We start from the raw sequence: 48,116 nt of genomic DNA, 5'->3' as shown, positions 1-48,116 counted from the left end.
CGTGATACCGCGGGCCTTTTCTTCGGGAGCGTTGTCGATTTCGTCGAAACGCTTGGCGGCGGCGAGGCCGCGTGCAGCGAGGGTCGTGCAGATTGCGGCGGTCAGAGTGGTCTTGCCGTGGTCAACGTGGCCGATGGTGCCAATGTTGCAGTGCGGCTTGCTTCTGTCAAAATGTTCTTTTGCCATGATTCTATCTCCAATTAGTGAGAGCCCAGATCGGGAGTCGGACCCGAGACCTCTTCCTTACCAAGGAAGTGCTCTACCACTGAGCTACCTGGGCTTATAGCCCGCTGACGCGCTCTCCGCATCAGCGGGCATTTTATCGTGGGCCGTCGTGGTTTCGAACCACGGTAGGCGTAAGCCAACGGATTTACAGTCCGTCCCCTTTAACCACTCGGGCAACGACCCATTTATGTCGAGCCAAAGATAGGAATCGAACCTACGACCGGCTGATTACAAATCAGCTGCTCTACCAGCTGAGCTACTTTGGCACATCCTAAATTCATTGCTGAACATAGAAGTGTGCCAAATTTAATAAGATTTAGTCCAACTTGTCAATGAAAAAACGCCAAAATTACGATTTTTTTTCATTTTTTCTCATAAATATGTACACACGATAGGCTAAATAATGTGAATAGATTGTGAATAAGTTCAACAAACACAAAAAAGCCTCTTCCGGAATCGGAAAAGGCCCTAAATTATTCTATTTCAGCGAGTTAGGTCAATTCTATTCGGACCACATGTCCTCGAGCGTCATTTCACCCGACAGGAGCGCCGGGCAGACGGCCTTGCGCTGAAGGACTGCCATATCCTCAAGCGTGCTGCCATCCGAGGTCGTCGTGTACGTGAACGACCCCAACGAACAGGAGACATTTATCTTATCGGAGTCATTCGTGTAGTTCGCGCATATCTCGTACTGGGTCGAACCATCAATGCCCGTGTAAGTTTCCGTAACGGTAAACAGGTCCCCTTCGGCAACCGCCTGCATCCGGGCAGACTTGTCCGGGTAGACGACTTCTACCGTCAATACGCCGTTTTCCAGGTTCACATCGCAAGAACTAGCCTTTTCGCCAGAATAGACGCCTTCGACATCCCCTCCCCACTCGCCGGGGAATTCAATGAACACATTCTTGGTCGACTTATAGAAATCGTCGCACCGCTCTACGCCTTCCTGGACCTGACCATTAATAATAGTCTGCATCCTTGCCGCGTCAGTCACGCCAGGGAGATCAAGCACCGCATGGACGCCTGACTCGGTGCAGGTCACCTTGCCGCCCTGGGCCGCAAGTCCATCCCTGGTTTCCTCACAGCCGTCTTCCACCTGGGCCTGCAGGATTCCCGTCATTTCGATATCGGCGACATAACTCGACGCCTGCGAGCCCAACGTCGTTTCCATGACCGTCGTCATCGTGGAGTTGTAGGTGACCAGGTCCATATTCATGGAGATCGTGACGGAGTTGTCAGATGCATAGACCTTGCACTCCATGGCTGCGGCATCGCCCTTCGTAAGGGTGCGGCTGTATTTCAGTTCACCACTGGGCCCAGAAGGTCCGGTAGAGTCGTCGGAAGAGCAAGCGGCAAACACCAAAGCAGATGCAAGTATTGGAATAACTTTGTTCATAGTCATATTCCCTCAAAAAAAAATGTCCGTCTGGAATATAGTAAATAGTTTGTCAAAACATGTGAATTTTACGATTTTGTATATTTAAACCATGGAAACTTGCACTTTTAAGCACACCGCGCGGATTGACGTCCGCTACGCAGAGACCGACCAGATGGGAATTGTACACCACGCCGTCTACCCCATTTGGTTTGAACAGGCCCGCACCGAATTCTTCCGCGCCGTTGGCGCAGGCTACGCCGAAATGGAAGCCGAAGGCTTTGCAGCCCCTGTCTTGGAGCTCTCCGTGCGTTACAGGCAGCCCACCCACTACGGGGAATTCGTGGACATCGAGACGACGCTTGTCCGCGAAGGGAGCCTCAAGTTCCGCTTTGAATACAAGGCATTCGTGAACGGTACGCTCTGCACCACGGGGTCCACGCTACACTGCATGACCAAGGGTGGCCGCCCCACCCGCGACCTGCCCAGCGGTTTTAGCAAACTTGAATTTGTAGAAGGATAACCCGCGATACCTAGAAGATATTGCACCCCTGTTGACACAGTTCCTTCCAGCTTTCTATAAGCTCGCTACGCCCCAGTCCATTGCGAAGAGGCGCACGGATATACGCCTTGTTACTACTGCAATCTGCCGAGCCTTGCGCGCCCAAAGCCTGTTTATACTCAGAACAGAGATCACTCACCATTTCTTTCGAATAATTCTTAATATCGCTGCCACCGACTGCATCTGCAACTATGTTCATATCCATTTCCAGCTTATCAAGATCGGCTATGCTAGACATAACGACGTTAAGCGATTCGCCGTCATACGATCCGAATACATTAAATACTAGAGAGATGCTGTTTCCGTCCGAATATATCTTGCAGGACGATTTGGCCGTCGCATCATAGCCTTCGATCGGGCACAAATATTCCTTTTCATATTCTACGGTTCCCTTGTCAGAGCCAGGCAAAATGCTACTCGGATTTAGCGGAATGGATTCGTCATCGGAAGTGCTATAGGAATCCGCATCGTTATTGGAAAAATGGAACCCGTTAGTTCCGCCATCTCCATCATCGGAACATGCAACCAGGGCGAACGCAACCGCACACGCGGCAAGGGGCATCGTGAATTTCATATTTGTCTCCATGCTGTACAAATGACGCTTTTAAATATAATCTTTTCTTCACGAATCCATACCGGCCCTTTCCCGGATCTACAAAGATTGCGCAACTTTTGTATATTTGACTTATGGACCAGCCGCTCGCCGAAAGATTACGCCCCAGGAACCTCGATGAGTTCTTAGGCCAGAACAAGATTCTGGGCGAGCAGAGCCTGCTTCGCAAGAGTCTCGAAAACGACAGCGTACCGAGCATGATTTTCTGGGGCCCGCCGGGCTGCGGAAAGACGAGCCTCGCCCACGTGATTCGCCAGCACACCAAGAAGGCGTTCGTGGCACTTTCTGCGGTGGCCAGCGGCGTCAAAGAAGTCAAGGAAGTCCTAGCGGATGCCCGCAAGATGAAGGCGATGTTCAAGGACACGATCCTCTTTATCGACGAAATCCACCGCTTTAACAAGGGGCAGCAGGATGCGCTGTTGGGTGCCGTCGAGGACGGCACGGTGACGCTCATTGGCGCCACCACCGAGAACCCGGGGTTCGAGGTCAACAGCGCCTTGCTTAGCCGCTGCCAGCTGATTTTATTTGCGCCCTTAAGCAAAGAAGATTTGCGCACGCTGATTTTTAGCGCTCTCCGCGACCATCCGCGTGGGCTTCAACTGAAGGATGTTGAAGTCGAAGAAGCTGTTGTAGACAAGTTAATCGCACAGTCCGATGGCGATGCACGATTCCTGCTGAATCAAATCGAATGGATTGGCAAGAATCTAGGCGACAAGAAAGTCATCGACGAAAAACTCCTGGAAGAATTCCAGTACAAGAAGCCCCTGCGTTACGACAAGGGCGGCGAAGAACATTACAACCTGATTTCGGCTTTGCACAAGTCCGTTCGCGGCTCGGACCCCGATGCCGCCCTCTATTGGCTGCACCGTATGCTGCAAGGCGGCGAAGATCCGCGATTCATTCTGCGAAGACTCATGCGCATGAGCATGGAAGACATCGGCCTTGCCGACCCGAACGCTTTACTGCTCGCCACTTCGGCACGCGAAGCCTACGATTTTATGGGAATCCCCGAAGGACTCATCGCCCTCGACGAGCTCGCCATTTACCTTTCGCTTGCGCCCAAGAGCAACAGCGTGGAACTTGCGGGAATGAAAGCCGACCAAATCGTGAAGCAGACAGGCACGCTCCCTGTACCTCGCGCCTTCCGCAATTCGGTCACGAAGGTCGGCGAAAAGTTAGGCTACGGAATCGATTACCAGTACGACCACGACAGCCCCGGCGCCTACTCCGCCCAAGAACACCTGCCCAAGCAGCTCGAAGGCGTCGAAATCTATGAGCCCAAGCCCTACGGCAAGGAAAAGCAACTCGGCGAAAGGCTCGCGCAATTAAAGCAGATCAAGCGGGAAAAGAACCAGAAGTAACATGCCGACGCTGGCCCTGAAACAAGTTCAGGGAAACCAGCAGTATGAAACGCAGCGCTTAGTCGCAATGATTGCGTTCGTAAATCCGGTCGATCGCGGCCCCGATGGGACTGTGCTGCACCTTGTCGATTGCCTTCATGGTCTTCTCTTCAGCACCATCTAGGAAGTTCATTACTTTATTATAAATACGATTGCAGCCGGCCTCCCACGAGGGGCCAATTTCTTCCATATAATTGGCAGCGCGTTCCAGGGCATCACCCACCTTCGCATGGAACTTTTCGACGGCATCGGGAAACAGGTCATGAGCAATGTCATAAATATCGTCCATAATGCCGAATAGCAGGCCTTCGGATTCTTCCTCTTCGACTTCTACAGCTTCAATCGATTTGGTGTTTGCATTTTTAACCATAATGTACTCCTTTGTTTTTGAATAAATCTAGCCACGAGCGTTCTTTGCTCAAATAGGCATTATTTTTTTGTTCTACAAGCCGAAACCTTTAAAAACCGCATATTTACGGATTTTGCCCTTTTTATTGAAAAAACGCAAACGGCAACTTCAAAAATGGAACTTTCGTTTTTAGGGTCGATGCATTCCTTTTTTCGCTTGCGAAAACTATCTTTAAGGTATGATTAGCATCTCTCAAAAAATCAAGGTAGCCGTGTCGCACCTGCTGCGTTCGCAGATGGAATTGGACGTCGAGGACTACGGACTGAAAAGCCTGAGCGATCTTTGCAACAGGATACTCGCCCGCTATGCAGAATTTACGCCGCCCGATCCGACCAAAATCGGTACGGACGATACGCTGTACAAGAACGTGCCCCCGCTCCAGTTCACGCTGAACCAACCCGGCGAAAGCTTTGCGAACTTCGCGAATTCCTTCGCCAAGAACGTAGGCACCAAGATTGCGCCCCTTTGCCGCTATTACTTTGAATGCTACGTGAACATGCCCCGCGGCAAGCGAGAATGCTTTATCTTCCGCACCGAGCTGGACAAACTGACCGCCGCCGCGGAGTCCCGCGCCAACGTTTCGCTCACCTACCGCGGAGAGCGGAAGTGCGTTTCGCCGTGCTTCTTGGCGTTCTCGCCGTCGCAGGTGCGGGCATACATGGTGGTGTGCGATGACAAAGTAGAGTGCGCCGCTGCCGGCGAGCGATTCCATTCACTGCGGCTCTGCCACATCCGGGGAGTCGCCCCCGACACCGCAAGCAAGGCGTTCCACTGCCAGAAATTCGAACTTTCACGCCAGGCAGAAACTTTCCACGAACACTTCGACCCGTTTTTGTGCTATGGGCAGCAGGTAAAGGTGCGACTCACCGAGGATGGCGCCAAGCGCTACAACAAGCTCACCACCAACCGCCCGAAAGTGATCGCCAAAGTTTGCGAAAGCGGTTCAGCGCAAGCTGCCGCAACCGCCGAGGTAAACGACGCCGGCACCTACACCTTCGAATGCTCCGAGAAACTCGCAAAGGTATACTTTCCGCAATTCCTGAGCGACGCCGACATCCTAGAACCGCGAGATTTAAGGCTCTGGTTCAAAGAAAAGTTCGAGAAGGCCGCGGGAGTGTATAAGGGCATTTAACATTTATACTATATGTGATGTCAAGTAGCTTCATTTTCAAAATGAAGCCAAATGTAGCTGAACCAAACGATGGAGGATGTATACAGAGGAAAGAAATTAATCCAAAAACCCTCTTAAACCAATTACTGTTTTCTTAAATACGTTTTTCTAATTAAGCTAAACAAAGTCTTCATAATAGCCAATTTAGTGATTTAACAACCATTCTTGAAACATTTTTACCTTAATTCTATATTGATCATTAGGTTCTTTTTCCAGCACCTCTCGATCAACAAGATGTTTGAGAATTTTATTTTCTTTTTCTTTATCATCTAACGCATTGATATCACATTTTAAAACAGATGGCTTATTTTTTGTGTTAATGGCTATATTTCTTAAAATTTTTAAAATCTCACTCTGTGGATATTCTTGTAAATCTTCAGCCTCTCCTGCATTAATAAGATTATCAAATTTATCTTCCGTCAACGCCTGCTCACCCTTCACAAATGTTTGCGCGACATCATAAACATCGGATTCGGTTACCTTTATTATTTTTTTCTCATTCATATAATCAACCAATCTATCGCAGAATATTTGGATATAATATGGATTCCTGGACGTGTATTCAAGTATACGGTCCACAGCGTTCCCCACAAAGCGACTAGAACCATCTTTATCTAAAATAGGTTTCTCAATCAAATCTCTAGCTGGTTCTTTAGCTAAATACGTCAACCGAATGTCTTTAATGACACCAAAAGCATTGCGAGCATAGCCTTCTTTTTTGAAGGACGGCACCACATCTTGACCAACAAGGACCACAGAAAATTGAGCTCTTTCATTTTGTGTAACGGCCTTCCATTGTTTCATTATAGAATCAGAAACTTGTTCTCGCTTTATTGCTGTATACATATAAGTAAATTCATCTATCATAACAACCAAATTTTTATTTTCCCATCCCAAAGTTTTAGAACAGGCAACCTTAAATTTGATTATATATTTTATAAATGTGTTAACCGGATTTTCTTCATCTTCTTTCTTAAATTCTGATTTTGAAGGCAAGTCAAAGTGAGGAACCACGTCTCCTGCGATCTCTTTTAAATCCAATTCTTCTTTTATACAACTCAAAATTTTGTAATAGAAGGAAACCTCCGAAATGTCTTTTATAATTTCCCCCATACTAAAGCTTATGCAAAAAACTTCACCCGTATCCATTAAACTCTTACGCAAATAATTCAACACAGAAGATTTTCCACTTCTCTTTTGTCCATAAATAATAACTTGTTTTGAAGGACAATTGCTAATGGCTTCAACGATATTTTCAATAAATGATTCTCGGCCAAAAAACATTCCTTTTGATTTATTAGGAATCATGGGACCACCATCAGCAAAAACGGCATAGGGATTATTTATTTTTTCAAATTCATTTGAAGAATAAAGTTCCAACGAACGTTGCACCTGTTCTATTTTTTGAATATCACCAACTTTGTACTTGCATATAACATTCAATGAAACAGCTTTTTCTTCTTTAACTTTTTCAGAAACACAAATATCAACTTTGAAAATATGGGCTTCACCACCTTCTATTGGATTTGTGTATTTATCGTCAAATGCCAAACATTTTACATCATCCGTATTTAAAACAGAAATTGTAATTTCGCGAATAGGAGAAGAATTCTTATTCGTTGATAATTGAAATTGCAATGTGACTTGACCATTTTGTTCTGCAACCGTTTCTGACGACAAAAGATCAATATTCAGTTTTGGTTCACTCATTTTTACAACATCGTCGAACGCTTTTTTTAGAAGATTAGAAGTCGTATTTAACAACGGAAGGAACGTTTCATATGATAACTTCGTTGGGTAATTTCTAATTTCTTCAGTAAGCGAATTTAATTGACTACGCGCATATGTATAATTAGAGTCCTTATTTCGAAAACCCGATGCCTTTATAAAATCATCTATTGCAGAAGATATGTTGCTAATAATGTATCCTAGTCTTTTTCGATCCATTTCACAAAGCCAAGACTTATTTTTACAAGCTATCAATGGTTCATGCCACTTTTCAATCATGATTTCAAGATTGCTGTAGTTTGAAATCGTGAGCAACAAATCCCCCATTTGTCTTATTTCAAGATTTAGTTTTTTTCGAGCTTCATTCCATATATTATCAAATTTTTCCATATTACAAGAATAATCTATTTCAAACTTCCATTCTCGCAATATCGTAACAGCTTGATTCCTGTACTTATCATGGCAAAACATTTGTTTTATAACACTTGCCGCAATATCCGTGTTATACAGCAACATTGCCAGCAAATGAAACCATTTTTGCATACTCAAATTTGATGTAAAAAAACATTGCAATGCAAAATTTATGCTCGCTCCACTTTCTTTTCGTAATACAGCATTGATAAGTTGTTCCTGAGACAAGCAATCTGTCAATAAATAATATGCTACCTGCGCTTTTAATTTTTCTGCACTATTTTCAAGAGCAAAGGCCTCATTGTAAAAGAATCTAATAACATCATTGTTGCTTTGTTCAAGAATATGATGTGTTGCCATATCATTACAAAATGCAGCCATTTTAGATCTAAATTCCAATCCATTTTCGGGCTCTACAACTTGCATCAACTTCGCTTCAGTCAATAAATATTTTGCGCGTTCTTGAGCTCGACCTTGAGTATTCTGTATAAGCTTTCGGATTTGGTAAAGTGTTGAAATGTCAAATTTTCTAAATTCTCTCGCAACAGCAGAAATACCATAATAGTCATTATAATTATCTAGAATCGCCTGAATATAAGGACTTATGCCACTAATTAGGGGCTCTTGCATTACTTCAGATGTTTTTTCTTCCGTCTCATTTCTCAAAATTTGACTATTAGAATTGATGATAACATTTTTGAGTTCTTGCGCTCCTCTATGTTCAGAATCTATTTCTAATATATCGTTTAAAACGCTTAACGCAAGTTGATCATCATTAAGTTTATAATAAAGTACTTTTGCTTTTTTTTCCATTAATTGCGTTCGTTGCCATACTTTTAAATTGAATTTGCCATTATCTAGCAACTGGTTGGCAATCCGAAGAAAATTTTCATAATCACCAATAGCGTAATAGACATCTTCAAATATTTTCAGCACAGAAATAGATTTCGTAAGAAAACTTTCATATGAAGGCAAAATAGCTTTAGCTTTTTGAAAAAAAAAGTTCTTTGATTCACTATCTTCGGCGATGGCCTGCATTAATGTTGTAATTACATTTTTTATAGACTCTTCTTTTCTTACATTATTATTTATGCAATTTTCAAAATGCCATAATGCCGATCTATAATTTTTCTTTGAAAGTACATATTGCGCTATATCATATTCTTTAACTAGTTTTTCATACGCCATTTTGACGTTTCTTAAATATTCTTTTTCTTTTTCTATCGCAATATTCTCTCCCACAACGATTTTAGTATGCCAAAGAATTTGTCGTGCAGCTTTTATTCTATCTCGTGCAGCTTTTATTTTATCAGATGTGACAACTCTTAAATTATCTTCACTTGTCAATTCGTGTATAAGCTCAAAAAGTTCCTTTACTGTTTTTCCTCCACTATGCACATAAACCGTTTTTTTCCCAGTTATTTTATTTATTTCATATGAGTAAACAATTAATTTCCCTTTTAACTTTTCTACATCATCAATTTGAAAATCTAAAATATTTTTCAACCTAAATTCTATCAACTCATGACTTTTCAAATCCTCTATATACCCACATTTTTTTGCAAAATCCTTGATTTCACCATTAGCAGGAATTACCTTTGACAAAAAAAACTGATTCTTATTGGTTTCGTATGGACGTACTTTTTGAGGGACAGAAAGGTCTCCCTTTTTCGCGCTTATATTTTTTTTAGAAATTATAATTTCATGATTAGGTCTATGGATAGTATCAAAATGAACGTTTTTTATATTCAATACAATCAATTCAAAATGTGTTATGTCACCCCCATAGAACGCCTTTTCTTGACCAGCTTCAGTTTCTATAACGAGAGTATTTGAGCGTATGTTTTTTATTTCGCCCTTATACAACACTCCTTTAGAATCTTCTAAAGAACAAGTATCGCCAATTCGACATCTTTCTTTTATAATTTTAAAATCAAACATAGCACTTTTCTACAAAAAAATTATCAAACAACATTCATTTCTTACACGAAAAAAACTATTTACTCTTCAAATGTCCTTCATACTCAAAAATTGCATTTTTTATTTCTTGACAACATTCTCTAGCATTTTCTATTTCTTTATCTAACTTATCAAAAGGATTATTATGTGCAATAGGATTTCTCAGTTTCGTTAAAAAACTAAATTTATCATTCCAACACGTCCATTCACCTTTAAACACATATTGATTGAACCATGTATGTTTAGGACGAATAAAAATATCAAATATTTGGGCAGTTAGCGTAAAATCAACGAGATGATATTCTTTCATTACAGGGAACTGTTCTACAAGCCTATCTTTATTTGACTTCAAGTCACTAATATTTTTTTCCCAATTTTCCAACTTAAAGTGCTTATTTGGTGGATTTATTAGTAGCTCTTGTTTTAATTTTTCTTGCCAGCCAGCACCACCATATTGTTTATCCAAAAAATCTTTTACCAAATGACGAAGCATATTCTCGGTTTCCGACCATATAGAAAAATAAGGCAAGTTAGCATAAAATCTTCTACGAAAATCTAGCGTACTATAATCAGAAAAACATACATATGCATAGTCATTCCACCGTGGACCAACTAAGGAACCGTTAAAGATTTTTTCCTTTTCAGCAATTGGTATTTTTCGAATAAAATTATACCGTTCCAATTGTTCGATTTGTTTTGGATTAACATCAAATACAGGACCAATAACAACCTGAATCGCGGCATTAAGAAGATTCTCTTTTTCCAAAGTAGACACAATGCCGTCCAAATTATTCATAAGATTTAACGATGGAATATTTCCCTTTACATTTTCCTTTGTTCCACAATCAAATAAAAGGAAATTAACTACATCCATAAGCCACGGATGATTCCCCGTTAAATAAAAAACATCCGAAATATAATCATTATTGATGGGCCAGAATTCTTGATAACGCGTCCAATATTCCTTCGCATCTTCTTCAGAAAAGACGCCCAATCTCAAATCAGAGAAAATCCCTGCAAAATTTGAAATCGCACCATCTTTTGATTCAATTTCATCAATGGTTTTTCTAGAGCATGTTACCAAGCATAATTTTGAATCTGGATTATACGCAAGTTCTCTCAATAGCTGAAAATCTGCTACATCAAAATAATCCTTAACACTATCAAATTCATCTAAAACAAATATGATTTTAAAATTCAGTATCTTCCTTACAAATTTAAAATATTTGAGAACTAAACTTCTAATAGACTCTTCATCATTCACTGTTTTTAACGGACAAACAACTTTTTCAACAATTTTTTTATATCTACTAGCCAAATCAGAATCGCTATTAGTTTTTATCTCTAATTCGTCATCACAATCCAAAACCATTTTTTTAAAGAAGAGAGTTGACGTGTTAGGCATATTGGTGCTTAACGTCGCCATCGCCTGCCATATAACATACGTATTTTCTTTATTCAGCATTTCTTCATTTTCTTTGAACACCTGCCAAGCTAAACTAGACTTTCCAATTCTCGGAAGTCCCATAATCGCAACACAACCATATTCATCACCCAAAGTACAGGCCTTTAACTTTTGAATTTCTTTTTTTCGCCCAACAAACCGGGAACCTTTTACAATAGAACCATAGCCAGCAAACGGATTTTCCATTTTCACCTCCTTAATGTTTTAACAACCAAAAAACTCTTTTTTGTGTAATATATCACTTTTTCAAAAAAAATGAAAAAAATTCTTGACAATGCCCTGAAAAAAATCTATAATAAGGGTATCTGTGGAGAAACCTGCAGATTTTGGCAAACTACGCTTTGCCGCTCGTTCTTCGGAACGGGATCTTATTAAGAACTACATAGGTCTCTATTCGGGACCGCTTCGAAAAACTAGGCCAGTTGGCCATAGCCCGCTTTGCAACCTAGGCGGGAGGTTAGTTTAGGTTGGTTGAAGCGGTTTCGGGGCCTAGAAGGATAGGATCCCATGAAGAACGCCAATCTCCCCCTTGTCATCAATTGGCATATTACCGAAGCCTGCAACTATAGTTGTCAGGGGTGCTATTCTAAATGGAGCTGCCAAGGCGAAGCTTGGAACGATCCCACGAATGCACGCAAGGTTATCGAGAACATCGCCAGATTCCATCGGAACCTTTTCGGTGAATCAGCTGCACCCTGGCGCCTAAGCATTGTCGGTGGAGAACCAGTCCTTTTTAAAGACAAAATTCAATTTGTCGCCAAAACGGCGCACGCTTACGGCGCCGAGGTTTCCGTCATCTCCAACGGGAGCCATCTAGAAAACATCTTCCCATTTGCCCGCTTGCTTTCGCAGGTTGGGGTTTCTCTTGATTCCTTCTCGCACGAAACCAATCTCAAAATTGGCCGCCATTGCCACGGCAAGACCTTATGCTATGAAGAGATCGCTTCCAAATTGGATACTCTCCGCGCCATCAATCCGAAAATCCGAATCAAGGTGAACACAGTCGTCAATCAGAACAATTACAACGAGTTCTTGGTAGATAAGGTCGCCGCTCTTGGTGCCTCAAAATACAAGATTCTCCGTCAAGTTCCCTTTGGCTGTTGCAAGGGGGTTACTGACGAGCAATTTTTCTCGTTCCTGCGCAACAACTACCGTGAGGATCTTTTCGCGTCAGATGGCGCGCCTAGCCAACACATTTTCGTGGAAGACAACGCAGCAATGATGGAAAGCTACTTGATGATTGCTCCGGATGGGCGACTTTTCCAAAATGGTCAAGCCGAATACCGCTACAGTCAACCACTCATGAGCACGCCCTTTGAAGACGCCATGAAAGAAGTCGGTTTTGCGAAGGAGAAGTTTTTCAATCGCTATACATCGGTCGCCACAGACGCAACCATCGCGAAGATGAAAATCGCTTCTGCAGCATAACCCATAACAACATCATCGTTACTTGGATTCACCCTAACAAGGAGGCCTGAAATGCTTTTGCTCGCAGCAATCATTCTTGGCAAGATTCTTTAGGAATCTCACGCCCCGCTCGGAGGCGCTAAACTCGAGCCCGTTCGCCTACGGCAAAAAGGCTCTTCTATCTAATCGGTTTGCCTGAAACCAGAAATTCGGGCGATATAAGCTCTTTACCGCATTCGCTCTGAAGAGCCAAACCTATTACGAAATCAGGATGTCCCTGATATCGTTTCGCCGCCATTGTGCGGAGGAGATAGAAGATGCTGAACAAAAAAAACACGCGGCACGCCCTGGTTGAAAGAACTCTGAAGGAAGCGGACCAGCCCTCCTTCAGTTCAATCTACGAATCTTGTAGAGAAGAGTTCGAAAAGTCCGCTTTAATCCACTTCAATAAGCACCCATTTGATTACGAGATGGCAAAACTGCCTGATCACAACAAGCGGAAACAGAGGTTTGTTTTTTCGGAAGCATTTTTCGCTCTTGTGGACGCTTGGAACACTCACAATCCGTCAAGGGGGTCCATTGAAACCTGGGTAAGTCGCAAAATTGAGTGGCGGTTTAAGGGACTGTGCAAAAAAAGATATGACGCCAACGAGGCCCAAAAGGCAATGAGGTGCTACGGAGGCGAGGGCAATGTTTCCTTGGGAGGATATGTCAAATACGGCAACGCTATCGTTTGGCGACAGTATGACACCGATAACCACGAACAAGCTTCACCGAAAATCAGTGATGTTGAGATGATGAAAACGGTGTTAGAATCGGTCCCTTCCCAATGTTCCGCTCACAAGATACTAACAACCTGGATTCAAGAAAGGGCGAAAAACCAGGGTGACGTTGCACAAAAGCTCAACATCACACAACAAGCCGTCAGCAAGGCCCTCAAAAAGGTCAAGAAGAAAATTGCAGACAGACGCCAAGTGGAATTCCTTGAAAGTTTAAGGGAATAAACATGGTCGAAAAGCGCCAAGGTTCCCTGCGCATGGGAAAATGGGAACCGCCTCACTTTTTTCAAAAAAATGGTTGTAGAACCCAAAACAAGCCCTGATATAATAAACAGAACCGATACAAAAACACCAACAAGGAAAGGAGTTCAAAAATGAAAAACAATCAAGAATTCATCAACAAAATGGAACACGACATCGAGTCGTCTGCCCTTCCCGAGGCCATCAAGCGCAAGCTGATTGCCAACCTGCTGCTGCTCAAGGGCAGGAAGGTGAACCTGCTCATCACCGGCGCCACGGGTTGCGGCAAAAGCTCCACGATTAACGCGCTCTTCGATGCCGACGTCTCCAAAGTAGGCGTGGGCGTGGATCCCGAGACGATGGATATCGAGAGGTACGAACTCGGTAACCTTATCCTGTGGGACAGCCCGGGGCTTGGCGACGGCAAGGAAGCCGACAATCGTCACGCGAGAAACCTGACGAAAAAGCTCCTTGAGCGCGACAGCGACGGCAACCCGCTTATCGACCTCGTGCTGGTGATCCTCGATGGCAGTTCCCGCGACATGGGCACGTCATTCGAACTCATCAGCAACGTGATCGTGCCGAATTTGGGCGAGGACAAGGGGCGCATCTTGGTGGCAGTCAACCAGGCCGACATGGCCATGAAAGGCCGTGGCTGGGACCGCGAGAACAACAAGCCCGAACCCGAATTGGAGAGCTTCCTCGAAGAAAAGGTGGAATCGGTCAAAAGGCGCATCAAGGAAAGTACGGGTGTCGATGTGGACCCCATCTACTATAGCGCAGGCTACAAGGATGGAGACAAGCCGCAGCGCCCCTACAACCTGACGAAACTCCTCTACCAGATCATCCACTACACGCCCAAGGAAAAGCGCACGATTTACGTGAACAACATCAACCGCAAGCGTGAAATGTGGAAGGATGACGACGAGCTCAAGGACTACCGCAACAGCATCATGGACGACATTGCCGAATCTATTTCGGAATGTGCCGACATCGGTGCCGACGTGGGCGAAAGCCTTGGTAGTTGCTTCGGTAGCTTTGGTCGCGCGGTAGGCCGTTTCGGTGGCCGCATCATCGGTGGAGCTTTCGGTGCAATCAAGAGCTGCGTCAAGTCGGTCTTCGGCGGTCTCTTCGGCTGGTAACAACAGATAGACCAAATAGCCTCCAGCGCCAAGGTTCCCTGCGCATAGTAAAACGGGAACCACCTTTTTTCAAAATATTGGTTGTAGAATCAGGACTATGCCCTGATATAATATACAGAATCATTAAAAAATACCAAGAGGAGTGAAAATGAACTTTTTGAACTACCGTGAAAACGACATTTACCATCGTGTGGGTGACGACCTGCCGCTTGATGTGCTTATTGTGGGCGCTACAGGTGCAGGCAAATCCACACTCGTGAATGCCCTTATGGGTAAACCCGTCGCCAAAGTGGGTACGGGAGTTGATCCCAAAACAATGGAAGTGCGCCAACATTCGCTTAGCAACCGTTTCCGTGTGTGGGACACGCCGGGTCTTGGCGATGGTGCTGCTGCAGATGCAAGGCACAAGAGAAAAATCGTAGATTCGCTGCTGAAGACATACAAGAAGGATGGCGAGCTCTGCCTCTTTATGGATTTAGTTCTGGTGGTGCTCGAAGGTGGCATTCGAGATATGGGTTCGTGCTACTCGCTCTTGAACGAGGTGATTGTTCCCAATATTGAACAAAACCGTATTCTTGTAGCAATCAATCAAGCCGATATCGCCATGAAAGGGACACATTGGGATCCCGCGAATAATAGGCCTGACGCGGAGCTTGATTCGTTCCTGCGCGACAAGGCAGATTCGGTCAAACGGCGTGTTTACGAGGCAGCGGGCGTTTCTATCCGTACACCGGTATATTTCTCGGCAGAGACGGGCTACAATGTGCAGGCAGTCATTGATGCTGTCGTAGCGCAGATTCCGCAGAAGCGTCCAAGTGCAATTTTAAAACGTTGCGCATAGTTCATGTGGAGCGATGCCGCCCTTAACCTCTCAAAAACAAAAGGAGATTTCGTTATGGAGAACAAGAAATTCATCAACATTACCCTGCTCGCACTTTGCCTGTTCGTCTTTCAGGCGGTAGCCTTTGCCGAGGACTACCATGTAAATGTCTTGCAAAACGTCCAGGTGCCCGGCGGTATGTCCTATACCGATGTGGCGTCCGCGTTGGTTCCGTATTCAAGGATTCCTAGCGGCAAGCTTAATCTCAGGTATAATTTTACACTGGATACGGACGGTGAAGATAGTGACAACGAGTTCATCCGCTGTATCATAAAGATTCCTGAAACAAGTTTTAAACTCACTGCGTTTGACGGTGTGCAAACCTTTAAGTCCGAGGATGAGCCGATTTCTGCAATTTCTCAGGGGTATGACTACGCGGAATTTCTCATTCCGGTAAGAGAGGCGTGGAAGGGTATGGTCGAAATCCAGATGACCATCTCAAGTAATCAAGTTGGTTCTGATTTGCCTGTGGATATATCCTTCTACGGTCATAAAAGGACGAAATCCTCCTATCTTCCTTTTACTTCGAAATCCGTTCAGGATATGGTTTCCGCTGGAGAAATAACCTCTGGTGAAGACACCATCAAATATGTCAAGGGCGGATACAACCCGTTCTCTATGTCGAGTTCCATGAAGCACTATACAATTCAGGTGGTTAGGTAAAATGAAGTGCGCCCTTTTTGCCCTTTGGGGCCTTATGCTCTGTCCCCAATGCTTTTCGCAGTCCTTGTTCGACTCCTCGAAAAGCATCTACAGTAATCATGTTCAGCTTTTTGATGCCGAGCAAAGTATTGTAGACGAAAGCCTTTCCATATATAATCCCGACAAGAAGGCTTTTGATGCCGAGAAATCCATCTATGACAAAAGCTTGACGGTTTTCGGTGAAGGGGAAAGCAAATTCGGCGTTTATGAAGTTATCGCTGAAAAGGGTTTTCAGAATATCACCCAGTCAGTTTCGGAAAGTTCTGAATACAGCATTGTAGAGTCATCTGTTTCTGGAATTTTCGGAAAATGGCATAAGACAGTCTTGGCTGCCGACCCGAAAACAAAGGCGGACTTTATCAGGTATCTTGCAGACTGGCAGTGGTCCCAAAAAGAAGATTTCCTGACATATTCTTTAAACCGTGCCGAACAGGAAAAAAAAGTGGCGCGTTGCTACAGCGCGGCTATTGCAAAGTTTGGCGTGGGCACGGCCATTGTTGGGACCGTATGGATTGTTTCTTGGGTGGTCCCTGGCGGGCAGGTGTTTTCGGTTTCCCTGTTGGTCATTGCAAAGGCGACTACCATTGCTGCATTTAGCGGCGGTGCAGTGGGCGGGCTTCTGTCCGCAGGAATCTCGTATGCGCAAGGCAGACGTGGCGAAAAATTACTCTACGAAACCATAAACGGCACCGCCGACGGCTACCTAATAGGGGCTTTAACGGGAGCAGTTCTTGAATCGTATTCGGCGGTGAAAACGTTTTCGAATGCAATTGCCGTCGAAGGTAATGTATACACGAAGTCTAGGCTTGTGTTTAACGCGAAAGGCGTTGAAATTGGCAAGGCGATTCGTTTTGCCGGAGTCGAAAACGCTGATGACATCTATTATGTCGGAAAAAATTCCGCATCGATTTTTGACAAGTCCGGCCATGAAGTTGCAAAAGTTGCCAAGTACAAAGATAATTTTGTCGTGTACAATGACAGGGGCCGCGTTCTTGGGTACATAAAGGATGGTGAACTGCAGTCTTACTGCGATCCGTACAGCCCTGCACTCATAAAGGGGCAAAGCAGGGCGCAGCCTAGCTATTACACAACGGAAGAAGTGAAAAGCCTGGCTAGAGCAAATGGACAGTATAATCCCAAAACCGGAAACTATATAGATGCAATTGATGGTGCAGAAATCGTTGGTACGCCAGAAATGGGGCATGTCGCAGGTCGCGAGTACACAAACGAACTGCAACGAGCCTTTATGAACGGTCTTACGGAATCTGCGTTTAAGGAAAAAATGCGAGACCCGTCTCTTTACCAGCTTGAAAGCATGGCAGGGAATCGGAGTCACGCAAGGGAGGCTGTCAGGCTGACTATTGATAGCTTCCGTGGTGTAAACAAAAAAGTAGGAGATGAATTATGGAACGCATTGTCAACGCGATAATCGAAGATGACTTCGAATGGTTTGTGGAACTTGTGAAGGAAACCGTTTTTAATCAAGTAGATTCAAACGGATTTACGCCCCTGATGTACTGCATTCTGCATGAAAGGCCGCGGATGGTTGATTTTCTGCTTGAAAATGAAATTGACGTGAATAAACAGAATAGCATCGGCAATACGGCTCTTTTCTACGCAGTTTTCAAGTCAAAGGACAAGACCGAACTGATCGAAAAACTGCTAAAAAAAGGTGCCAACATGAACATCGCAAACAAGGTCGGGGTCTCTCCCCTATCTCTGGCGAATTCCATGGCGAATGCCCATGTAAAGGATTTTATGAACAGCTGGAAACAAAAGTGAAACTTTCTCATTTTTTTCAAAAAAAATGGTTGTAGAACCAATACCAAGCCCTGATATAATAGATAGAACCGGTGCAGGTGCACCAAAGGAGATTCACAATGATCGAAATCGTCGCTAAAACAATCGGAACAGAAGTCGGTGCAATCATCGCTAACGCGGTTGCGGAACATTCTGACGAAATCCTCAACGGATCACTTGAACTTGCAGGAGACGCCGTTGAATTTGCTGGGGAATGCGTATGCGATGTTCTCAACGGTATCGGCAGTCTGTTTGATCCGTAAACATAACCCGTAATACGGGTGATAGCGTAACGCTCTCGGCGCATGGTAAACAGAGAGCATCAATCTTCTGTAGGAGAAACAACAATGAAGCAAGTCCTCATGGTACTTGAAATCGTTGCTGCAGCCATCGCCATCTACGAAAAGATGAGCAAGAAAGACAGCGAACGTGCTTAGTGCAAGCATTGCACTCTGTGAACATGCGTGTGCCCCCGCGCTTGGAGAGGGGTGAAACAATCGTAGGAGAAAGACTATGCAAGTCAAAGAAGCGATTGAAGTGGCGAAGACCCTTATTGATGCGGCAAAGCCGATCATTGAGGCGATTCAGGAAGCCGCAGAAAAACTCGGTAAGTAGTGTTGTGGATCACCGAGAAAAGCGCCAAGGTTCCCTGCGCATAGTAAAACGGGAACCACCCCTTTTTTTTCATCATTTTTTTCAAAGGAGCCCTTATTCTATGAAATCTAAACAATTGATCCGCACGTTTCCCTTCGGTTACAGGTGTCTACGCAACCATAACGGAAGTATACTTCTACTACTCCAAACAAAAAGTGCCACCGGCTATGTCTTCGTGAAAAAGGTGCCCCAAAATCACAGAATGCCTCCAATCAACCAAAATGAAATAGACCTTCTTCAATTGGAATGGCGCGATACCAACACTATTATTGACTGGTTTAGCGATGATGCCTGTCGTTATTTCATTACAATGACCACTAAAGAAAATTTGAACCATTATGATTTGACTTTGCACGCCTTTTTTGGCAACGATACTTTTGAAGTTAAAGGTTTTTTCTCTGAAAATAAAGGCGAAAAACACCGTGAACGAGTCTATAACGAAAGATATCTGGAACAAGTTTCGTCTGACTCCTTGATAACGAAATTGGATTTCACAAATGAACGATACGACATTATTTTCCCCGATGATCCTTTATCGCATTGCAGAAGACTCGGTGAAGTCATTGCGATGAACGCCATCTGCCCGCCAGATGCCCTCTCGCACCAACTTGGAAAGACGAACTCTCACAATGACAAATCCTTGGAGAACAATGATGAACCCGACGTTGAATAGGTCCATGCAAAAAATTGGCTCTGATCGAAGGCTCCCTGTGTCCCAAGTTGTCAAGCCAGGCGATGTTCTGCATACGCAAAACCAACAGTCTGTAACGCTTGGCTCTGTATTGGGTGAAGGTGGCGAAGGCTCTGTTTTCAAGACGAATACACCCTACGTGGCTAAGGTTTATAAGCCCGAAAAGACAACAACGCACAGGCTAGCAAAACTCCAGGCGCTACTGCGTATGGGACTCGCATGCCCCGGAATCTGCCTCCCTAAGGCTCTGCTTTACAATTCAAAAAACGAATTTGTAGGCTATCTGATGGAGAAGGCAGAAGGCGTAAAACTTCGCAATCTTTACATCAAGCCTCTTCTTAAGAAGAAATTTCCTCACTGGCGGAAACGCGACCTGGTGGAGCTTGGCATAAACATCTTGCTAAGAATCGGTTACTTGCATTCAAAGGGAATCATTCTGGGGGATATCAATCCGGACAACATTCTTGTTAGAACGTCCAAGGAGGTTTACTTTGTAGACTGCGATTCTTACCAAGTGGATGGGTATCCGTGTGCTGTAGGAATCATTCCGTTTACCGCTCCAGAACTTCAAAAAAAAGAAACGTACAGCAGTTACCTTCGTACCATAGGCAACGAAAATTTTGCCGTGGCAGTCCTACTGTTCTCTCTGATGGTGACAGGACAAATGCCATACAACCAGAAAGGAGGCGAAACCTCTCAGGGAAACATCATCAACATGGATTTTTCGTACCCCCTTGGAAAGAAATCCAACAAGAAAACTCCCAATGGTCCCTGGAGATTCCTGTGGAGCCACCTGCCAAAATACCTAAAAGAGGCATTCTATGAGACCTTCAGCAAAGGGGGTAAATATTCTACCGAAAGTACTCGACTAAGCGCCTTAGAATGGCACAAAAAACTCAACTCCTATCTAGGCTTGCTTGATACGGGAAAAATGGGCGAGCAGGACAAAATGTCGGAAGAAATTTACCCCACTCGTTTCAAGAAGCAGATGGGAGCCACCTATGTCAAGTGTCCCCGATGCGGCGAAGACGTCGACAAGTCCCATCTCTGCAAAGAGGGAATCTGTATGGAGTGTCAACGAAAGATGTGGCTTTGCCATCAATTGAAAAAACGCGCTTCACGAATTCCAGTAAGACGAACCTCTCAAAGCGTATCTCGCAGTTTTTTTAGCTGCCTGTTCCATTAATTCGAAAACCAAAAAACACAAACCCAAAAGGAAAAACATCATGAAAAATGAAAATCTCATGAACCTCGAAGACCTCGAAAATAACCCCTCTACCCGCGTGCCGGTATGCCTCGTTCTGGATACCAGCGGTTCGATGAGCGGTGACCCCATCAACGAACTCAGTGAAGGCGTGCGCCTGTTTTACAACGCAGTTCGCAGCGATGAAACCGCCCTGTACTCTGCCGAGATTTCGGTCGTAACATTCGGTGGCACAGTTTCTCGCAAAGTAGACTTCAACACCCTCGAGCAACAGTCTGAAACGCCCGAGTTTTACGCCAATGGCGGAACCCCCATGGGCGAGGCCATGAACATGGCACTCGACATGCTGGAACAACGCAAGTCCGAATACAAGGCCAGCGGTGTGGATTATTACCAGCCGTGGATTGTCTTGATGACAGATGGCAGACCCAATGGTGATAGCTCAGAACTCTCTAGGGCCATTCAGCGTACCTGCGACATGGTCAACGAGCGCAAGCTGACGGTCTTCCCCATCGGTATCAGCGAAGAGGCCGATATGGATGTGCTGGCAAGGTTCTCTCCGAAGCGTCCGCCCCTCAAGCTGCAAGGGCTGAACTTCCGGGAATTTTTCGCATGGCTCAGCAAGAGTGTGTCAAAAGTTTCCCAGTCAACGCCGGGCGATAAGATCCAGCTGGACGTAGACGGCATCAAAGGTTGGGCGGAACTGTAATGTGGTGTACATTGGAATGCGCCGTGCAAGGCAAGGGCCACCTGAAAACGGGTATCCCCTGCCAAGACAAAACCTACTCCATCGTCAAGGGATCATGCACCGTATGCGCCCTTGCCGACGGGGCGGGCTCCGCCTATCTTTCTCACTTTGGAGCCGAAACCGTTACGAAAACGATTTGCGACTACATGGCAGACAACTTTGACGCCATAATCAACGAAGACGGAGTCTCTGTAAAGCAGAATATTCTCGCAATCGTTGGCGATAGCCTCAATAACCTCTGTCAAGAAAAAGGTTGCACGGTAAAGGATCTCGCTTCTACGCTACTATTCGTCGCAGAAAAAGCCGGGACATTCGTCATTTGCCACATTGGCGATGGAGTCATCGGATACGTCAAAAACGACAAGGTACATGTAGCCTCCCACCCAGAAAACGGTGAGTTTGCAAATACCACAGTCTTTACGACATCGAGCGACGCCATCGCAAGCATGAAGATTATCAAGGGGAACTTGAATCAAATTTCAGGATTCATCTTGATGTCCGACGGCACGGAGGCTAGTTTCTACAATAAACGGGATAAGGTTCTTTCTCCTTCCCTTACCCGCCTAGTAAAGCTAGCTTCCACTTGCGACGCCGGCTACATGTCTCGAATGTTGCACAATACTTTCGAAAATCTTGTAAAGCAGAAAACCTCTGATGACTGCAGCATCGTATTGATGTCGCATTACGCTGATGGGGCTGGTTACAAGAATCTTTCCGAGAAGGACAAGTGCAACATTCTTGGATTGCCCAATACGCGAGCATCGCGTAAAAGGCAGCAAAGCTTTGAAATTGTTCTTGAGGTTCTCCAGACATGGAAAACCTACAGCGCAATAAAAGGTAAACTGCATTGGCGAGGCAAAAAACTGTACAGGGTTCTTAAGCAGCTTACAAAGGCAAAAATTGTTGAAGTTCGCGAGGATGGACACTACAAATCCGTCCTCCGGGCTTTTTAATGACTTTTTCCACTCTGAATGACAAAAAAAGAGTTACCAAGACGTACGGAAAAATTTTTTATACGATTATTAATCTTTTGTCCACCAAAATAGATATATTATGTGGTATGAAATACAAAGAGTATCTTGACACAGCTAGAAGGCATTTGGAATCATGCCAATGCTTTTTTTATAGTATAAACTGGTCAGAAACTCTCACAAAAGAACGAATATTAAAAGCTAATGTTGTACAATTAAAAGAAGAAAAAAAATTATTAAAAGACAAGCATAAACTAATAGCGAAAAAGACCTCCCTAATAGAGCAAACAAACAATTGGACAAGTGAAAAAAAAATCCTAGCGAAATGGCTAGAGCGAAGAAAGAAACGTATTGAGTTTATAAGAACCTCAATACGCCAAAGGGAAGAAGAAATTGAATTAATTGATAACACCAAACAATTAAAAGAAAAGAATTTATTAGAGGACATCCATTCGCTGTTAACAAAAAAAGCCTCCCTAATAGAGCAAATAAACTATTGGAAATGCATAAGAAGGGCCACAGAGGAAAGGCTTCTGCGAAGAAAAACTCGCATAGAAACGAAAAAAATTTTAATGAGCCAAAAAGAGAATCTATTAGGAAGAGTACATAACGAATTAATACGAAAAGAAGAATGGTTAAAGAAAAAACAAAGCCAGTTGAAAGAAAAGGAGCTTCTCTTAAAAGACATCTTCTATTTATCGGGTTATATTTTTGAATCTTTTATAGTTTTTAAAATTTACGAAGTAGGATATAGACATGTAAGAGATATTTACAGAGAGCGTGGAATAAAATTCGACCCTGATAAATATGACGTTACAGATTTTATCAAGGAGTTTACAGAATTTACAAGAGTTGATTATTATCCTCGAAAAGTAACTAAAAATGGACAGGTCATCCTAAGACGAACTGGCACTAAAAGACACAACGGAAAATGGAGCAGATTAGACGATGACGAAATAGAGTTTCTAGAAAATATTGAGGGACTTTGCGCAATTGAACAGCATAAGTTTCAAGAATTATTTAGAATGATTCAAAACAACCAGGTTCTTCGTGACGCAATGTTCCCTCAGTCAACAAACATTCCCCTTTTCTTTGTAAACGCATCTCCAGAAGTCGAAAACCTTATAAACAGCTGGTGTTCAGGGGTTCGATACTCAGATCCTTCTGTATGGGAAAATATAAAGAACTATATCAACGAGTCCACCTTGAAAGATCTTTTAAACATTTGTCAACAAATTAATGAAAAAATCACTCAATTCTAGAGGTATCCATGATTCTCGTATTAAAATACGCTAACGAACTCCAGCTTTTTTTGCAAAAAAAAGTTGACTCAGGCATTATTGAGAAATTCAAAATTTTCGTGCGAATCGGTTTTCAGCTTGATGCATATATATTCACAGATTGTCAAAATTCACAGACCATAGAATCAGAATTTTTTAAATACGTCACTGACAAATATGCCAAAGATTCTATTGATCCCCAAAAAATAAGAATTTACTTTAACATACTTCCTCTTTCCGAACTAGAAGATTCCTATTATTCCAATATCGTTAGCAACGCAAACACCATTGATTTGGGGCCACATTACAGACTAGACTCTATCATTGGAGACAATACTGCAAAAAAGGATGATTCTCTCCCACCAATCATAACCTTCTATAGCTATAAAGGCGGTGTAGGAAGAACCACTAGTATGGTTTCTTACGCGATTCATTTAGCAAAAAAGGGCAAGGCCGTTGCTGTTATTGACTGCGATCTGGAAGCACCCGGTTATATAAATTTCTTTAATTTGTCCGAAGACGAAATTCTCGGCAAAGGCGAGAAAAATGGCATAGTTGAATTTATTTGCGATACACAATTTAAGGGAACAGACGTCAACATAAGTAATTACATCATAAATATTTATGATAGTTTAAATATTAGCAAAGATAGCGCAATCCTTGGACAAAAGTATCCTGAACTAGGAAACATTTGGCTAGTCCCTGCCGGAAATTTAAACGGGTCCCCAGATGATCCAACATATAGTTATAACAGGGATCATTATCTAGAAGGCCTTTCAAAACTCAATTTAGGAAACACATCAAGTGTTATTGAAGGATTTAACCGACTATTCCGTCAACTTCAAAGTATTGGCTGTGAAGTTATATTAATTGACTCAAGAACTGGATTTAATGATATATTTGGAACAGCCGTATTACACCTTTCAAAATGCGTCGTCGGTTTTTTTGGATACAGCAAACAAAATGAACCTGGCTTCTTCCATCTCTTAACAAAGTATAATCAAAGCGAAAACCCCTTCAAACTAAAAATCGCCTATTCCATTCTGCCAGAAGATGAAGACGAAAGTTCATCCTCACTTAAGCGAATGCAGAATTTCATAATCAAAATTTGTAATGAAAAAGAGATCCCCCCCTATTTTCTCATTCACAGAAACCCCGTTTTAGAAAAACTTGGCACGGCCGACAAGAAAAATGACGAACAATTTATAGAAAAGAATTCATCATCTGAAGAGAAAGATCAATTTGACGATTATAAGCGTCTTTTTGAAGAACTAGACGACACTCTTTGGCCCCCAAAAGTTGCAGAAACTATAGAATTAGAATCAACAGAAAATACTGATGATCCAGAAAGAAAAAACGGCATTTTGGACTTATCTATAAATACACCCGCGATAAAACTTCGCAACATAATTCTTCGTCACTTAAAGAATGTCTTAACAAATGTAACAAACTTTGCAGAAGACACAACTATTGAAGAAAAAACTTTCTTTTATAGAAAATGTATGAAGGAATTATTTAATAGAGACGCGTTTATTATCCAGGGATACAAAGGAACAGGAAAAACTTACTTATATAGGGCATTAAAAGACGAATCCATCTCAAAGGAATTACAAAAATGGGCTGGTGTTAATGATGGGAAAAAATATGTCTTTATTAATATTCTAGCCTCAAAAAAAGACGAGCCATCTTTCCCATTCAAAAATATAGCATATAGCAAAATAGAAGAATCCGAATATTATTTTAATTGTTTTTGGCAAATTTATACTTGGAACAAACTTCTTTTGGACGATGGAAACACTGATTTAAAAAGTATTCGCGAATCCATACGAGCTAAAAGCAAATTAAGTCAAGAAGTATTACCTATTGATGGACAAGCCGCAAAAATCAGATTCGATCGTCTTATTGATGACGACAAAACCCTTTTATATATTGAAGAAGATTTGAAAGCCTTCAATGAAGAATTAGAGAAAAAGAATATCAATATTATTGCTTTATATGATCGTCTAGACACTTACATCAACCCCCTTCACTGGAATAAAGCGGTATCACCCCTTATTGACTATTGGCAAAACTATTACACGTATAGTAATATATATCCCAAAATATTTGTTAGAACAGATTTATTCAAACAAATTGAAGGAACAAATACTGCGAGACTTTCAAACAATATAATAAACATAGAATGGACTATAGAAGAAGTTTTTGCCTACTTCTTCAAATTAATTTTCTCTGACTCAAACGCTAGCGACGCATATTGGATTCTCGCTCATCAGATGGGAATCAACGATCAATATATTCGTTCAACTCAATTACTTTTTGGCGACACAAACAATCACAAACAATTCAAATCCCTAAAAAGAGCGGAAATGGATCCTGTAGTCTATATTTTCTTTGGGAAAATAGTTCGAGGACGTTTAGGATCCTTAGGAAAGCCATGGGACTACTTCGGAAATGAGCTTGCTAATGCAGACAATAAATCCATAAGTTTAAGACCATTCATCAACACTCTTAACAAGAATGCTGTAGACAAAGCTCTCGGGACAGCAGTTTCAAATGTCACTGAAATTATAAGTTCCGAAATATACGCATCTAGGGAGGTTCGTGATTTCGCAACAAATCAATATTTTGACGATCTTGCACGAGACGAATTCAGCAAGGACTTATACAAATTTAAGGAAGTTATTCGAACCGCAGGCGGCGAAAAATATAGATACAAAACACTCAATGAAACGAATTTTGAAGACTTGATGGCGGATACATTTAGAAGAATTGGCGATAGTAGTTCCTCCGTAAAAAGTATAACCGATTTAAAGAGTCTCATTTTCGCCAACGGCATTATGGCCGAAACAATAACCACACGTGGACGTTTCTACAAATTCGCACCAATCTACTGGTACGCATGGGGACTAAAAGATGAACCTATCAAATTCAATAACCAATACACCCCTCTCAAAGTTCAATTAACCAAAACAATTCAACCTCCGATAAAAGCTCAGGTGTTCAAGCCTGATGAAGCTATTCTTGCTCGCATCAAGAGGTCTCAGCAGCAGGCCCAAAGCCGGCGTTTTAGCGGCACATTCAACACAAAACCGCAAAGTCCGAAACCACCTCAAAATACCGATGACGACAACATGCCCTTTTAGTCTATAAAATACACCCCTATATCCCAACAAAAAGAAAAAAAATAACATTTTCAAACTTTCCAAGTTCCACTTTCTGGAACTTGGATTTTTTTTGTATTTGAATCCGGCCATAGCCGAGGTATATTTATCCTCCCTACCAAAGGATTCTTATGAACAGCGAAAACGAAGCGATAAAGTACTGCCCATTTTGCAAGAACCAAGTAAAGAAATCTCCTGACGACATCCGTAGTGACATTAACAAGTTCCTGTCGCCTTATTTTGACTTGTACGGAGACGACATTATTACCGATATTCTTGACGACGAGATTATTCAGAGAAAGCCCGCCATGCCTGCGTTGCACATTGAACGAGGCATATTCGAAGATCCGCGCGATGGCGAGCTCTACGAGACGGTCATTATTGATGGCAGGGAATGGTTTGCCGAGAACCTGCGGTTCCATTGCAGAAATAGCGTCGTTCTCGATGATAACAACGTTTATCTAGACTGTTTCGGTCTACTGTACACTTACCACGACGCCAAGAAATACATTCCCGAGGGGTGGCGGCTGCCCACGATCGAAGATTGGGATTCCCTGATTAATTTTGCCGATGAAATCACGTGCAATTCCACCAGGTCGCTTATGCATAAGGACGGCTGGAAAGGTACCGACGGAGTGTACCCCATTGACAATTTCGGTTTTGGAATTTATGCCGCGGGCTACATCGATATCTTAGGAGAATCCGTCTACGTTGCAGAATCGGGAGATTCCGAGGTGACGAGTTTCTGGGCCGACAGTTCAACGGATTGCAATAGCGAAGGCCACCACGCCATCAACAGTTTGTCTTTGAGCAAGCACGGGTGGGAAAAGAATTACCGCGCCCCGGATTACAAGTTCTCAGTCCGGCTGGTGCGCGATCAACAACCCTAAAACTGCTTCAGCAACCGAATTCTCTCGGGCGTATCGGGGTGGGTGCAGAACATGATGTTCGCCTTCGCGATGAGGCCCTTGAGTTTCATGTCGTTGTCGAATTCTTCGTCGGGGTGGATGATGTAGAGTTGCGCCACGTCGCTACGGCGCACGGTGTCGAGGCCGGGGTAATCCGAGATTTTCTGCAGGGCAGAGGCGAGCGCCCACGGGTCGCCACAGAGTTCGGCGCCGCCCGCATCGGCTACGTACTCGCGGGAACGCGAAATGGCAAGGCGTGTGAGCCAGCTGAAAATGTAGCCGATCGTGCTCCAGATCAAAACAAGAATCAACGCAAAGATGATGATGACGCCACCGCTTCCCCCGCCGCGTCTGTTGCGGGAATGGTTGCGGGAGCCGCGGAGCATTGCCGAAAGTAGCTTCATCGATACCATCTGAATGGTCGAAAAAATTCCCACGAATACGATACACACCACCATGAGTCGCGTGTCGCGGTTCTTGATATGCGTGAGTTCGTGGCCTACGACGGCGGCGAGTTCCGTATCGTTTAATTTGTCTATAAGTCCGGTCGTGAGCGTAATTGTAAACGAGGGAATGTCGATTCCGCTCGCAAACGCGTTCAGGCCGTTATCTTCGACGATGTTGATCTGCGGCATCTCGATTCCGCCTGCAATGCAGAGGTTCTCGACAATGTTGTAGACGCGCAGGTTATCCTTGCGCTCAAGGGGTTTCGCATGCGTCGCATGGCGTATAATGGCGGTATTCGCGCAATAGGCGATAATGAACCACACGCCGACAATCTGTAATGTGTAAGGAAGCACCTCCCAAAAACTATGCCGCACTTCGGGCCAGTGCAGAATGCCGTACTTCATGTAGGTGGCGTGGCCTTCGGGGCACCCGCCTTCGACAATCGGGCAGAGTACGCCAAAAAAGTCCAGACACAAAATGACCGCAAACACCATCACCAAAATAATAACGGGGAACAGGCACAGCAGCAAGATGCTGTTGCGGTTGTTTCGCCAAATCTGGGTCTGGATACCTACGTATTTCATTGAAGGCGCTCGCGCCTAGTCAACCTAGAACTTCACCTCGGGTGCCTTGTTCAGGTCTTCGCGGCTTTCGGTCGCCTCGTACATGGCGGCGCGCTTGAACCCGAACATTCCAGCAACGATGTTGCTCGGGAACACTTCGCAGGCGTGGTTCAATTCGCGGGTCGTAGAGTTAAAGAAGCGGCGGGCGGCAGAGAGTTTATTCTCGATGTCGGCGAGTTCGTTCTGCAGCTGCAAGAAGTTCTGGTTCGCCTTGAGCTCAGGGTAGGCCTCGAGCGAAATGCGGAGCCCCGCGAGTGCACCGGAGAGAGCCTTGTCTGCCTGCACCTTTTCGTCGACGGTGGATGCGTTCATGGCTGCGGCACGGGCCGAAGTCACCTTGTCAAGCGTTTCCTTTTCGTGAGTGGCGTAGCCCTTGACGGTGTTCACCAGCTGCGGCACCAGGTCATAGCGCTGCTTGAGTTGCACATCGATGTTTGCAAACGCATTCTCGCGGTTGTTGCGCAGTTTCACGAGTCCGTTGTACAAGCTGATAAACCAGGCAATCAGCACCACCACGACAATGCCGACAACAACTCCAATAGTCATAGATTCTCCTTTTTTTGCGTTTCTATGCTAAAAGTATATAAAAATCGGGCAATGTACCCAAAAAAAGCGCATTTTTTAGGATAATGCGCTCGAAAAATTGTTTTGGGGATATAAAAAAGTAAATGTTGCAACCGACTTGGGCTACTTGCAGGTGAACCCTTGCAGTTCAAGCCCCGCACGCATTTCTCCGTAAGTCGAGGTGCGCTTCATGTCCATCGCCCGCATGAACCTGCAATCGTTATCGATGTGGATCTGGAGCCCTGTCAGGGTGGTGGTCACCTCGCCCTTGCCGCTTGCACGCATCTTCGCGATGATCGCTTCGCGGTGGTCCTCCATCTCGGGCGGTATGAACACGTCGGTCACGATGTCCACGTTATCGATTTCAGTTTCACCGAACACGAACGAAATCGTCACCAAATTCTTCAGACCGCTGAACTGGCCGTTAACCTTGCAAACGAGATTCTTGGGGCTGTTCTTCTTGGACTTGGCAACCTTCTTGGCCACATTTTTCTTAGGCGTGTACTGCAGCGCCGAAAGCAGCTCCTGCTCCTTGACGACTCCCACCAAGCGATTGACAATCTTCCCGTCCTTCACCAAAAAGAACGTGGGGAACGCCTGGATAGGAAGAGTCGCCTTGATGTTTTCGATGCCCGGCTCGTCGATGCCTACCGTCGCCACCTTGATATCGCTGTAATTCTTTGCAATGCCAATCAGAGTCGGGATCATGACAAGGCACGGCGGGCAGCTCGTAGACGTGATGTCGAGAATCACCGGCCTGTCGGATTTCAGGACTTCCTTCTCGAAATTGCTGTCGTTGACTTTCACAATCTTGATGTCGTCAACAGGTGCACCCTTGGCAAATACCGTGGAAAAACCACCCATGACCAGGGCGAGTGTCATGGCAAATAATACGAGATTCTTGAAAAAGTTCATGCCGATAAAATAGAAAACTGGCCGAGCAATAGAAAAAAGCTATTGCCGTTCCAGCGCCTCAACCACTTCCACATCGGCGGGGAGCCATTCCACGGAATGAAGTTCCGCGGAAGAAAGCCAACGGGCCGCCTCGTGCTCCAGGAGCTCAGGTGCCTTGCCACCCACAATGCGACAGTAATAGCAATGCATGGTCAGGTGAAATGCCGGGTAGTCATACTCCACCATACACAAAAAATCGCCCACGCCCACATCGATGGCGAGTTCTTCCTGGAGTTCGCGCGCAAGCGCCTGCTGTGGAGTCTCCCCCGCCTCTATCTTTCCGCCGGGGAATTCCCAGAAGCCCCTCTGTTCGCCATAGCCGCGCTGTGTAGCAAAGAAACGGGTTCCCGCCGAATGCGGGTCCCCGTCACAAATAATGCCTGCAACAACTTCGATTCGCTTCATGCGGGCAAATCCAATTTTTCGTTTATTCTACGACGCCTTCTTGCGGTTCTTTTTCGGAAGCTCGATGAGCTTCTTTTCAGGCGCCTTCAGGCCGTTTTTTACGATCTCTGCGGTCACCACGAACTGCTTGTTGCCGGAGCCCGGCATCTCAAACATCGCACGCTGCAGCGTCTTTTCCATCACGGACCTAAGCCCGCGGGCACCTGTCTTACGGACCATCGTCTCGCGGACGATTTCCTTGAGGGCGTCGTCTTCGAACTTGAGCTCTATTCCGTCCATTTCGAATAAACTCTTGTACTGCTTTACAAGGGCGTTCTTCGGCTGCGTCAGAATGTTCAGGAGTGCTGCCTCGTCGAGTTCTTCGAGCGCCACTGCCACGGGCAGGCGGCCCACGATTTCGGGAATCAGCCCGAACTGGATCAGGTCATCGGGTTCCAGGAGCTTGAACAGCTCGGAAAGCGAATTTTCTTCGGCGCTGCGGATGTCGGCGCCAAAACCCATGCCGCCGGTGTTCACGCGGCGGGAAATAATCTTGTCGAGCGTCTCGAAGGCGCCACCGCAAATGAACAGAATGTTCTTGGTGTTCACCTGCACAAGCGGCTGTTCCGGATGCTTGCGGCCACCCTTGGGCGGAACGGCCGCCACGGTGCCTTCCAAGAGCTTTAAAAGGCCCTGCTGCACGCCTTCGCCGCTTACGTCGCGGGTAATGGAGGGGTTCGCGGTCTTGCGGGCAATTTTATCGATTTCGTCGATGAAGATAATACCGCGTTCGGCGCGGGCCACGTCGTAGTCCGCAGCCTGCAACAGGCGCACGATGATGCTGTCCACATCTTCGCCCACGTAACCCGCTTCGGTCAGAACCGTCGCATCGGCAATGGTAAAGGGGACATCGAGGAAGCGCGCCATGGTCTGTGCCAGGAGCGTCTTGCCCGAACCGGTAGGCCCCACCAGGAGCAAGTTGGACTTCTCAACTTCGAGCGCATCCGGGTGAGCTTGTTTGTAACGCAGGCGCTTGTAGTGGTTGTACACCGCGACAGAGAGCGCGGTCTTCGCCTGGTCCTGGCCGATTACGTATTCGTCCAGGTGAGCCTTGATTTCGGTCGGGAGCGGGAGCGGCTTGGAGGATGCCTCGGCAGCGGCAGATTCCTGCTTTGCACGCAGGCGGTCCTCTTCGATAATGCGGTGACACATGGAAACGCAGTCGCTGCAGATCTGCACGCCTGCGCCCGTAATCATCTTCTCGACTCTTTCTGCGGGCTTGCCGCAAAAACTACAAACCACCGTCGGGTGATTCTTCCCGCCTCGATACATTAAATTCCCTCTTTCCGCGGAACAAAGATTTCGTCGATAACGCCGAACGCCTTGGCCTCTTCGGGGCCCATATAGAAGTCGCGGTCTGTCTTGGCGCGAACTTCGTCGATGGACTTGCCCGTGTGCTTAGCGACAATTTCTGTCAAGGTGTCCTTGGTGCGCACGATTTCCTTTGCGGTAATCTGGATGTCGGTGGACTGGCCGGTAGCGGCCCCGGACGGCTGGTGGAGCATGATGCGGGAATGCGGGAGCGCATAGCGCTTGCCCTTAGTGCCCGCCGCAAGCAGGACTGCAGCCATCGAAGCGCAGCTGCCGATGCAGATTGTCGCAATGTTCGGACGCACATGCTGCATGGTATCGTAAATGGCAAGCCCTGCCGACACGTAACCACCCGGGCTGTTGATGTACAGCGTGATATCCTTTTCCGGATTCTCGTATTCAAGGAAAATCAACTGGGCCATGACGTTGTTCGCCACTTCGTCGTTGATGGGCGTACCCAAAAAGATGATACGCTCCTTGAGAAGGCGGGAGTAGATATCGTAGGCGCGTTCACCGCGTCCGGTGGTCTCTATGACGGTAGGGATGATCATTCAGTTTACCTCTTACTTGTTTTCTTCAGCGGCCGGACGGATACCGACGATGAAGTCGGCTGCCATCTGGACGCGCAGCTCGTCACGCAGCTGGTTGATGCGGCCGGACTGGCGGAAATGACCCTTGAGGGTTTCGAAGTCCACATGGTAGGCCTTCGCCATTTCCTGCAGGCGGGCATCGACAGCGGCCTGATTCGGGCGGATCTTTTCTTTTGTTGCAATAAAGTCGAGAATACGGTGCTTCTTGATTTCGCGAGTAGCTTCGGCAGAAAGACCGTTGATCTGTTCTTCGGTCGGTTCCACCACATCCTGTTCGCTCTGGGCGTTGCGGTTCAGCGTCCACTTGATCAGGTCGTGGATGCGAGCCTTCGGCACTTCGAACGGGTTGGCTTCGATAATCTTGTCAATGGCTTCATTGATAGCCTTGTTCTTGGCGGCATCCTGCTTCTGGCTAGCGAGACTTTCGGCCAGGTTGTTCTTCAGCTCTTCGGCATCCTTCACGCCGATCTGCTTGCAGAATTCTTCGTCCACGGTCGGCGGAACAATGGCGCGCACGTCGGTGACTTCCACCTTGAACTGTGCGGTCTTGCCGCGGTAGCGTTCATCCTTGTGGTCATCGGGATACTTGAAGTTGATTTCCTTCACTTCGCCGGCGGTTGCACCAGTGAGGCCTTCGTCGAATCCCGGAGAGGCGGATTCACCGAGCAGGCTACGGAATTCCTTGTTTTCCGGGAGTTCCTGCTTTTCGCCGTCGATCACCACTTCGAGGTAGTTGCCAACGACCATGTCGCCCTTCTGGGCTGCGCGGTCCACATGTTCATCCTTGCTCCACATCTGCATCAGGCGGTCGTATTCAGCCTGGACTTCTTCTTCGTGAACGGCGGTTTCGGGAACGGTGATTCCCAGGTCGGCGTAACCCTTGATGTCGATCTCGGGATCGATTTCGACTTCCACCTTCAGTGCGATGTCATTTTCCTTGTCGTCCTTGAAGTCGATGACCTTGAGGCCGCCAACGGGGATAATGTTTGCCTTCTTGAGTTCATCCTGAACCATGGCGTTCACGACACCGTCCACAGCTTCGTGGCGAATGGCTTCGCCAAACTGCTTCAGGATCATGGCCTTCGGCACCATGCCCTGGCGGAAGCCCTTCATGGAAACCTGCTTCTTGTACTGGGCAAGCTTCTTTTCGAAAGGAACCTTGAGGTCAGCCTGCGGGATGGTGATTTCGAGGGTGCGCACGGTTGCGCTTGTTTCTTTGATTTCTACGCTCATGATGAACTCCGAGAGTCGGTTGATAAAAAGGGATTAAAAAAACATGCGAGGGGTGGGAGTCGAACCCACACACCGAAGTACCAGATCCTAAGTCTGGCGCGTCTGCCAATTCCGCCACTCTCGCTTTGTGGCACAAAGATACAAAAAAAAATTGTATCAGAATGCGGGACAATAACCAATCAACCCATCTTTATCAACCTTATCTCCATTCATTTTCTCTACAATATAATATCGCTTTTCATGCGACAAATGTAAAGCGAAAATCGTCACCTGCGCCTAGTTTCTTGCAAGGACCTGCAAGTCGTGCTTCGATAAGTATTTTGTAAAGACGATGACCAAAGCTTCAATAGCAACCGTCGCCACAGCAAGCCACAGCGGCACACTCCCCGTCTTCCAGAAGCAGGCTACGCAGGGAACAAGCAATATGTGGATGTAGAAGACCTTCAAGAACTGCCTGCGTTTCTCAGAAGTCACCGAGAAGAACAAATAAGTAAAGATGCACGATTCAGAGCAGATCTTTGCAATGACGGCGCCGTATATCCCGTAGGTAGGAACCAGTGACAAGTTGAAACCCAGGTTTGCCACTCCTGCGATGATGGAGAGCGCAAGGTACTTTTTCTTGGATTGCGAAATAAGCCACTCGCTCCAGGGCACCGAGAAAAAGGAGACCATGAGCCAGCAGGCAAAAAGGACCAGAAGCCTCGAAGTGGAAAAGTCGACTTCGATAGGCACGATCTTTGAGAAAAGGAAATCCGCAAACAGAATCGAGAACAGCAGAAAGCCCGCACTCATCGTCCCCAGGATCTTGTGACAAGAAAGTATGAGCCTTGTGGACTGCAACTCGGCGCCCTGCTCCTTGAGTCGCGCAAGCTGCCTGCGCAAGGGTTCGCTCAGCGAACCACCCAGCAAGAACACGAACAGGGCGTAACGGTAGCAGTAGTCGTACACGCCGACGGCGGTATCGCCCCTAAAGAACTTCAAGAAGAATATGTCGACATTCTGGTGCAAAAGCAGGAGCGCCGAGGACACGAACAGCACGAACGATCCCTGGTAGCACTGCAGTCCGCTCTTCCATTCCTGAGCGCTCGGGAGCGCCACCGAGAACTTCTTCTTCGGGCCCACGAACCAGAGCGCAACCGTGGCGAGCGCTTCTGTACCCACGTCCATCACCGCAAAGTATTCGATGGATGGAATCTGCGCACAGCACACTAGGGCAAGAATGATACTTTGTCTAAAAAACTGCACCAGCGAATTGAGACCCGCATACCCCTTACGGGCAAGCCACCAGTCCAAATTGAAAGGCCGCAAGAAAACCATCAGCAGATAGATCTTCAGGACCATCCCGCAGCTAAAATCGATGGCGGAATACGCAGCAACTGCAACCAGCGCCAAGGCCCCGAGCAGGCAGCCGCGAATGTAGCCCATGGCCGTAAAGAGCCTGCGGTCCAGTTTTTCATCGTCGGGGCGCTCGATCAGCGCAAACGACGACATCCCAAAATTCAGTACAAAGTTGATGTAGGTGATGAGCGCATAGGCAAAGGCGACCTCACCCCAGCCTGCCGCCCCGAACTTCACGATCGCGATACTCGTGATTACAAAGCGAACCACTCGGCCGAGCGCCTGCGATGCACCGTTCATGCTCGCGTTCACAAGCAGCGAATCCATCCTCATGGTCTCTTCACCCACTTCTTGTAGACGTTCTGGCGCATCGACTCGCGGGCTTCCCAGAAACGCCAGACGAGACTCTTGACAAACGTAGGCTTCTTCGCGCTTGACTCCGGAACAACCGACCCGATGACATCCAGGAGAGCCCGGACATTCTGTTCCCAGCGGAAACGCTCGCTTACATAGGCATGCATCTTCTCGCCGTCAGAGCGCAACGAGAGCCTTGTCGATTTCAGCAGGTAATCCCGGAGCGCTTCATAGGTATCGAACACGAACGGAGTCACCTCGGGATGGACGCACAGGTTCAGCGTGAAAGCCGGCCTACGGGCAAAACCCGCTTCGGCGAGCGGCAGGTTGAACGTCTCCCACTGCGAAAAGCTCACCAGGGCGTCGCATTCGCCATACAGGCGCGCCATTTCCTCTCTGCTGGAGACTACCCCTATAACTTCAATTCCCTTCGACAGGAGCATCTCCCTGGAGAGTTCGTCGCCCGCGCCGGCAATGCGAATCCGCACACGATCCTTCAGATCGTCCTTCAGGCGGCACAGGTCATCGAGCCCCTTGTAGAGCCACTCTTCTTTTCGGAAGCGCGTCACCGCAAGCAGCGTCACCGGCGAATCGGCATCTGCGGCCGCATCGTCCTGCCGAGTAAGGCCCGAATAATGGTCGGCGCCGTTATAAATTACCTTTGCGGCGGGCCAGCGAATGTAGGACCTTGCGTATTCGCTGATGGTCACCACCTGCGAAAGCTTCGGGTAAATGTCCTCGAGGCGACCCGTGAGCTCCTTCATGCGCCACTCGCGCTCTTCGGGCAGGCACAGCTCTACCGGCGGAAACCCGTGCTCGTAGCCAATCTTTGCGCACCCAAGGTCGGTATCGGCAAGGAACTTGAAGAACGGATCGGTATGGGCGATGACGACATCGTAGCGTCCATGGAGCAAGGCCGTACGCAGACCCTTCAGGTGGGTCGGCACGCGAACGGCGGACACCCCGTCGGGAATCATTTCCCGAGAAAGCTCGCAGGCGTAAAGATCGACCGCGGCACCCGCCTTCACCAGGTACGAAAGCTGCGAGGCAATCACGCGGGCCACGCCAAATTCCGGCCTAAAAACCGATGTCAGGATGGCGATTCTCATTTCGCGGGTTCCTCGCCTTTACGCAGAGAAAACAGCACCGACATGAACCACGCACCCCACCCCATAGAAGACGGGAACAGAGGAAACACATCGAACAGCCCAAGGAACAGCATGACGATCCCGCCCGAAAGCAGGGCAAGGCCAAAGGCGTCCCAGGTTCTCCTGATATAGCCCAAAAGGCGCTTCAGGCAGACAATGCACACACCCAACAGGAACGCAGCGCCAAGGCACCCATATTCCGAAAGCACCATCAAAACAAGGTTATGCGCATGCCCAAGCCTAGGAATCAGCTCGACAATGGGAATGAAGCTGAACGACTCCAGCACCTCGACATTGTACGAAAGGAAGTTGCCAGGGCCAATTCCCCAAACAGGGTCCGAATGAATCACGGTCAAGGCGGTGTACCAGGCGGCAATACGACCGAGCGAACTTGCATCGAGCTTTCCACTCATCAGGGTCTCAAAGCCCTGCTTCAAGAACAAATCATCGGGCAGCATGTTCCACACCACAAGGCCCAGAATGGCAAAAATGCACGCAAAGGCAGCCAACTTGACCAGAAGGCCAACCACGCGGTCGCGCTGCACGATCAGCTGCCAAGACAATAGGCAGAGCATGCCTCCCATCGCCATGCCAATAATACCCATTCTCGTTCCGCTGAACAAGATGGACACAAAGACCAGGAACGTCATAACGCAAAGCCAGAACATACGCGTCTGCCTGCGCAGAAGCCCATTCACGAACCAGATGGTCCAGGATACCACCAAAAGCACAGCAAAATTCGTCGAGCTGAACGACGCCCCCGCAACACGGACCTCGCTTGAAATCGCGCGCTCCACGAACGCCCAAATCACCATGTAGGAAAGGTGGGCCGTCAGCAGGGTCTGCACCCTGGACGAATCCCAGCGCAAAAGTCCCGAGCCCAGGAAAAAGAAGAAAACCGTCATGTTCAGGTAGAAAAATATCAGCTTCACCTGGTAGGGCCTGAGCACAAAGACCAAAGCGACAAACGCAATCTGGCTCAGGGCGACCAAAAACCAGGTCCTGTCCCATTTCAGGTCCCCGTGGCGCAGCAGGTATAGAGTATAGACCAAAGAAGCAAAGAACAGCAGGTACAGAGTATAGGCCAGGCCCTCGACCTGAAACCAGTGCATCGATATGATAAGAAAAAGGGCTCCCCAGACAGGGGTCTTCATGACCACCGTGCAGAAAAAGCCCAAGCCGAGAGCTGCAAGGATGATGATTCCGATAATGTTTCTTTCGCCAGAACTCAAATACCCCACCGTCAAGAGGATGGGCAAGAGAACGAGAATGACTAACCTAGAAATCATTTGTGTAATGACGACTTGATCAGCTCCAATTTCCGGCGGGCACCTTCAGAGCCCACAATGGCACCCGTGCTCACGCCCCTATACACGACAAAGAACAAGGTGGCCATAAAGGAGGCGATGAACCCCGCAATGGCCCACTTGGCACGCTTGGGGCGCGTCTTCCAGTCGGGCAGGTAGGCATCCTGAATAATCTGGATGACCGGCTGGTTCTTCAGGTTCTGGGACTCCGTATTCATCTTCTCGGTGGAGATGAACTCGAGCAGCGTCTGGAAGCGCTTCAGGTCTGACGCCCTGCGTTCCTGGTACAGGATCTTTTCGGAAGCCCAGTCCGAATTGACATAGAGCGACCTGTCTGTCGGTACGTAGCTGGAATCGTAGCGGCCGCGCAGCTCGCGGAACTTCTTTTCGAGCAACTGGCGCTTTTTGCGGGTTTCGTTTTTGTCTGCATTGTCCTTGCCCTGCATCTGTTCCGAAAGCTTGTAATTGTTGATCTGGGTCTCGTAACCGGCCAAGGCCTTCACGGTGATTTCCATCTGCGAATTCAGATCGACCAGGTTGTTGTCGCGGTAAAAGGCAATCAGCTCGTCGCTAATCGACTGCACGCTGTCCATCAGTTCGCGTTCCTGGTTCTTCAGGTACTCGATCGAATACTGCAGACGCTCGCGCTGCAAGGACAGGTAGCGTTCATTGGAAATCTTCACCATGTGGCGCACAATATCGCGCGCCATCACCTTGTCTTTGGCTTCAAAGGCGCAGCTGATGATGCCGCTTGCGTCTTCACCGATTGCGACATCCTTGTAGAAGCGCTTCAAGGTGAGTTCGTCCGCCTTCTTCTTGTAGAGCGTATCGAGCCTGAACTTGTGAATCGTGTTCAAGGCGACCTCGCGGCCCGACAAGATTTCAAGGTACAGGTCCGAGGGCTTCACCACGTTCTGCCCACCCAAAACAGAGGCGAGACTCGACTGGGAAAGCGCCCCCATCGAAGACTTGAACATTGACGAGACTCCCCCGAGAGTAGACGACTCGCTGGTCGACGCATCGACCTGCAGCCTGAGCTCCGTCGTGTAAATAGGCGGAAACACCCAGGCAAGCACAAAGCAGAGGATAGCCGTCAATACTGGAAAAACGAACAGCTTCTTCTTCGTCAAGCAGTAACAGAGGATATCAAAATACGACATTTTCACCTAGAATTTGTAATGATTATCGCCGTCGCGATCACGCTCAGGAGAGATGCCAGGAAGAGTGTCACATCCTTGACCGATTCGTAGACGCTACGCGGAATATCGATGTAGTCCCCCGGCTGGATTTCACCCTTGTACGGATCAATAGATTCGCTCTTGCCGTCGCGAATGCGCGTCACGCGGCTAAAGGAGCCCGTAATAATGGTGACGCCCGATGCTGCAATATAGTCGATCGCGTGCATTCCCGGCATGTAGACCGCCTTACCGACCACGGCCACGGCGCCGCCCACATAGACGAAGGGGTCCCTGTTCCAGAGCAGCACCTTGGTCTGCGGCTCCAGGCGCAAATCGCGCGCGGCGGCAAGCTCGTAGGTGTCCTCGGCGCCATTCGGCTTTTTCACCTTGGCCCACTTGGCACGGGATTCGACAACCCCGGAAATCTTGTCGAGGTACTCGCCCAGCGTAGCACCTTCCACATACGGCATGCTGTAGCTCGACATGGGAGTCTCAATCGAAATGGTCGCCTCGGCGTGCGTATAGGGAACATAGACGACATCGCCATTTTCAAGCATCAGGTTCACTTCGCCATGGCCACGCGTCTCATAATCGACATAGTTCACATTCAACGTGTCGGAGCCACGGTACACCTGGATCGACTTGCGGTCGGCCATGCCAAGGAATCCTTCGCACTTCACCAGGATGTCGCTCAGGCGCGTCTGCTGCTCGACCGCCATGCGGCCAGGATACTTCACGGCACCAAGAATCGACACGGACATCTTCTTCGTGCGCACCAGCTGCACCTGGATATAGCGCTCATCGTACTTCGAGACAAGCAGGCTCTTCACGGAATCCTTTGCCTCGTTCAGCTTGAGCTTGTTCACCGAAACCATGCCGCAGCTAGGAATAGAAATATTTCCTTCGGCAGAAACCTGGACAACATCAAAGCCCTTGGGTGTAAGAATCTCAAAGTAATCACCAGGACCCACTTCGTATGTGGAGTCAACAGCAGTTTCCAGTTTCAACGGTTCAGAAACAACTGAACTTCTCTGGAACTTCGAATCCTGCGACTGAAAAGTAGGCAGGGCAGACATCGCACTGTTTTGTGCATCGTCGTCCAAAGAAATGGCAAAGCTACAGGTGGCAAGCACCAATATCAGAATAGCAAACATAGGGAACAATATACAAAAAAAGTTCGGCTTAGGTTAGCCGAACTTTTTTAATCAAGCGCCTTGAATTATTCAGCGGACTTGCTTTCGCCTTCAACCATGCTCACGGCTTCGGACTTCGGCTGTTCTGCAGCCTTCTTGGTCTTCACGACGATTTCGTCTTCGACGAGACCGACGAGAGCCATTTCGGATGCGTCACCAGCGCGGTTGGGCCCGAGCTTGATGATACGGGTGTAGCCGCCGTTGCGAGAAGCGTAGCGCGGACCGATCGTTGCGAACAGGTCCTGCACGGCCTTCGGGCTCATCACGAAGCGGGAGGCTTCACGACGTGCAGAAAGGTCACCCTTCTTGGCATAAGTGATCATGCGATCCACGCAGCTGCGGACGAGCTTAGCCTTGTGGAGAGTAGTGCGCACGTAGCGGTTGCTCTGCTCGGCTTCCATGCCCTTCTCAAGAATAGAAGTGGTAAGAGCGCGGAGGATGGCACGCTTGTGCTGGGCATTCACGCCCAATTTCTTGTTTTTTACACCGTGTCTCATGTTTAATCCTTCAAGTAGTCATCGACGTCCATGCCAAAGGAAAGGCCCATGGAGGTCAATACCTCGTTAAGTTCCACCAAGGACTTCCGACCGAAGTTCTTGTATTTAAGCATATCGTTTTCCTTGTTGCGCACAAGTTCGCCGATGGTATGGATGTTAGCCATACGCAGGCAGTTGCTGGAGCGAACGGAGAGTTCCAGGTCGTCCACGCGGGTGCGCAGGAGCTGTGCGATACGCTGACGTTCTTCATCCATTTCAAGTTCTTCGGGGCTTTCGAGATCGCCTTCGAAGTTGATGAAGATTTCCAGGTGGTCCATGAGGAGCTTTGCAGCGTATGCAAGAGCGTCTTCCGGATCGATGGAACCGTCAGTCGTGATTTCCAGTTCCAGACGGTTGTAGTCCGTCTTCTGGCCAACGCGGGTATCGCTGATGTGCATCGCGACTTTCTGCACCGGGTTGAAGTTCGCATCCATGGCGATAACGCCGATGGGAGCGTCCTTGTCCTTGAGTTCGTCGGCAGTCACATAGCCACGGCCGCTGGAAATCTTCACTTCCAGGGAGAGCGACGCATTGCCGTTCAACGTAGCGATATGGACATCCGGAGTCAGGATGGCGACATTCGGATTGTCGATGAAGTCCTTGGCCGTGACTTCGCCTTCGCCGGACATGTCCAGGCGGAGCGTTTCGTCGTGGTCAGACAAGAGCTTGACGCGGATGCTCTTGAGATTCAGGATAATGTCGGTGACATCTTCCTTCACACCCGGAATCGTCGAGAATTCCTTGTCGACGCCTTCGATTTTCACGGAGACAATAGCCGCACCCTGCAGAGAGGAAAGGAGCGAGCGACGGAGGGCGTTACCGAGGGTAATACCCCAGCCACGTTCCAAAGCCTCTACGACAAACTTGGCGTAGCGACCATCTTCGCCGGTCTCCACTTTCTGGAAGCTGCGCGGCATCTGAAGTGATTTCCACATCATTGGCGATACCTCTTTTAATTAGACTCTTCTCTTCTTTTTAGGACGGCAACCATTGTGCGGAACGCCCGTCACGTCTCGAATAGAGAGAACTTCGAGGCCCGCATTCTTGATAGCGCGGACAGCGGATTCACGACCGCCACCGGCACCCTTGACGCGGACATCTACCTTGCGCATACCGAGGTCGAAAGCCTTGTGGGCAGCGACTTCAGCGGCGAGCTGGGCAGCAAACGGAGTGCTCTTGCGAGAGCCCTTGAAACCGGAGTTACCCGGAGAGCCCCAAGCGACCACGTTGCCACGAGCATCGGTGATAGAAACGATTGTATTGTTGAAAGAAGCGAACACGCAGGCGATACCCTGGATGTCAATACGCTTCTTGCCCTTCTTGACCTTGACTTCTTCAGCAGCAGCAACCGGAGCTTCGGCAGCGGCAGCAGTTTCCTTAATTTCTTCTTCAGCCACGATGAATCTCCTTACTTCTTCTTGTTAGCCACAGTTTTCTTGGGGCCCTTGCGAGTGCGGGCGTTGGTACGGGAGCGCTGACCGCGAACGGGGAGACCCTTGCGGTGGCGGATGCCGCGATAGCAGCCAATATCCTGCAAACGCTTAATGTTCAAGGTAATTTCTGCGCGGAGCTGACCTTCCACGGAGTATTCGTCTTCCAAGAGATGGCGAATCTTACCTTGTTCTTCTTCAGTCAGGTCGTCACACTTCTTGTTCTTGTCAATGCCCAGCTGAGCACAGACCTTGTTAGCGGTGAACAGACCGACACCATAGATTGCCGTCAGACCGTACTCGACAGTCTTGTTTTTCGGTAAATCGACACCAGCGATACGTGCCATACGATCTCCTTATCCCTGCTTCTGCTTGTGACGGGGGTTCTTCGAACAGATGATGCGCAATACACCCTTGCGGCGGATGATCTTGCAGTTTTCACATCTGGGTTTGATGGAGGCTTTGATTTTCATAGGTTTGACCTTTCTTTGAAAATACCTATTACTTGTAACGGTATGTGATTCGCCCACGATTCAGGTCGTAGGGAGAAATCTCTACCAACACTTTGTCGTCCGGCAAAATCCTAATGAAATGCCGACGCATTTTTCCAGAAACATGAGCGAGAATCTCGTGGCCATTTCCGAGTTGGACACGGAAGAAAGCGTTGGGGAGAGCTTCCAACACAACACCTTCTACTTGTATTCCTTCTTCTTTAGCCACTAAGACGCCATCCTGCCGCGAATGCGGCCATGCTTGAGGAAACCTTCATAATTCTTGGTATGCAACTGGGCTTCGAGTTGACGGAGCGTATCCAGTGCCACACCGACCACGATAAGTACCGAGGTGCCCCCAATATAGAAACTCATATTGAGTGCGTCTTTGAGATGGAGCGGTCCAACGCTGATTAAGGCGAGGAAAAGCGACCCAGGCAAAGAAATTCTCGTGAGAACGTGGTCTATGTACTTTGCAGTTTCGTTACCCGGACGGATTCCCGGTATAAATCCACCACTTCTCTTGAGGTTTTCGGCAATGTCGTTAGGGTTGTACTGGATTGCCGTGTAGAAGTAGGTGAAGAATATAATCAGGAGAGCGAAGATCACACTATAGGTAATGTGACCCGGGATGAACGCAGCCGCAAAGGACTGCATCGCAGAAACGTTCGGGAACCAGGAAGCGATCATGGCCGGAATGAACATGATGCAGCTTGCAAAGATCACGGGAATCACGCCAGCGGTATTTACCTTGAAAGGCAGATAGCTGGACTGACCGCCCACGACCTTGGAACCTACGGTCCTGCGAGGACTTTGGAGTGGAATGCGACGGTTCGCCTGCTCAACGAATACGATAAAGCCGATAATCAGCACCACGACAGCGAGAATGAAGATCTCGATGGCGAGCGGCTGGATATCTTCCTTAAACATTTCGAATTCTGCAAGGGCAGCCCGCGGAAGGCCGCCGACGATACCGGCGAAGATGATAAGAGAAATACCGTTACCCACACCGTGCGAAGTAATCTGTTCGCCCAGGTACATCACGAAGATCGTACCGGCGGTGAAGGTCAGGGTAGCTAGTAAGCGGAAACCGATGTTCCCGGCACCAGAGGAGAAGTCATCAGCCAAGACAGACACTCCGGCACCGGTAGCGGTTGTCACCTTAAGTGACGAAAGCCATACGGAAATACCCCATCCCTGCAGGGCGGCGAGAGCCACCGTAAAGTAACGGGTATATTGGTTCAGCCTAGCGCGCCCTTCCTGACCTTCCTTCTGAAGCATCTGGATAGCGGGAATCACGGAGCCCATCAACTGGATGATGATGCTCGCGCTGATGTACGGCATGATACCCAGGGCGAAGATGGTCGCTTTTGCAAACGCACCGCCCGTGAAGGAGTCATACAGGCCGAACAAATTATTCGAGTTACGGAAGAACTCCGCCAGGACGGCAGAATTCACTCCGGGGATGGTGATGTGGGCGCCAAGGCGATAGATGATCAGAACACCGAGCGTAAAAAGAAGCTTCTTACGCAGGTCTTCAATCTTGAACGCATTGGCGAACGCATCGAGGGCTTTCTTGAGAGCTTCCATTAGACGATCTCGACTTTGCCGCCAGCAGCTTCGATCATGGCCTTAGCCTTTTCGCTGATGGCGTTAACCTTTACATTGATTGCCTTGTCGATGGTGCCAAAAGCAAGGACCTTGATAGGCAGTTCGATGTTCTTGATGAAACCCTGGTCAAACATTGCCTGGGCGTCGAAGTCCGTCACGCTGCAAGAAGCGAGCTTCTTGAGGTTAACGATCTGCGTGTCCTTGGCGAAGTGAGACTTGAAGCCACGCTTCGGGATGCGACGGTGGATCGGCATCTGGCCACCTTCGAAGGCGACGCGACCGGCCTGTGCACTCTTACGAGCGCCAGCACCCTTCTGGCCACGGCCAGCGGTGGTGCCGAAGCCGGAACCCGGACCGCGACCAATGCGCTTGCGGCTCTTGCCCTTGGCAGCCTTGCCAGGATTGAGAGTATTGAGTTCCATCTTAGATCTCCTCGACCTTCACCATGTCAGCCACGGCATTGATCATGCCCTGGATGCTGGGGGTCAAAACGTGTTCAACAGACTGTCCAATCTTACGCAGACCGAGAGCAGCCACGTTAGCGCGGTGCACCGGAAGACGGCGGACAGTACCCTTAATCAAAGTAATACGAACTTTCTTCATCGTGTATTACTCCTTAGGCATTGGCACCGCGGAGAGCGGCGCAGTCCTGTTTGTTCTTCTGAGCCAAGAGACCTTCGAGGCAGGCGCGCACGACAGTGCTCGGGTTGGAAGAACCGTGAATCTTTGTGAGGATGTTGCGCACACCGGCCAGTTCGAGAACGGCACGGGCAGCGGCACCGGCGATAACACCAGTACCCGGAGCAGCCGGCATCAAGAGGATGCGGGTTGCGCCGCTCTTGACTTCGATGTCGTGGGGAATGGTGCCGTCGAGAAGCTGCACTTCAACGATGTTGCGCTGGGCGGCTTCGGTGCCCTTGCGGATAGCTTCGGAAACTTCCTTAGCCTTGCCGAGACCGACACCCACCTTGCCGTTCTTGTTGCCAACGACAACAAGAGCGGAGAAGGACATGCGGCGACCGCCCTTGACGGTTTTCGCGCAACGGTTGATGTGTACAACCTTGTCTTCAAATTCAGAAACTTGAGCTTCGCGTTCCAAAGTGTACCTCACTAGAATTTGAGTCCGCCTTCACGAGCTCCCTCAGCGAGAGCCTGAACGCGACCGTGATAGATGTAACCGCCGCGGTCAAAGACCACGGATTCAATGCCCTTGGACTTAGCGACTTCAGCAATCTGGAGACCGAGCTGCTTGCTCTGTTCCGACTTCGTCATTTCACCAAACTTAGCCTGGAATTCCTTGGCGGTGGTGGTGAGCTGGACGAGAGACTTGTTGTTTTCGTCGTCAATAATCTGGGCTACCATGTGGGACAAGGAACGGCGAACAGCCAAACGAGGGCATTCTGCAGTTCCGACAACAGACTTGCGTACGCGTTCGTGGCGTGCGATTCTGGACTGGATTCTTTTCTTAGCAATTGCAGTCATAGTTTACCCTTATTTACCTGTCTTCTTACCTTGCTTACGACGGACAATTTCGCCTTCGTACTTGATGCCCTTGCCCTTATACGGTTCAGGCTTACGGTACTTGCGGATTTCTGCCGCAGCTTGGCCGACCTTCTGCTTGTCGATGCCCTTGATGGAGATCTTCAGCGGGTCGAGAGCCTTGAGTTCGACACCTTCGGGAGCCTTGAAGATGACCGGGTGGGAGAAGCCGAGAACCAGGTTGAGGTCCTTGCCCTTCTGTTCCACGCGGTAGCCAACGCCCACGATTTCGAGCGTCTTCTGGAAACCCTTGGTCACGCCTTCGACCATGTTGGCAACGAGAGCGCGAGTGGTGCCGTGGATGGCACGGGTGAACTTCTGATCGTCAGGACGAGAGAAGGAAAGCTGGTTGCCTTCAAGCTTGATTGCAATCAGTTCGTGGACGTCGGTCTCGAGCTTGCCGAGAGGGCCTTCCACCTTGATGTTCTGACCGTTGACGTTAACCTTGACGCCAGCCGGAATATTGATAATAGCTTTACCGATACGGGACATCTTTACCATACCTTTGCGATGACTTCGCCACCCACGTTTTCCTTGCGGGCTTCGTGGTCGGTCATCACGCCTTTAGATGTGGAGATGATAGCATAGCCAAGGCCATTGCGGACGCGCGGAAGCTTGGCGGCGTCAACGTAGTGACGAAGACCCGGCGTAGAAACGCGCTGGATGCCCTGGATAGCGGATTCGCCCTTCGTGTAGCGGAGCAGCACCTTGAGGATGCCCTGCTTACCGTCATCAACGACGACGAACTTTTTAATGAAACCTTTTTCCTGCAACACGCGAGCGATTTCACGCTTCAAGTTGCTGGCAGGAATGTCCACCACGGGGAGCTTTGCCGAAGCGGCATTGCGAATACGGGTGAGCATATCGGCGATAGAATCTGTCATTGCCATGAGTATACTCTCCTTACCAAGACGACTTTGTGATACCGGGGATTTCGCCGGCGAGTGCCATTTCGCGGAAGCAAATACGGCAAAGGCCAAAGCGGCGCATAAAGGCGTGCGGCCTACCGCAACGCTTGCAACGGTTATACCCACGAACGGTAAACTTCGGGGTACGCTTGCATTTTTCAATCATTCTTCTGCTTGCCATGGTATTACCTTACTTCCTGAAGGGGAGTCCAAGTTCTTCGAGCAGGGCGCGGCCTTCGTCGTCCGTCTTTGCAGAGGTCACGAAGGAGATGTCCATACCGAAGGTACGAGAAATCTTGTCAATGTCGATTTCAACAAAGATCGTCTGTTCCTTGATGCCGAGGGTAAAGTTACCCATGCCATCAAAGCCACGGCGTGCGAGACCACGGAAGTCACGGACACGCGGAAGGTCGATGTTGATGAAACGGTAGAGGAAGTCCCACATGTTTTCGCCGTGCAGGGTGACCTTCGCACCGATGCCGATGCCTTCGCGCAGATGGAACTGAGCGATAGCCTTCTTGGCGTTGGTGACGACAGCCTTCTGACCGGTAATAGCGGTCAGGGTGTCAACGGCTTCGTCCAGGATCTTGCGGTTGGAGGCGGCAGCGCCGACACCCATGTTGAGCACGATCTTCTGGAGGCGGGGAATTTCCATCACGTTCTTGTAAGCAAACTTCTGCTGCAAGGCCGGAACTACTTTTTCGAGATAAAATTGCTTCATCTGGTTCATGTGTTACCTCAGATAGCCTTGCCGGACTTGACGCTCACGCGGGAAGCCTTCTTGCCGGCTTCGCGCACGATACGGGTACGGACAGGAGTGTTGCCTTCGAGGAGCATCACGTTGGAAATGTCAATCGGCAGTTCCTTTTCGATGATGCCACCAGTCTGGTTGGTCTGGGAGGGCTTTTCGTGGCGCTTGCGGACGTTCACGCCCGAAACGGTCACCTTGCCACCCTTGACACTGATCACGGTGCCGGTCTTGCCCTTGTTGGCACCGGAAATCACCTTGACGTTATCATTCTTCTTGATGTT

At 47.9% G+C, this 48,116-nt stretch carries 52 protein-coding genes and 4 tRNA genes; 18 read left to right on the top strand and 38 right to left on the bottom strand.

The features are described from left to right. The 5 genes from ACKI61_RS10945 to ACKI61_RS10925 form a co-directional block, all read right to left on the bottom strand. Positions 1–186: GTP-binding protein (locus ACKI61_RS10945; protein WP_407457739.1), on the bottom strand; the 186-nt coding region annotated here is incomplete at its 3' end. A 22-nt stretch (positions 187–208) separates the two neighbouring features. Continuing rightward, positions 209–280 (bottom strand) — tRNA-Thr (locus tag ACKI61_RS10940). A gap of 45 nt (positions 281–325) precedes the next feature. After that, positions 326–408 (bottom strand) — tRNA-Tyr (locus ACKI61_RS10935). A gap of 10 nt (positions 409–418) precedes the next feature. After that, positions 419–491: transfer RNA gene (locus ACKI61_RS10930), tRNA-Thr, on the bottom strand. Between the two features lie 236 nt (positions 492–727). Next, on the bottom strand, positions 728–1,621 hold the full coding sequence (locus ACKI61_RS10925) for a hypothetical protein (RefSeq protein WP_407457738.1): 894 nt from the start codon (positions 1,619–1,621) through the stop codon (positions 728–730). A gap of 91 nt (positions 1,622–1,712) precedes the next feature. Here ACKI61_RS10925 and ACKI61_RS10920 point away from each other — a divergent pair, with 91 nt between their 5' ends. Then, positions 1,713–2,123, top strand: a complete 411-nt coding sequence (locus ACKI61_RS10920) for an acyl-CoA thioesterase (protein ID WP_407457737.1) — start codon at positions 1,713–1,715, stop codon at positions 2,121–2,123. A 10-nt stretch (positions 2,124–2,133) separates the two neighbouring features. Here the strand turns inward: ACKI61_RS10920 and ACKI61_RS10915 are convergent, their stop codons facing one another. After that, on the bottom strand, positions 2,134–2,736 hold the full coding sequence (locus tag ACKI61_RS10915; protein ID WP_407457736.1) for a hypothetical protein: 603 nt from the start codon (positions 2,734–2,736) through the stop codon (positions 2,134–2,136). A gap of 113 nt (positions 2,737–2,849) precedes the next feature. Between ACKI61_RS10915 and ACKI61_RS10910 the strand changes: the two genes are divergently transcribed. Beyond that, entirely contained in the window at positions 2,850–4,136 is a 1,287-nt protein-coding gene (locus ACKI61_RS10910; protein WP_407457735.1) for a replication-associated recombination protein A, read from the top strand. A gap of 58 nt (positions 4,137–4,194) precedes the next feature. Here the strand turns inward: ACKI61_RS10910 and ACKI61_RS10905 are convergent, their stop codons facing one another. Beyond that, on the bottom strand, positions 4,195–4,545 hold the full coding sequence (locus ACKI61_RS10905; protein ID WP_407457734.1) for a hypothetical protein: 351 nt from the start codon (positions 4,543–4,545) through the stop codon (positions 4,195–4,197). A 217-nt stretch (positions 4,546–4,762) separates the two neighbouring features. Here ACKI61_RS10905 and ACKI61_RS10900 point away from each other — a divergent pair, with 217 nt between their 5' ends. Beyond that, entirely contained in the window at positions 4,763–5,716 is a 954-nt protein-coding gene (locus ACKI61_RS10900; protein ID WP_407457733.1) for a WYL domain-containing protein, read from the top strand. A gap of 183 nt (positions 5,717–5,899) precedes the next feature. Here the strand turns inward: ACKI61_RS10900 and ACKI61_RS10895 are convergent, their stop codons facing one another. Both ACKI61_RS10895 and ACKI61_RS10890 read right to left on the bottom strand, forming a co-directional pair. Continuing rightward, a complete protein-coding gene (locus ACKI61_RS10895; RefSeq protein WP_407457732.1) occupies positions 5,900–9,835 on the bottom strand; it encodes a hypothetical protein in 3,936 nt (1,311 codons plus the stop codon). 55 nt (positions 9,836–9,890) lie between these two features. Next, entirely contained in the window at positions 9,891–11,504 is a 1,614-nt protein-coding gene (locus ACKI61_RS10890) for an ATP-binding protein (RefSeq protein WP_407457731.1), read from the bottom strand. A 321-nt stretch (positions 11,505–11,825) separates the two neighbouring features. On the opposite strand from ACKI61_RS10890, the gene ACKI61_RS10885 reads away from it, so the two are divergent. The 15 genes from ACKI61_RS10885 (at position 11,826) to ACKI61_RS10815 (ending at position 27,867) form a co-directional block, all read left to right on the top strand. Further along, entirely contained in the window at positions 11,826–12,746 is a 921-nt protein-coding gene (locus ACKI61_RS10885) for a viperin family antiviral radical SAM protein (protein ID WP_407457730.1), read from the top strand. A gap of 296 nt (positions 12,747–13,042) precedes the next feature. Beyond that, positions 13,043–13,729 carry a hypothetical protein gene (locus tag ACKI61_RS10880; RefSeq protein WP_407457729.1) on the top strand — a complete coding sequence of 229 codons (687 nt, stop codon included), beginning with the start codon at positions 13,043–13,045 and terminating at the stop codon, positions 13,727–13,729. A gap of 149 nt (positions 13,730–13,878) precedes the next feature. Further along, entirely contained in the window at positions 13,879–14,886 is a 1,008-nt protein-coding gene (locus ACKI61_RS10875; protein WP_407457728.1) for a GTPase family protein, read from the top strand. A gap of 148 nt (positions 14,887–15,034) precedes the next feature. Next, positions 15,035–15,727, top strand: coding sequence for a GTPase family protein (locus ACKI61_RS10870; protein ID WP_407457727.1), 693 nt, complete (start codon positions 15,035–15,037; stop codon positions 15,725–15,727). 54 nt (positions 15,728–15,781) lie between these two features. Beyond that, complete coding sequence (locus ACKI61_RS10865; protein WP_407457726.1) at positions 15,782–16,429, top strand: hypothetical protein; 648 nt, start codon at positions 15,782–15,784, stop codon at positions 16,427–16,429. A gap of 64 nt (positions 16,430–16,493) precedes the next feature. Continuing rightward, positions 16,494–17,897 carry a GH-E family nuclease gene (locus ACKI61_RS10860; RefSeq protein WP_407457725.1) on the top strand — a complete coding sequence of 468 codons (1,404 nt, stop codon included), beginning with the start codon at positions 16,494–16,496 and terminating at the stop codon, positions 17,895–17,897. Continuing rightward, complete coding sequence (locus ACKI61_RS10855) at positions 17,873–18,250, top strand: ankyrin repeat domain-containing protein (protein ID WP_407457724.1); 378 nt, start codon at positions 17,873–17,875, stop codon at positions 18,248–18,250. Before ACKI61_RS10860 ends, ACKI61_RS10855 begins: the two co-directional genes overlap by 25 nt. A 98-nt stretch (positions 18,251–18,348) precedes the next feature. Further along, on the top strand, positions 18,349–18,531 hold the full coding sequence (locus ACKI61_RS10850) for a hypothetical protein (protein WP_407457723.1): 183 nt from the start codon (positions 18,349–18,351) through the stop codon (positions 18,529–18,531). A 452-nt stretch (positions 18,532–18,983) separates the two neighbouring features. After that, complete coding sequence (locus ACKI61_RS10845) at positions 18,984–19,595, top strand: hypothetical protein (protein ID WP_407457722.1); 612 nt, start codon at positions 18,984–18,986, stop codon at positions 19,593–19,595. A gap of 37 nt (positions 19,596–19,632) precedes the next feature. Beyond that, positions 19,633–20,799: a protein kinase domain-containing protein gene (locus ACKI61_RS10840; protein WP_407457721.1), complete on the top strand. Its 1,167-nt coding sequence runs from the start codon at positions 19,633–19,635 to the stop codon at positions 20,797–20,799. Between the two features lie 40 nt (positions 20,800–20,839). Then, positions 20,840–21,526, top strand: a complete 687-nt coding sequence (locus tag ACKI61_RS10835; protein WP_407457720.1) for a vWA domain-containing protein — start codon at positions 20,840–20,842, stop codon at positions 21,524–21,526. Beyond that, entirely contained in the window at positions 21,526–22,518 is a 993-nt protein-coding gene (locus tag ACKI61_RS10830) for a PP2C family serine/threonine-protein phosphatase (RefSeq protein WP_407457719.1), read from the top strand. The genes ACKI61_RS10835 and ACKI61_RS10830 overlap by 1 nt, the downstream gene beginning before the upstream one ends. Before the next feature lie 107 nt (positions 22,519–22,625). Then, positions 22,626–23,798 carry a hypothetical protein gene (locus tag ACKI61_RS10825; RefSeq protein ID WP_407457718.1) on the top strand — a complete coding sequence of 391 codons (1,173 nt, stop codon included), beginning with the start codon at positions 22,626–22,628 and terminating at the stop codon, positions 23,796–23,798. A gap of 8 nt (positions 23,799–23,806) precedes the next feature. Beyond that, positions 23,807–26,959 carry a KGGVGR-motif variant AAA ATPase gene (locus ACKI61_RS10820; RefSeq protein WP_407457717.1) on the top strand — a complete coding sequence of 1,051 codons (3,153 nt, stop codon included), beginning with the start codon at positions 23,807–23,809 and terminating at the stop codon, positions 26,957–26,959. A gap of 149 nt (positions 26,960–27,108) precedes the next feature. Then, a complete protein-coding gene (locus tag ACKI61_RS10815) occupies positions 27,109–27,867 on the top strand; it encodes an FISUMP domain-containing protein (RefSeq protein ID WP_407457716.1) in 759 nt (252 codons plus the stop codon). Here the strand turns inward: ACKI61_RS10815 and ACKI61_RS10810 are convergent. The 29 genes from ACKI61_RS10810 to rplX form a co-directional block, all read right to left on the bottom strand. Beyond that, a complete protein-coding gene (locus ACKI61_RS10810; protein ID WP_407457715.1) occupies positions 27,864–28,916 on the bottom strand; it encodes a M48 family metallopeptidase in 1,053 nt (350 codons plus the stop codon). The two genes, ACKI61_RS10815 and ACKI61_RS10810, sit on opposite strands and share 4 nt — an antisense overlap. A 24-nt stretch (positions 28,917–28,940) precedes the next feature. After that, the gene (locus ACKI61_RS10805; RefSeq protein ID WP_407457714.1) at positions 28,941–29,501 is read right to left on the bottom strand and encodes a LemA family protein; all 561 of its coding nucleotides are present in this window, start codon (positions 29,499–29,501) and stop codon (positions 28,941–28,943) included. 141 nt (positions 29,502–29,642) lie between these two features. Next, positions 29,643–30,434, bottom strand: a complete 792-nt coding sequence (locus ACKI61_RS10800; RefSeq protein WP_407457713.1) for a thioredoxin family protein — start codon at positions 30,432–30,434, stop codon at positions 29,643–29,645. Between the two features lie 39 nt (positions 30,435–30,473). Further along, entirely contained in the window at positions 30,474–30,878 is a 405-nt protein-coding gene (locus tag ACKI61_RS10795) for a (deoxy)nucleoside triphosphate pyrophosphohydrolase (RefSeq protein WP_407457712.1), read from the bottom strand. 27 nt (positions 30,879–30,905) lie between these two features. Beyond that, positions 30,906–32,189: an ATP-dependent Clp protease ATP-binding subunit ClpX gene (gene clpX, locus ACKI61_RS10790; RefSeq protein WP_407457711.1), complete on the bottom strand. Its 1,284-nt coding sequence runs from the start codon at positions 32,187–32,189 to the stop codon at positions 30,906–30,908. Then, complete coding sequence (locus tag ACKI61_RS10785) at positions 32,189–32,779, bottom strand: ATP-dependent Clp protease proteolytic subunit (RefSeq protein WP_407457710.1); 591 nt, start codon at positions 32,777–32,779, stop codon at positions 32,189–32,191. Before ACKI61_RS10785 ends, clpX begins: the two co-directional genes overlap by 1 nt. Before the next feature lie 12 nt (positions 32,780–32,791). Next, on the bottom strand, positions 32,792–34,051 hold the full coding sequence (tig, locus tag ACKI61_RS10780) for a trigger factor (protein WP_407457709.1): 1,260 nt from the start codon (positions 34,049–34,051) through the stop codon (positions 32,792–32,794). A 44-nt stretch (positions 34,052–34,095) separates the two neighbouring features. Further along, a tRNA-Leu gene (locus tag ACKI61_RS10775) sits at positions 34,096–34,175 on the bottom strand. Between the two features lie 152 nt (positions 34,176–34,327). Beyond that, a complete protein-coding gene (locus ACKI61_RS10770) occupies positions 34,328–35,716 on the bottom strand; it encodes a lipopolysaccharide biosynthesis protein (RefSeq protein ID WP_407457708.1) in 1,389 nt (462 codons plus the stop codon). A gap of 2 nt (positions 35,717–35,718) precedes the next feature. Beyond that, positions 35,719–36,852, bottom strand: a complete 1,134-nt coding sequence (locus ACKI61_RS10765; RefSeq protein WP_407457707.1) for a glycosyltransferase family 4 protein — start codon at positions 36,850–36,852, stop codon at positions 35,719–35,721. Then, positions 36,849–38,180: an O-antigen ligase family protein gene (locus tag ACKI61_RS10760; RefSeq protein WP_407457706.1), complete on the bottom strand. Its 1,332-nt coding sequence runs from the start codon at positions 38,178–38,180 to the stop codon at positions 36,849–36,851. The genes ACKI61_RS10765 and ACKI61_RS10760 overlap by 4 nt, the downstream gene beginning before the upstream one ends. Continuing rightward, positions 38,177–39,358, bottom strand: coding sequence for a hypothetical protein (locus ACKI61_RS10755; protein WP_407457705.1), 1,182 nt, complete (start codon positions 39,356–39,358; stop codon positions 38,177–38,179). Before ACKI61_RS10755 ends, ACKI61_RS10760 begins: the two co-directional genes overlap by 4 nt. 2 nt (positions 39,359–39,360) lie before the next feature. Next, positions 39,361–40,530, bottom strand: a complete 1,170-nt coding sequence (locus ACKI61_RS10750) for a polysaccharide biosynthesis/export family protein (protein ID WP_407457704.1) — start codon at positions 40,528–40,530, stop codon at positions 39,361–39,363. A gap of 65 nt (positions 40,531–40,595) precedes the next feature. After that, the gene (gene rplQ, locus ACKI61_RS10745; protein ID WP_407457703.1) at positions 40,596–41,066 is read right to left on the bottom strand and encodes a 50S ribosomal protein L17; all 471 of its coding nucleotides are present in this window, start codon (positions 41,064–41,066) and stop codon (positions 40,596–40,598) included. Between the two features lie 2 nt (positions 41,067–41,068). Then, complete coding sequence (locus tag ACKI61_RS10740; RefSeq protein WP_407457702.1) at positions 41,069–42,043, bottom strand: DNA-directed RNA polymerase subunit alpha; 975 nt, start codon at positions 42,041–42,043, stop codon at positions 41,069–41,071. Between the two features lie 18 nt (positions 42,044–42,061). Beyond that, on the bottom strand, positions 42,062–42,502 hold the full coding sequence (gene rpsK / locus ACKI61_RS10735; RefSeq protein ID WP_366979172.1) for a 30S ribosomal protein S11: 441 nt from the start codon (positions 42,500–42,502) through the stop codon (positions 42,062–42,064). Positions 42,503–42,513: 11 nt separating this feature from the next. Beyond that, positions 42,514–42,882 carry a 30S ribosomal protein S13 gene (gene rpsM, locus ACKI61_RS10730; protein ID WP_072799956.1) on the bottom strand — a complete coding sequence of 123 codons (369 nt, stop codon included), beginning with the start codon at positions 42,880–42,882 and terminating at the stop codon, positions 42,514–42,516. Positions 42,883–42,891: 9 nt separating this feature from the next. Beyond that, the gene (rpmJ, locus tag ACKI61_RS10725) at positions 42,892–43,008 is read right to left on the bottom strand and encodes a 50S ribosomal protein L36 (RefSeq protein WP_014546097.1); all 117 of its coding nucleotides are present in this window, start codon (positions 43,006–43,008) and stop codon (positions 42,892–42,894) included. A 28-nt stretch (positions 43,009–43,036) separates the two neighbouring features. Further along, positions 43,037–43,255 carry a translation initiation factor IF-1 gene (infA, locus tag ACKI61_RS10720; protein WP_014546098.1) on the bottom strand — a complete coding sequence of 73 codons (219 nt, stop codon included), beginning with the start codon at positions 43,253–43,255 and terminating at the stop codon, positions 43,037–43,039. Continuing rightward, positions 43,255–44,616 (bottom strand): preprotein translocase subunit SecY, encoded by a 1,362-nt coding sequence (secY, locus tag ACKI61_RS10715; RefSeq protein ID WP_407457701.1) that lies wholly within the window; start codon positions 44,614–44,616, stop codon positions 43,255–43,257. The genes infA and secY overlap by 1 nt, the downstream gene beginning before the upstream one ends. Continuing rightward, positions 44,616–45,059 carry a 50S ribosomal protein L15 gene (rplO, locus tag ACKI61_RS10710; RefSeq protein WP_407457700.1) on the bottom strand — a complete coding sequence of 148 codons (444 nt, stop codon included), beginning with the start codon at positions 45,057–45,059 and terminating at the stop codon, positions 44,616–44,618. Before rplO ends, secY begins: the two co-directional genes overlap by 1 nt. 1 nt (position 45,060) lies before the next feature. Beyond that, on the bottom strand, positions 45,061–45,240 hold the full coding sequence (gene rpmD / locus ACKI61_RS10705; protein ID WP_295053375.1) for a 50S ribosomal protein L30: 180 nt from the start codon (positions 45,238–45,240) through the stop codon (positions 45,061–45,063). Between the two features lie 13 nt (positions 45,241–45,253). Beyond that, the gene (gene rpsE, locus ACKI61_RS10700) at positions 45,254–45,736 is read right to left on the bottom strand and encodes a 30S ribosomal protein S5 (RefSeq protein WP_295053377.1); all 483 of its coding nucleotides are present in this window, start codon (positions 45,734–45,736) and stop codon (positions 45,254–45,256) included. Positions 45,737–45,747: 11 nt separating this feature from the next. Continuing rightward, positions 45,748–46,119 (bottom strand): 50S ribosomal protein L18, encoded by a 372-nt coding sequence (rplR, locus tag ACKI61_RS10695; protein ID WP_072980642.1) that lies wholly within the window; start codon positions 46,117–46,119, stop codon positions 45,748–45,750. Positions 46,120–46,128: 9 nt separating this feature from the next. Further along, the gene (gene rplF, locus ACKI61_RS10690) at positions 46,129–46,668 is read right to left on the bottom strand and encodes a 50S ribosomal protein L6 (protein ID WP_407457740.1); all 540 of its coding nucleotides are present in this window, start codon (positions 46,666–46,668) and stop codon (positions 46,129–46,131) included. A gap of 2 nt (positions 46,669–46,670) precedes the next feature. Continuing rightward, the gene (gene rpsH / locus ACKI61_RS10685; protein WP_407457699.1) at positions 46,671–47,066 is read right to left on the bottom strand and encodes a 30S ribosomal protein S8; all 396 of its coding nucleotides are present in this window, start codon (positions 47,064–47,066) and stop codon (positions 46,671–46,673) included. Between the two features lie 13 nt (positions 47,067–47,079). Continuing rightward, entirely contained in the window at positions 47,080–47,265 is a 186-nt protein-coding gene (locus ACKI61_RS10680) for a type Z 30S ribosomal protein S14 (protein ID WP_173798268.1), read from the bottom strand. Positions 47,266–47,274: 9 nt separating this feature from the next. Further along, entirely contained in the window at positions 47,275–47,814 is a 540-nt protein-coding gene (gene rplE / locus ACKI61_RS10675; RefSeq protein ID WP_407457698.1) for a 50S ribosomal protein L5, read from the bottom strand. 8 nt (positions 47,815–47,822) lie between these two features. Next, positions 47,823–48,116: 50S ribosomal protein L24 (gene rplX, locus ACKI61_RS10670; RefSeq protein WP_407457697.1), on the bottom strand; the 294-nt coding region annotated here is incomplete at its 5' end.

Source organism: Fibrobacter sp., from assembly GCF_045601785.1.
Taxonomy (GTDB): domain Bacteria; phylum Fibrobacterota; class Fibrobacteria; order Fibrobacterales; family Fibrobacteraceae; genus Fibrobacter.
The sequence above is the reverse complement of the archived record's forward strand: the minus strand, read 5'-3'. Positions and strand labels throughout refer to the sequence as shown.

Bases quoted from the DNA above. Each gene is read 5' to 3' on its own strand.
- ACKI61_RS10925 (WP_407457738.1), bottom strand. From the start codon at position 1,621: ATGAACAAAGTTATTCCAATACTTGCATCTGCTTTGGTGTTTGCCGCT.
- ACKI61_RS10920 (WP_407457737.1), top strand. From the start codon at position 1,713: ATGGAAACTTGCACTTTTAAGCACACCGCGCGGATTGACGTCCGCTAC.
- ACKI61_RS10915 (WP_407457736.1), bottom strand. From the start codon at position 2,736: ATGAAATTCACGATGCCCCTTGCCGCGTGTGCGGTTGCGTTCGCCCTG.
- ACKI61_RS10910 (WP_407457735.1), top strand. From the start codon at position 2,850: ATGGACCAGCCGCTCGCCGAAAGATTACGCCCCAGGAACCTCGATGAG.
- ACKI61_RS10905 (WP_407457734.1), bottom strand. From the start codon at position 4,545: ATGGTTAAAAATGCAAACACCAAATCGATTGAAGCTGTAGAAGTCGAA.
- ACKI61_RS10900 (WP_407457733.1), top strand. From the start codon at position 4,763: ATGATTAGCATCTCTCAAAAAATCAAGGTAGCCGTGTCGCACCTGCTG.
- ACKI61_RS10895 (WP_407457732.1), bottom strand. From the start codon at position 9,835: ATGTTTGATTTTAAAATTATAAAAGAAAGATGTCGAATTGGCGATACT.
- ACKI61_RS10890 (WP_407457731.1), bottom strand. From the start codon at position 11,504: ATGGAAAATCCGTTTGCTGGCTATGGTTCTATTGTAAAAGGTTCCCGG.
- ACKI61_RS10885 (WP_407457730.1), top strand. From the start codon at position 11,826: ATGAAGAACGCCAATCTCCCCCTTGTCATCAATTGGCATATTACCGAA.
- ACKI61_RS10880 (WP_407457729.1), top strand. From the start codon at position 13,043: ATGCTGAACAAAAAAAACACGCGGCACGCCCTGGTTGAAAGAACTCTG.
- ACKI61_RS10875 (WP_407457728.1), top strand. From the start codon at position 13,879: ATGAAAAACAATCAAGAATTCATCAACAAAATGGAACACGACATCGAG.
- ACKI61_RS10870 (WP_407457727.1), top strand. From the start codon at position 15,035: ATGAACTTTTTGAACTACCGTGAAAACGACATTTACCATCGTGTGGGT.
- ACKI61_RS10865 (WP_407457726.1), top strand. From the start codon at position 15,782: ATGGAGAACAAGAAATTCATCAACATTACCCTGCTCGCACTTTGCCTG.
- ACKI61_RS10855 (WP_407457724.1), top strand. From the start codon at position 17,873: ATGGAACGCATTGTCAACGCGATAATCGAAGATGACTTCGAATGGTTT.
- ACKI61_RS10850 (WP_407457723.1), top strand. From the start codon at position 18,349: ATGATCGAAATCGTCGCTAAAACAATCGGAACAGAAGTCGGTGCAATC.
- ACKI61_RS10845 (WP_407457722.1), top strand. From the start codon at position 18,984: ATGAAATCTAAACAATTGATCCGCACGTTTCCCTTCGGTTACAGGTGT.
- ACKI61_RS10835 (WP_407457720.1), top strand. From the start codon at position 20,840: ATGAAAAATGAAAATCTCATGAACCTCGAAGACCTCGAAAATAACCCC.
- ACKI61_RS10830 (WP_407457719.1), top strand. From the start codon at position 21,526: ATGTGGTGTACATTGGAATGCGCCGTGCAAGGCAAGGGCCACCTGAAA.
- ACKI61_RS10825 (WP_407457718.1), top strand. From the start codon at position 22,626: ATGAAATACAAAGAGTATCTTGACACAGCTAGAAGGCATTTGGAATCA.
- ACKI61_RS10820 (WP_407457717.1), top strand. From the start codon at position 23,807: ATGATTCTCGTATTAAAATACGCTAACGAACTCCAGCTTTTTTTGCAA.
- ACKI61_RS10815 (WP_407457716.1), top strand. From the start codon at position 27,109: ATGAACAGCGAAAACGAAGCGATAAAGTACTGCCCATTTTGCAAGAAC.
- ACKI61_RS10810 (WP_407457715.1), bottom strand. From the start codon at position 28,916: ATGAAATACGTAGGTATCCAGACCCAGATTTGGCGAAACAACCGCAAC.
- ACKI61_RS10805 (WP_407457714.1), bottom strand. From the start codon at position 29,501: ATGACTATTGGAGTTGTTGTCGGCATTGTCGTGGTGGTGCTGATTGCC.
- ACKI61_RS10800 (WP_407457713.1), bottom strand. From the start codon at position 30,434: ATGAACTTTTTCAAGAATCTCGTATTATTTGCCATGACACTCGCCCTG.
- ACKI61_RS10795 (WP_407457712.1), bottom strand. From the start codon at position 30,878: ATGAAGCGAATCGAAGTTGTTGCAGGCATTATTTGTGACGGGGACCCG.
- clpX (WP_407457711.1), bottom strand. From the start codon at position 32,189: ATGTATCGAGGCGGGAAGAATCACCCGACGGTGGTTTGTAGTTTTTGC.
- ACKI61_RS10785 (WP_407457710.1), bottom strand. From the start codon at position 32,779: ATGATCATCCCTACCGTCATAGAGACCACCGGACGCGGTGAACGCGCC.
- tig (WP_407457709.1), bottom strand. From the start codon at position 34,051: ATGAGCGTAGAAATCAAAGAAACAAGCGCAACCGTGCGCACCCTCGAA.
- ACKI61_RS10770 (WP_407457708.1), bottom strand. From the start codon at position 35,716: ATGGATTCGCTGCTTGTGAACGCGAGCATGAACGGTGCATCGCAGGCG.
- ACKI61_RS10765 (WP_407457707.1), bottom strand. From the start codon at position 36,852: ATGAGAATCGCCATCCTGACATCGGTTTTTAGGCCGGAATTTGGCGTG.
- ACKI61_RS10760 (WP_407457706.1), bottom strand. From the start codon at position 38,180: ATGATTTCTAGGTTAGTCATTCTCGTTCTCTTGCCCATCCTCTTGACG.
- ACKI61_RS10755 (WP_407457705.1), bottom strand. From the start codon at position 39,358: ATGTCGTATTTTGATATCCTCTGTTACTGCTTGACGAAGAAGAAGCTG.
- ACKI61_RS10750 (WP_407457704.1), bottom strand. From the start codon at position 40,530: ATGTTTGCTATTCTGATATTGGTGCTTGCCACCTGTAGCTTTGCCATT.
- rplQ (WP_407457703.1), bottom strand. From the start codon at position 41,066: ATGAGACACGGTGTAAAAAACAAGAAATTGGGCGTGAATGCCCAGCAC.
- ACKI61_RS10740 (WP_407457702.1), bottom strand. From the start codon at position 42,043: ATGATGTGGAAATCACTTCAGATGCCGCGCAGCTTCCAGAAAGTGGAG.
- rpsM (WP_072799956.1), bottom strand. From the start codon at position 42,882: ATGGCACGTATCGCTGGTGTCGATTTACCGAAAAACAAGACTGTCGAG.
- rpmJ (WP_014546097.1), bottom strand. From the start codon at position 43,008: ATGAAAATCAAAGCCTCCATCAAACCCAGATGTGAAAACTGCAAGATC.
- secY (WP_407457701.1), bottom strand. From the start codon at position 44,616: ATGGAAGCTCTCAAGAAAGCCCTCGATGCGTTCGCCAATGCGTTCAAG.
- rplO (WP_407457700.1), bottom strand. From the start codon at position 45,059: ATGGAACTCAATACTCTCAATCCTGGCAAGGCTGCCAAGGGCAAGAGC.
- rpmD (WP_295053375.1), bottom strand. From the start codon at position 45,240: ATGAAGAAAGTTCGTATTACTTTGATTAAGGGTACTGTCCGCCGTCTT.
- rplR (WP_072980642.1), bottom strand. From the start codon at position 46,119: ATGACTGCAATTGCTAAGAAAAGAATCCAGTCCAGAATCGCACGCCAC.
- rplF (WP_407457740.1), bottom strand. From the start codon at position 46,668: ATGTCCCGTATCGGTAAAGCTATTATCAATATTCCGGCTGGCGTCAAG.
- rpsH (WP_407457699.1), bottom strand. From the start codon at position 47,066: ATGGCAATGACAGATTCTATCGCCGATATGCTCACCCGTATTCGCAAT.
- ACKI61_RS10680 (WP_173798268.1), bottom strand. From the start codon at position 47,265: ATGGCAAGCAGAAGAATGATTGAAAAATGCAAGCGTACCCCGAAGTTT.
- rplE (WP_407457698.1), bottom strand. From the start codon at position 47,814: ATGAACCAGATGAAGCAATTTTATCTCGAAAAAGTAGTTCCGGCCTTG.